Source organism: Streptomyces sp. NPDC050703 (assembly GCF_040654435.1).
Classification (GTDB): domain Bacteria; phylum Actinomycetota; class Actinomycetes; order Streptomycetales; family Streptomycetaceae; genus Streptomyces.
The window spans coordinates 113133-169300 of record NZ_JBFAHX010000009.1 but is presented as its reverse complement, the minus strand read 5'-3'; the positions used below and the strand labels follow the sequence as shown (position 1 = coordinate 169300).

Sequence of the window (56168 nt, the reverse complement as noted above, 5' to 3'; positions counted from 1 at the left end):
GGGCGAGACCCTCGTCCACACGGCGGACGACGGCGGTACCGGGTACCGGACCGGCGCCGCCGCCTACCTGCGTGCCCTGCGCGAACGCCACGTCAAGGTGGGTCTGATCACCAACGTGCCGTCCTCCTGGGGCACCACCGACGCCGAGCGTGCCGCCAGGCTGAGACAGGAGGTCGACGCCGCGTGGGAGGGATCCGCGCCCTTCGCGTGGAAGGACTTCGGCGACCGCGTGCTCACCCCGCGCACCGAGGCCGAGCGCAAACCGGCCCCCACCCTCTGGCAGCGGGCGAAGGCCGGCTCCGGCCACTGCCGGGTCGTCTACCAGGCGGAGACCGCCGAGGAGGTCAACGTGGCCGCCTCGCTCGGCTTCGTTCCGTACCGGATCGGCCGCCCGCACCGGCCGGCGTACCTCCCGGTGTGGTGGGTCGACCTTCTCGGCCGGTGACCTCGCGCCGCACCGCCCGGCCGCGCAGCAGCAGCTGGAAGACGGCGAGCAGGACCAGCGTCGCGAGCGCGCTGTGCCAGAGCAGGGCGTCCAGGCGCCCGGCCGAGAGGTAGGCGCCCACGGCGATCGCGGCCAGCGCGCACACCGCGCGGTCCACGATGCTCTCGACGGAGAGCAGCGTGGCGCGCGGGGCGTGCGCGGGCACCGCGTCGTTCACCAGCTTGCGCTGCACGGGGTACGCGAAGCCGGTCGCGGCGGCGAACAGGCAGAGCAGCGCGACGACGGCCCACGGTCCGCCGAACGTCATCGCCGCCAGGGTGCCCGCCAGCGCGAGGCTGAGCACGGAGACCCAGGCCACCGGCGACAGCCTGCGGCTCAGCCACTGGGGCCGGGCCGCCGCCACCGCCTCGGCCACCGTCATGGCCGCCATCACCCCGCCGTGCGAGGCCTCGGCGATGCCGTGGTCGAGCAGGATCGGCTGGAAGAGGTTGACCTGGCAGATCCGGGAGAGCGTGAAGACGGCCACGCCCTGCACCATCACCAGGGCCAGCCACCGCGAGGAGACGACGCAGCGCAGCGCGGTGCCCGCGTCCCGCAGGAACGCGCCGCGCCCGCCGTCCGCCCGCCGCCCGCCGCTGTCCGCCCCCGCGAGGCGGGGCAACGCCACGACGCAGGCGAGGGAGCCCGCCGCGCCGGCCGCGCTGAGCACGTATGGGGCCGCGTGGGCCACGGACATCAACGGCCCGACCAGCGGCCAGCACACGACCTTCGCCGCGAGGCCGAGCGCGCGGGCGGTGCCCTCGGCCCTCAGGTAGTGCTCGTCGCACTTCTCGGCCCGCAGGCCGTCGTACAGGTAGGCGCTCGCCGCTCCCGAGGTGAGCGACCGGCCCGCCGCGATGGCCAGGAAGTGGACGAGGAACCCGGTGTACGAGGCGCTGACCACCGGAGCCAGGTTCGCCGCCGTCATGACCACCGCTCCGGCCCGCAGGCAGTTGCGGGTGCCGATGCGGTCGGCGATCAGCCCGGTCGGGATCTCGAACAGGCAGAAGGCGACGTAGTAGATGCTCTGGATGCCGAAGATCTCCCCGTCCGAGAGCCCGGCGGCCTTCTGGTAGGCGTAGAACACCGGCATCCACCACAGCAGGTTGAACAGCAGCTGGAAGCCGTAGTTGAGCCGGATGATCCGGCGGGCGGTGTCGGTCGGCGCCGTCCTCGCGCCCGGGCTGCCGGCGCGCGCCGCCCTCACAGCGCGTACGGGCGGATCTGGACCAGCCGGAAGTCACCCCGGTCGGTCATCAGCCACTCGATGTCCAGCGGCCTGTCCACGTCGTCCGCGCTGAAGTGGGACTGCAGCAGCCGCCCCGTCAGGGACAGGTCGGCGAGCCGGGCGCGGACGGCGGCCGAGAGCCCGTCGCCCCAGGAGCCGAGCGCGACGGTGCGTCCGCCGCCCTCCACCGTGTTGTACAGGTACTGCTGCGGCAGGACCGAGCCGTCGACGACCTGCTCCGGGGAGCCGGGCGAGCAGTTGAGGTAGACGTTGCGGAAGTCCTCGCGGCGGGTCGGGTCGCACGTCACCAGGACACCGCCGAGGGTGGCGGGCACGTACTCCTGGACGATGACGCCCATGTAGGTGTCGTCCAGGGAGATGCCGACCTGGTGGCGCAGGCGCACACTGCGGGGTGAGAGCAGGGAGGCCCACACCTGGCGCACGGCGTCCAGGAGTTCGCCGGTGCCGTGCACGGTGGTGACGGAGTCGTAGACGCCCGCCGCCGAGAATCCGGGCAGGTCCTCGGCGTTGGACGAGGAGCGCACCACCAGACGCCCGCGCGAGTCCGACGACGCGGGGAAGGCCTGGCTGATCTGCCCGATGACCGGCTCCGGCACGGGCGTGTGCCGGATCAGGTGCTGCAGTTGCAGGCAGAGCGAGTCGAGGACGTCCGTCGCGTCGAGTTCGAGTGCCATCTTGAGCTTGCCGATGCCCTGCTGGAGGGCGGGGGAGGAGGCGAGGAAGCGCTGCTGGAGCGCGAAGGGCAGGGCGACGCCCTCGGGGGCGCCGACCGCGCCGGCCACGAACTCGGCCGCGCGGGCGCGGAGTTCGGACTCGGTCGGATCACTCAGGCCGAGGCGGGCGGCGAGGTGTCCGTAGAGGTCGTCGCGCGGCGGCCGTGGCCGTCCGTAGAAGGCGGTGAGGTCGGCCGTGCGGCTGTCCAGCACGTGGTGCAGCTCGCCGAGGTTGGCCGCCTTGGTGCCGTAGCGGTCGCGGTCGGCGGCGCGCAGCCGGTGCAGGGCAAGGACCGGCACGTCTTCGAGCAAGGGGGGTTCGAGGCGTATGCGCTGCTGGTGCCAGGCCGGGGCGCGCAGGTCGGGCTCGTGGTCGAGGCGTTCGAGGGATATCTCCTCGTCGGTGACCCGGTAGCGCACCCACGCGCCGTCGAGGCCGTCCCGCTCGACGAGCTGTTCCAGGTCGCGCACGATGGCGTTGGGTATGCCCCAGCCGGAGGCGAGGACGTTGGTGTGGGAGAGCGGGGTGATCGGCGCGGTGTTGAGGAACCCGGCCACGCGCGGCACGTCGTCCGGCAGGCACGGCATCGCCACGATGTCGGCCCAGCCGAGCCCGGCCTCCGCCGCCGCGTACTCCTCCTGGGTACGGAAGAACCGCAGCCGCCCCGTGGCCTCGCCCGGGTTGAGCGGTGTCCTGGCCCTGGTGCCGAAGAGCTCGTGGCTCAGGACGCGGGGCACGAGGAGTTCGCTGATCGCCGCGAGTGCCTCCTCCTGCCCGTGGTTGGCGGGCTTGAGCAGCAGCGGCAGCCGGCCGTCGACACGAGCGCGCACGAACGCGTAGAAGGACTGGAGCAGTTCCCCGTGCATCGTGTCGGCCTCGGTCGTCTCCAGGACGAGGAAGGTGCGCTCGCGGCCGTCCGTGTCCTCGTCGGTGTGCAGGGAGAGCACACCGAGCAGGAAGCGGCGTCCGGGGTCCATGTAGACGGAGGCGTTGAACGCGTCGAGCTCCGCGTCGAGCGCGGCGAGGTCCATGCCGAGGACACGGGTGGCGATGTAGTCGACGTGGAAGGGGTGCGCCGCGGTGTCGAGCAGGTGCCAGGTGTCCTCGGCACGGTCGACGACGACCTTCAGGTAGGGGTGGCCCGCCAGGACGCCGGAGAGGGTGCGGAAGAGCGGCAGGGAGAGGTTCTCGCCGATGACCGTGCGGTCCGTGGCCGGTCCCGCGGCGCCGGTGAGCAGGGGGGCGGTCATGCGGGCACCTCCTCGCGCCGGGCGCTGGGCAGCACCCGGGGGATGGCGTCGACCAGGGTCTCGAAGTCGCGGAGCACCGTCCGGGCGTCGGCGGCGGAGAGCAGGCACAGGGCCGCCATGGTGTTGGCGCCCGCGGCGGGGTCGTAGACCGGGACCACCTGGCCGTCGGCGAGTGAACTCTCCGCGACGACCGAAAGGGCACTGCCCCGGCTGAGCGGGACGTCCGCCGAGACGGTGGGGAAGTCCCACACCTTGCGCTCCGGCCAGGCCCCGCCGTCGCCGTCGACCGCGAGGACGACGAGGGAGCCCGCCGCGCCGCGCGCCTGGGCGGGGGCGAGGGCCCGTTCGGGCCACTCGACCGGGCGGCCGAGCAGATGGTCGACGAGCATGCCGACCAGGTCGAGCCCGAACACCTCCTCGATCTGCGGCACGGTCATCGCGCCGCCGAACCGCGCTGCCGTCTCGATCAGCCACATCCGGCCGTCCGCGCCGAGCTTGATCTCGGTGTGGGTGCCGCAGTCACGCAGGCCGAGGGCGTCGACGGCGCGCCGGGCCAGGTCCACGATCCGGTCCTGGGCGTCCTGGGCCAGCAGGGCGGGAGTGATGCCCGCGCGCTCGGTGAACGGCTCGACCGTCGGCATCCGGCCGCTCAGGCACACCGGGTGGAAGGTGCCGCCGGCCACGACGCCCTCGACGCTGACGTAGTCGCCCCAGCCGGGCTCGTCGAACCAGTCCGACGCGGTACCGGTCACGATCCGCTCGACCACGAAGTCCGCGTCGGCCTCGGCCACATGCAGTTCCGCGTAGCCCAACTGGGCCGATTCGGCCATCACGTCACGGGAGCGGGCCCAGGCGGCGGACGCCTCGTGCGGGGAGCGGATGATCTGGTGCGCCGTGGAGCCCGCGCTCCAGGCCGCCTTGAGGAGCAGCGGTCCCGGGAGATCGCGGGCCGCCGCGCGCAGGTCCGCCTCCGTGGCGACGGGGCGGAACTCGGGCTGGGGCAGCCCGTGCCGCTGCCAGGTGCGCCGCATCAGCCGCTTGTCGCGGGCGAGCGCGGCGGCGCCGCCCGCGCCCGCGAGGCCGAGGGCTTCGCACGCCTCGGCGACGGCGACGACCGCGTACTCGGAGAACGTGAGCACCGCGTCCGCGCCGACGGCCCCGGCCCGCGACACGATCAAGGACACCAGGTCGGAGCGGTGCGCGCCGTCAGGCATGACGACCGAGGCGCACAGTCTCCCGGCGGAGTCCGCCACGGCGGGAGGAAGAGCGCTGAGGGCCAGCAGGTGCACTTCCGCCCGCGCGGCGGTCCTGGACAGGACGTGACCGAGCGGCGGACCACCCTTGGCATGCACTAACAGCACCTTGCTCACTGAACTTCGTCTCCATTCGTCCGGTTGCCACGGATCGCCGTATGCGTGAGTGGGGGCGTGGGGGTCCGGGGGATGCCCCGGCCCACGTGGCGGGGCGTGTTCACCCGCTCACTCAAGGGGAACAGGTGGCAGGTGCCCGTGAGGCCGCCGAGACCGTGCGCGACTCAGGCATTTGCCTGAGAGCCCGGGCCGTGACCCCCGGCGCTTCGGCCGAGAGGCGGGATCGCGTGGGCGACAGGGCCGGACATCCGACGCAAGGTGACTGACTGTCAGTCAGTCATATACGGACGGAGACCGCTGTGGACGATTCCAGGCTCAAGGCACTGCTCGCACACCTTCCCGTGTTCTGGTCGGACGTGGACGGCACGGGTCGGATGGCGGAGCGGGGAGGCGAGTGCCGCACCTTCGACGCGGGCCGGCCCCGCCACGAGGGCCGCGCCACCGGCCGTACGCACGGCCCCGCGGCGGAGACGCACGCCCCCGCCGCGCCCCCGCGCGGCTACGCCGCCTTCGTCGATCTCGTGGACCTCGCGCCGGCCGCCGCCTTCATACGGGACAGCGACGGCCGCTACCTGTGGGCCAACCACGCCTACGCGCACCTCTACGGCACCGTGCCGGACGAGGTGGTGGGCAAGTACATCGAGGACTTCGACGCACCGGCCGACGCCGACCAGTTCCGCACCCTCGACCAGGAGATACTCGACCGCGGTACGCCCGTACGCCACACCATCGGCTACCGGCGCCCCGACGGCAGCGCGGGCCGGGCCGTGGGCCACCGCTTCCCCGTACGGGAGGACGCGCGGACCTGCGTCGCCGGAATCTACGTGGACGTCACCGACCACCTGCGCGCCACGGTCCAGTGGCAGGAGGCCGAGGAGAACCTGCAGGCGCTGCGCGACCACAGCGGCCTGCCCTGCGCACTGCTCTCGGCCAACGGCCGTGTGGTCGAGGCGAGCGCGGCGGCCGCCGAACTGCTCCGGATCAGCCCCCACGACCTGGTCGGCCGCCGGGCGCACACCTTGCTTGCCCCGGAGCCGGGACTCGACCGGCTGCACCACCGGTGGAACAACCTCATAGCGCGCCGCACCAGACGAGTGGAGGTCCCTGCGGTACTCGTGGACGCCCACGGCCTGCACCGGCGCGCACAGCTCCACCTGACGACGATCGGCCACACGACGGCACGGGCCCGGCACGTCTGGGCCGTCGTCACCCACCAGGGCCTCGCCCACGAGGCGCATCCCTCGCTCACCGCCGCGCAGATCCGCATCCTCTCCCTCCTGGCGGAGGGCAGCAGCAACAGCGACATAGCCACCTCGCTGCACCTGTCCCGCCAGACGGTCGACTACCACCTCAGCCGCCTGCGCCACCTCCTGGGCGCGGCGACCCGCCCGGCCCTGGTGGCCCGCGCCTACGTCCTCGGCATCCTGGCCCCCCGCGCGTGGCCGCCGCGCTCGGCCACGGCCGCGCACCCGCTCAGCACGGTCTGAGGAACCGGACGGGGCACTCAGACGCGGTCCAGGACCACCACCGGGATCGACCGCTCGGTCTTGGTCTGGTACTCCTCGTACGCCGGCCATGTGGCGACCATCGTCCGCCACATGTCCGGTTTCTCGTCCGGGATCGCGGTGCGGGCCCGGGCGGTGTAGCGGTCGCCCTTGACCTGCACCTGGACCTCCGGGTTCGCCTCCAGGTTGCGGTACCACAGGGGCGGCGCGTCGGCGCCCCCGTTGGAGGCCACCACCAGGACCGCGTCACCGTAGGGCCGGTAGATCAGGGGGGTGCTGCGGGGCTCACCGCTCTTGCGGCCGATGGTGGTGAGGATCAGCACCGTGGTGCCCTGCCAGTCGTGGCCCTCCGCGCCGTCGGTCTCCTGGTAGCGCTTGACATGCTCTTTGCCGAACAGCATCTGGCGTCTCCTCTGCGTCCTCACGCGGTCGTGCGGCTCCGTGGAGCTGTGCACCACCCAGTCTCACGGTCGGCGAGGTGGTTTTCCACGCGGGCGCGGTTCGCTCGGCGCGCCCGGACCAATGCGCGGGGACGGCGGAGGGGTCAGTGGGCCGACGGCGTTCTCAGCGGATGTTGACGTCGATGCACGCGTAGAAGGCGTTGGCCGTGTCGCCGATGTTCCACACCGCGAGGACCTTGTGCCTGCCGGTGAAGTTGCCGAGGTTGACCTGGTGGGAGACGGTCGCCGGCGGCTGCTGGTTGCGGCCGTCGATGGTGGCGACCTTCGTGCCGTCGACGAAGTACTCGTAGTTCGCGGTGCGGTGCCGGGCGGTGAACGTCCAGGTGAAGGTCTGCGTCCTGCTGACGTCGCTGACCTTCCAGCCCTTGCTGTCGTTGTCCAGATCGGCGAACCGGGCGTTGCCGCCGCTGCAACTGCGCAGGCCCTTGGGGCCCTCGACGCTCTGCGGCTCGTACTTGATGTCGCCGCAGGCCACCGTGCGCGCGGCGCACTGCGCCTGGCGGCTCGCGGGGCCGTTGACGTATCCGTGCGCGTTGGCCGAACCCGTCGGCAGCGTCAGGGCGAGGACGGGTGCCATGCCGGCACCGATCACCGCGGCCAGCTTCCGCTTCTTGTCCATGCGTACTCCTTCACGGGGCGTGCTTCATGGGGGTGTGCGGCGTGAAGTGCTCGTGGGGCGGTGGAGCGGTACGGGGGCCGAGCAGTGGGGCCGGATGTGCCCGGCTGCCGATTAGTCCAGACCATAGACTTCGGCTGGGCACCGTCAAGATTGGATTCCGGCCAAGCGCGGTGAGCCGCACCCGGCTCCCGGCGGCGTCGGCGGTGCTCGTACGCGAGTCGATGGTCACGGCGGCGAGGCTGTCCGGCCGCCCCGGAGGGCGGCGACCGCGTCACCCGTACAGCCCGGCGGAGTCGTGCTGCCGCGCCGACCGGCGGAGTGTTGCGGAGGGACTCCGGCAGCGCGAGGGACGGATCGAGATCATGACGGCAAGGTCGGTCGACGCGGGCCGCGAGAAGATGGTCACCGTCGTCGAGGTGGCGCTGGTGGACGGCGCCTGGCAGTACCGGGACCTCAACTTCGCCTGGGAGCCCTCCGGGGGCGGGGAGGAGGCGGAGGGGCCCTCGGCCCACTCCGCGGGCGCGACGGGATCTCCCGGCCCGCCCAAGAAGATCGCCCCGTTCGCCTCCCCGCGCAACGGCCTCGCCTCGGTCCGGCTGGGCAAGGACTCCTACCGCGTCTACTACGTGGACACCTACGGCGGCATCATCGAGCTGGCGCTCGACGGCGGGCACGTGCGCAGCCGCAACCTCACGACCGAGCTGGGCGCGCCCGTGGCGGGCGCCATCAGTCCGCTGGCCGTCACGGAACCGGGAAACCTCGCGGTCCACTACTTCGACACGGACAACCGCCCGGTCCGCCTGAACCACACGGGCGGATGGCACTGGCACCGCTACGGCGAAGCGCCCGCGGCGTCGGCTGCCAGCCCTCTGGCGGCGATGGTCACCGCCGACGTCCAGCGGGTGCTCGTCTACTACCTGGACACCCGCAACCACCTCGTCGAAGTCATCTGGCACCGCGACAAGAACGTCCTCGTGACCGATCTCAGCTCGCTCATCAGCAGACTGCCCGCGGTGTCACCGGTCAGCTCGCTCGCCGCCGTCGGGTTCACCGCGGACTCCCGGCGGATCTTCTACCTGGACGTCGGCAACAACCCCGTGGAGGTGGCGCACACCCCCGGGCGCACCGGCCAGATCTGGTGGTCCCACAAGAACCTGACGCTCGCCTCGGGTGCTCCGGTCGCCCGCGAGGGCAGTGCGATCGCCGTCGCGCTCACCAGGACCTCGGAGTCCCGGCTGTACTACCAGAACGTCACCGGCGACATCGCCGAGGTGGAGAACTACCACCCCACCACCCCCGGCCGGCTCGCCGACGGCGGGGACGGCGCCCCGACCGCCACGGACACCAGCGCGCTGGCGGCCGTCATCACCGCCGACGACGTCAGGAACTACGTGTTCTACGCGCACGGCGGCGGCCGGCTCATCAACCTCGAATGGACCGGCGGCGGTTGGCGGTCCCGCGATCTGAGCACGGAGCTGCGCCTCCCCGCGGTCGCGCACGCGGGACCGATGACGGCCCTCTTCGACCTCGGTCCGCGCGCCTACTACCTGAGCTCCGAGTAGGGGACACGCCATGGAACTGAACGACACCTACCAGAAGGCCCTCGACGGCACCCTGCGCTCGGTCGCCAGGGGCGACGAGGGCACGCTGGTCATCACCAACGACACCCCGGTCCGTCTCGACATCTTCTGGATCGACGACCTGGGGGACCACGCGGGCTACAACGCGCGCACCAAGCTGTGGGAGGCGGGCTACCCCGGCACCGGCCTGGACCCCGGGGGCGGGCAGATGATGGTCACCACCTGGCCCGGCCAGTACTGGCTCGCCCGGGTCTCCCTGTCCGGCGCCTTCGTCGCCGTCGTCGAGATGACCGACCGCGCGCGGCAGCTCACCACCCTCTCCGGCGCCCACCTCCTCGACCCCAACGACATCGGTGACGTGCCGATGCCCGGCGGGGCGGTGGTCATCCCGCCGGACGGGCCGAGGGTCCTGGTCGGCGCGGGCAGGCTCCCCAACCTCAACACGGTGACGCGGGAGCAGTTCTGGCAGCGCCAGCCGGAGTCCTACAGCCTCGCGCCCGGGCAGACGAAGACGGTCAACTACACGGCGTCGTCCGGTATGCAGGACAGCTCATCGACCTCCGACACCGTGGCCAAGTCCGTCGGCGCGAGCCTGAGCGCGGGATGGGGCCCGGTCAGCGCCTCCGTGTCCGCGTCGCTGAGCACCACGTCGACCACGAGTCAGCAGGTCACCACGACGACGCAGACCACTTCGTTCGTGTCGAACGAGTACAAGAACCTCACCGACGACCCGGAGATGATGCTCTTCTGGCAACTGGTGGACGTCGTGACCGTCTTCGACCCCAAGGGCACCTCGCTGTCCTCCATCGTGTCCGGCACCCAGCCCGTGGTGGTCTCCGGCCCGTGGAACATCGACGATTTCCTCAGCACGCCCAAGCGGCCCAAGGAGCGGAAGGCGCCGAAGGGGGCCGCCGGCGGGGAGACGTGGCCGCGTCCGACGCTTGAGTCGATCGAACCGGCTCCCGACGACACGTCGGCCGAACCGGCACCCGGCGACTCGTCCGCGTGAGCGGTCGAGCCCGAGCACCAGGGAGCCCAGGAGATTCAGCATGCCACTCGACCGGTCCCTCAAGCCGACCCCGGGCGGATATCAGATCCAGGCCCTCGGCCGCCTCTACGCCGGAACGCTGGGAGCCACGATCCTCTGGCGCCCGGACGGACAGCAACAGCTCAGGGTGGGTGTGTCGAACGCGCACGTCCTTCCCGACAAAGGAGCGGCGGTCGTCCAGCCGCATCAGGGCAAGCCCGGCAGCCGCGTCATCGGCAGCGTCGACGCGGTCTGCCCGGGAAAGCCGTACGAGAGCGAACAGGCGTACTTCGCGGACAAGGAGCGCCGGGAGGACGCCAGGTTCGACTTCGCGTACTTCCGTGCCACCGAGGCGGAGACGTCGACGCGCATCGAGTGCCTCTACCCCGGCCCCCCGGGCACGGGCGTCGGCGACCCCGACCCCCCGGCACTGGCGTACCGGGCTCCCCGGCAGGGCGAACGGGTGCGGTGGATCGGGCAGAAGACGGGCGAGGTCAAGACGGGGGAGATCGTGGCCACCGACTTCTGGGCGTTCATGTCCCACAACCGCGAGAAGGGCCACTTCGTCGGCATCGACGAGCTGATCAAGATCAAGCCCCTCGAAGCCCTCTCGGACTACGGGGACTCGGGCGCGGCGCTCGTCGCCGACGACATGCATGTCGTCGGCCTGTACTGCGGCTCCACCGAGGACCTGGCATACGAGGTCGGCTCCCGCATCCCGGAGGACGCGCTCGACCTCGGGACGACCGTCCTGGTGGCCGAGAAGGTGGCCAGGGAGAGGTATGAGCTGTACAAGCGGAAACCGAAGACGTGCGTGGTGCAGTGACGCCGCGGCCTGGAGGGACACCCGCCTGTCACCCTGTACGCCCGCCCGCCCACACCGCCGGGGTCCGGCCCGCCCACGGACTCGCCTGTTCGAGCTGGCCGGCCAGCCGGAAGAGGCGGCCTTCCCTCCCGTGACCGGCGGCGAACTGCATGCCGACCGGGAGCCCGGTCCCGGGGTCGGCCGCCACGGGTACGGACATGGCCGGAGTACCCGCCACGTTGAACGCCAGGGTGAACGGCGAGCGGTCGTTGAGCCGGGCGATCCAGTCGAAGCCGTCCAGTGCCTCCGCACCCTCCGCATAGGCCCCCAGGGCCATGGGCAGCTCCGGCAGGGTCGGCGTGAGCAGCACGTCGTAGGCGTCGAAGGTCCGGGCCAGGCTTCGGCCCACCCGGTTCCGTATCCCGAGCGCGGCGACGAGCTGGGGGCCGGTGACCCGCTGCCCGTAGTGGTAGCCGGCAAGGGTCTCCGCCTCCAGGGTCGTGGCGTCGACGGGCCGGCCGAGGGCGGCGGCGAGACCGTCGACCGACGCCGCGAGGTTCGCCGTCATCAGCCGGGCGGTGGCCAGGACGAACTCCTCCCAGTCGGCCCCGAGACCGACCCGCGCCTCCGTCACCCGGTGACCGAGGGACTCCAGCAGGACCACGGTGCGGGAGAGGGCGTCGGCCACCGGCCCGGCGGTACGGCGCCCGCCCCACGCCCGGGGGAGGACACCGACCCGCAGCACCCCCGGATCGCGGGTGACCTCCTCCGCGTAGGAGCGGCACGGCTGTGCGGCGTAGTACGGATCGCCCGGCTCGGGCCCGCGGATCTGGTCGAGCAGGACCGCACTGTCGCGCACGGTGCGGCTGACACCGCCCTGCACGGCCAAGCCGCTGAACACCTCGTCGGCGCCGGGCCCCATGGAGACCCGGCCGCGGGTCGGCTTGAGGCCGAACAGGCCGTTGCAAGCCGCGGGGACGCGGAGTGAGCCCGCCGCGTCCGTGGCGTGCGCGACCGGGACCACTCCGGCGGCGACGGCCGCGCCCGCGCCCCCGCTGGAACCGCCCGCGCTCCGGCCGGGGTCCCAGGGGTTGCGCGTCGGCCCGTACAGCACGGGTTCCGTCGTGATGCTGTAGGCCAGCTCCGGCGTCGCGGTACGCCCGAACGTCACGAGCCCGGCGCGGCGGAAGCGCCGCATCAGCGCGGAGTCCGCGTGCGCGACGTTGCCCGCCGCGAGACGGCTGCCCAGCTCCATCCGCCTGCCGGCCATGGAGACGCCGATGTCCTTGATGAGGAACGGCACGCCGGCCAGGGGCGCGCGGGCGGGGGCCGGCCCGTCGTCGCAGGCCCACGTCTCGACGACGGCGTTGATCCGCGGGCCGACCGCCCGCGCGGCCTCCCGTGCGGCCGCTTCCACTTCGGCGGGGGTCACCTCGCCCCTGGCCACCAGTTCCGCGAGGCCGACCGCGTCCTGACCCACGTACTCGCTGACTCTCACTGCCGCTCCCCGCACTCTCGGCCCGAAGGTGGATACCGTTCAGTCCCGAGTGATACCGCTCGGTATCACGCAGGACGGATTGGTACCGTAGCAGGCATCACTCGGAACCAGTGACTCGCGGAGCGGTGATGACATCCACGGCAAGAAGGCCGGGCAGAGTGGCCAAACTGCCGCCGCGCGAGCGCATCCTCGACGCGGCGGAGGAGCTGTTCCAGAGCCAGGGGATCGCGCGGGTCGGCGTCCAGGCAATCGCCGAGCGGGCCGAGACCACCAAGATGGCGATCTACCGCCACTTCGAGACCAAGGACGCGCTGGTGGCGGAGTGGCTGCGCATCCTCGCCGCCGACTACCAGGCGGCCTTCGACCGGGTCGAGGCCGAACACCCCGGCCGGCCGAGGGAGCAGATCCTGGGCCTGGCGCGCTTCATCGCCGAGGGGCTGCCGACGCTCTCGTACCGGGGCTGCCCGTTCGTCAACTCCCTCGCGGAGCTGCCCGACCGCTCCCACCCCGCCCGGCAGGTGATCGAGGAGCACAAGGCCCGCCAGACCCGCAGGCTGGTCGGCATGTGCGCCGGGGCCGGTTTCCCCGACCCCGAGCAGGCCGCTGCCGAGATCACTTTCGTGCTCGAAGGGGCGCAGGTCAGCACGCAGAACGGAAGCATCGACCGGGCGGGGGAGCGGCTGCTGCGGATCGTCGAGGGGATCGTGGACCGCGCGCGGGACTCCGCGCCGTCAGCGTGTCCGGCGTCTCGGACGGGGTGACACAGGCTCTCACACCCCCGCGTCGGGGTGGGCGGCGCTGAGGCTGTGCACGGCGGTCCGGTCGGCGTGCGGGGCGAGCAGGTCCCGCAGCTCCTCCGCGGCGGCTTCGAGGAGACGGCCGTCGCGGGTGGCGTGCAGGGTCTCCAGTACGAACGCGACGCGGACGGAGTCCTCGGTGACCCGGGTGCGGTGGGCGTCGCGGTGGTTCCAGTGCCGGGTCAGGACACCGGTGGCGTCGGTGTAGACGATCTCGCCGGCCCTGGGGTTCTCGACGGTGTCCGGCTCGCCGAGCGGGGTGAACTCCTCGGTGCCGTCGGCGTACCGGATGTCGATGTCGCCCGCGACCTTGTCGAGGTCGAAGGCGCCGGCGGGCAGGGCGTGGCGGACGGAGACGGTGTTGTACGAGTCGACGGCCGGATTGATGCGGGGGAGGGTGCCCTTCTTGGCCATGCGGCGGCCGAGCGCGTCGACGCTGGGCCGGATGCGGCGCGGGTTGGTGCCGAAGGAGCGGTAGGCGGTGTGCCATGCCTCGATGCGCGGATCGTTCTCGTCGGCCGGCTGCCAGGTGCCGTCGGCGAGCTGCCGCTCCAGGTCCGCGACGGCGGCAGCGGTGGCGGGCCACGGCTCGTGGCCGCGCAGCCCCGTGGCGGTGACCACGGCGATACGGGTGTCGGGGAAGGCGTCGGTGACGGCGGGGCCGATGCGCAGGATCATGGGAGAAGGCTCTGTTCCTGGAGGTTGTGGGCGGGGTGGAGCTGGACCGGGGGCGGGGTGTGTGACGGGCGGTGGCGTGTGCGGCGCCGTGGCGCCGGATCACGCCTCCCAGGGGCCCATGCGGTCCAGGCGGCGGCGCTGCTGCCGCGCGGTGGTCTCGTCGAGTCCCCGGGCGCGTTCGGCGAGGCGGTCGGCGATGCCGGCGCGCTGCGTGACCGGCTTGTGGTCGTCGTACTTGAACTTGGCCCGTACGTCGGTGACGTCGAGGCGCAGGCCCCGGATGCCCGGCAGCATGCGGCCGTACGGGGCCTGGCCGACGGCCACGGGTGCGTGGTCGCCGTCGGGCTGGAAGTGGGCGAGCTGGCGGCGCAGCAGTTCGGCCTTGGCTTCCGGGTCGTCGACTATGTGGGCGCGGCAGGTGAACTGGACGGCCGCGTAGTAGCTGGTGGGGACGCCTTCGACGGGTGGGGTGCCGGGTCCGGCGCGCCAGGGGCCGGGGATGAAGGCGTAGTCGCCGATGACGGTGAACGTGACGTGCGGGTCGTGCTCGATCGCCTTCCAGACCGGGTTCGGCCGGGCGAGGTGGATGAGCAGGTGGCCCGCGTCGCCGCCGGTGAAGTGGGTGGGGACGGTGACGGGCGGCCGGCCGGGCGGGCCGTTGACGCTCAGGAGGCCGAAGTCGTGGCCTTCGGCGATCCAGGTCTGCCACTCGGCGTCGTCCAGGCTGGTGTCCCAGGGCTGGATGAACATGGAGGTCTCCTAGCGGGGGGGCGACGTCAGGGGTGGGGCGGAACGCCCGGGCCGCCGACACACTCCCCGGCTTTCACAGTGGAACGACCCGACCGTACAATGAACCGACCGCCTCCTGTCAACCAAACGACCGGGCGGTACATTCCATCGCTCAGCGGCTCGCGCGTCCCCGCGCCCCCCACTCGTAGGACGGTGATCAGGTGCCCGAGGCAGAGGCAGCCCTGCGCACACTCGCGCACAACGTGAGAGCCGCCCGTACGCGCGCGGGTCTCTCCCTCGACGAGCTGGGCCGGCGGGCCAGGGTCAGCAAGGGCGCCCTGGTCGGCCTGGAGAAGGCGCAGGGCAACCCGAACTTCGCCACGCTCGTCCGGCTCGCCGACACTCTCGGCGTCTCGGTGTCCGCCCTGATGGAGGGGCCCGCGGAGGGACGCGTCCGGGTGGTGTCCGCCGACGAGGTCGTGCCCCTGTGGTCCGGTGGGAGCGGTGGCGAGGCCCGCCTCATGCTGACCACCTCGGGACCGGCTCCGGTCGAGGTCTGGCGCTGGAGCCTGGAACCGGGGGAGGAGTACCCCAGCCATCCGCACCAGGCCGGCGTCGTGGAGACGGTCAGCGTCACGCACGGCCGGATGACGCTCGTCGTCGACGGCGGGGAGCATGCCGTCGAGGCCGGCCAGACGGCCGCGTTCGACGGCGACACCGCGCACACCTATCGCGGCGCGGGCACCGAAACCTGCCACCTGATCATGACGGTCCACATCCCACCGGGCCCCGGCCCGGCGGCTGCCGCCTTGTCCGCCTCCCGGGGCGCGGCGTACGGTTCCGCTGGTGGAGACGGAACATAGACCCGCCGCAAGGGTTCTCTGCCTGGACGCCGCCGACCGGGTGCTTCTCCTGCGGTGGCGGGACCCGGTCGCGGGCACCTACGTGTGGGAGTCGCCCGGCGGCGGCATCGAGCCCGGTGAGACGCCCCTCGCGGCGGCGCGGCGCGAGCTCGCCGAGGAGACCGGCCTTGACCCGGCGTCAGTACTCGACCGGTCGGTGCCCGTCGACCGTGACGTCCGCTGGGCGGGGAAGCGGTACGTCGGGACGGAACTGTTTTTCCTCGCCCGCCACCCCGTCGAACGACCGCCACTGCTGCGCACCGGGCTGCTCCCCGAGGAACGGACCAGCCTGCACTCCCACGCCTGGTTCGCATGGCCGGAGCCCCGGTCCCTGCCGGACCCGGTCGAGCCGCCACAACTGCTCGCGGTGCTCAACGCGCTGGCGCCCGAGGGTCCTTGGCGCATAGCTGCCCACTGAGGCGTGATCAGTCGGCGTCCGGGGTCCGGAAACCGCGGAAGGTCACCTTCTGGTGGTACGCGAAGCCGAGTCGTTCGTAGAGAGCGATGGCGCCGGTATTCGCCTCGGCCACGTGCAGGAAGGGGCGTTCGCCCCGGGCCAGGATGCGGTCGGCCAGCGCGCGCACCAGGCGGGCCGCGTGGCCCCGGCCGCGCGCCTCGGGGGCCGTGCACACGGCACTGATCTCGGTGTGGCCCGGGGGCCGCAGCCGCTCGCCCGCCATCGCCACCAGGCGTCCGTGTTCGCGGATGCCGAGGTAGGTGCCGAGTTCGCGGGTACGGGGCCCGAACGGCCCCGGCTGGGCCCGCTCGACGAGGTCGAGCATCTCGGGCACGTCGTCCGGGCCGAGCTCGGCCACCGCCGACTCGGTCGTCGCAGGCTCGGTCACCGTCGGCTCGGTCGTCGCGGTACCGCCGCCCGGGCGCGGGGCGTCGAGTGGGCCGCTGTCGGGCCAGAGCATCTGGCGGCCCTCCAGTACGAAGACCGGCTCCCAGTCCGCCGGCGGAAGCGCGGGGCTGCTGAACATGTCGGCGAAACCGCCGGGCCCGAGCAGCTTCGCCAGATCCGCCCAGTCCTGGGCGCCGGGCTCGGCCGGCAGTGCGCAGAACGTCGAGACTCCCGGCAGGTAGGTGGCCGCCTGTCCGAGCCGTCGGCCCAGATGCGCGTGTGCGCCGAGCAACGACTCGGTCACGGGGTTGGCGAGGGCTGCGGTATCACTGTTCATCCCGCCGATCCTTCCATCCCGGTCCGCTCCGGTGGCACCGGGGAGGCCTCCGGCCACGACCGGCCCCCGCCGAAACGGCGCGAGGGGCGTGGCCGAGCCACGCCCCTCACCCTCACACCGCTCGTCGAGCAGGAGAACCAAGGCTCAGCGCCGGCCCTTGAGCCGCTCCACACCGGCGACACCCACGGCGGCGAGGCCGATCTGGATGGCGAGTTCGATCCAGTCGATGCCCTTGGTGTCGGCGACGTCCAAAGCTCCGGCGATGGCCGTGCCGATGAGGGCGGCGATAACACCGACCAGGATGGTCCACAGGACGCCGATGCGCTGCCGGCCCGGCAGGACGAGACGCCCCAGGATCCCGATGACGACACCGATCACGACCGCGGTGATGATCCCTGAGATCTCCATTGCTGGCTGCCTCTCTCTATAAGCCATCTACATAGGTGTAGATCTACGGGTGCCCCGTCCTCGCCGAGGCAGTCCCCCACGTTTCACCCCGAGGCGGGAGAGGGGCGGAGAGGGTCACCCAGGGGTCGTGCGGACGCCGTGGAGGAGAGGTCAGTTGCTGTGCATGCTCTGTGCCATGCGCACCAGCTCGTCGGTCTCCGCTGCGTCGATCTCGACGTCGAGGACGGTGCAGACGCGGCCGAGCAGGTAGTAGAAGCCCGCGAGGACCAGGGTCTCGACGAGCTGCTCCTCGGTGTAGTGCGCCGCCACCGCCGCGAAGCGGTCCTCGTCCACCAGGGGTGAGGCGGCCGCGGCCGCGGCGAAGCCGAGGAGCGACCGCTGGGCAGGGGTGAAGACATCGGCGTCGTACCGCTTGCCGCGCACGGCGGCGCGCTGGGCGTCCGTGACCCCCACGGCCCGGGAGATCGGGACGTGCTGCTCCCACTCGTACTCGGCCTCGAAGACGGTGCCGTAGGTGAGGATCAGCAGTTCGCGGTCGATCGCGCTGAGGCTGCCCTCGGCGAAGAGCGCGGCGCCGAGGCGGGCGATCTGGGTCACCGACCGGGGCGCGTGACCGAGTATCCGGTAGACGTTGATGATGCGTCCCTGGCTGAGGGAGCGCAGGGACTCGGGCATCGACGCGTCGTCGAGGCAGGGGATGCGGGACATGGCGTCTCTCTCTTCGGTGGGGTGACGGGCTCTTCGGTGGGGTGACGGGGCTCTTCGGTACGGTGACGGGCTCTTCGGTGGGTGGTGGTGAGGACGTGGTGCGGGGCGCGGTGGGGGTGCGCGGCGCGCTGCGTCAGGACGCCACGTCGTCGTACCAGCGCGGCTGCGACGAGCCGCGGGGGACGAGGAGCGGGCCGCGCCAGGCGGCCGGGGTCTCGCTCAGGGTGACCGGCGGGGCCACCAGGGAGAGGTCGCCGAGCGGGGTGGGCCGGGTGAGGCGCCGGGGCGGCGGCAGCGTGGCGGCGGGAAGGAGCCGCTCGGACTGCTCGTGCGTGAAGGTGCCCAGCTGGTAGGCCCAGTTGGAGACACCGGCCAGGGAGACGCGCACCTGGTAGCTGCCGCCCTCGCGGGCGCGGCGCAGGACCGCGCTCATGACGCCGGCGGCGGCGAGATAGGCGGCGAGGTAGTCGTTGAGCATGCGGCCGGGCGGCAGCTGGGGGCGGCCGTCCTGCCCCTCGCTCCAGTTGACGCCGGTCAGGGCCTGGGCGTGCTGGTCGAAGCCGCCGCGTTCCTGCCAGGGGCCGCTGTGGCCGTAACAGCGCACGGAGACGTGGATGACGCCGGGGTTGATCTCGGCGACCTCCTCGGGGGTGAGACCGAGCCTGGCCATCTTGGCGGGCCGGTGGTTGTGCACGAACACGTCCGAGGAGCGCAGCAGTTCGCGGAAGGTGCGGCGGCCCTCGCCGTCGCTGTCGGCTTCGGGCTTCAGGGCGAGCCGGGCCGAGCGCAGGCCGACGCCCGTCTCGTTCCAGCACAGGTCGTGGTCGAAGGCGTTCGGCTCGCACACGTGCAGGACGTCGGCGCCCTGTTCGGCGAGGACCCGGCCGGCCGCCGTACCCGCGAAGACGTGGGTGAACTGCAGCGAGCGCAGACCGGACAGCGGCTGGGCGCCCGCCGGCAGCGGACGCGGCGGGGCGTCGCCCACCCGCTCCACGGAGACCAGGGGTTCGGCCAGCACGGCCTCGCCCTGCGGGTGGGCCAGGAACTCCTCCCTGCTGCGGACGATCGCCAGGGGGACGCCCCGGGCGGCCGCCTCCTCCTCCAGATCCCAGGAGACGCGGTCCGCGATGGCCGCGGCGATGTGCTCGCGGGTGTGCGCGGTGCCGAGCAGGTCGAGGAAGGTGTCACGGGTGTTCGGATAGCAGGCGATTGGGATGGCCCAGCGGTCGTCGGCCGTGCGGTACAGGTCCCACAGGGCGGGGGCGAGGGCGCCGTCGAGCCCGAGGACGCTGCCCATGTTGGAGCCGTAGCCGTTCAGGGTGTTGCCGCCGCCGAGGTAGGGCGTGAGCTGGTGCAGCGCCTGGCCCAGGTCGAGGCCGAGACGCTGGGGGCGGCCCGTCGACTCCTGCCAGATCTGTGCCGCGCCCACGGCGGCGGACAGCAGGGCTATGCCCATGGCCGAGCCCAGCCGGATCGTCGACGGCACCAGCGGGTCCTGTCCCCGCACGACGAGTTCGCTGACGGCTCCGTCGCGGGAGAGCCCGAGCGTCTTGAGTGTCCTGTCTAATTCATCGACCACGTCGAATTCGTTTGCCTTCATGTCAGGAAACATAACACCGATCGGGCGGCGGTAAACCGGTCCGCGAATATTTCCATGGCGCTTGCAGGAATGTGATCGAACCCGTGGGGGAGCGCCATCAGGCCGCTATCAGTTCACTATCAGGTGGTGCTGTTTCGATTGCGGAGCAGCAGTCGATTCGCAGAGAGGTGGTGGCGTGGTGTCGCAAGATTTTCTCGCCGTGGAACAGTGGGAGCTCCTGCCCGAGCACGAGCGTCGGGAGCTCGTCGAGGACCTGGTGGTGGGCGAGTTCAGAAGCGCCCTTTTCATGACCGACGACGAGGAGTTCCCGCTGGACGTGGGCTTCCTCGACCTGGGGCTCACGTCCCTGCGGCTGAGCGAGGTGAAGCTCTCCCTGGAGCGGAGGATGGGGCGCGAGATTTCCACGGCCGCTCTTTTCGGTCACCCCACCGCCGGTCAGTTGATAGACCATCTCTGTGCGTGATCTGTTGTCTGACCGGAGGGCATAAATGTCGGAGCAAGCCAGTCCGACGGCGGCCGAACTTGCCGCCGTGATCGCCGATCTACGACGCAAGGAGGAAGCGCTCGCCGCCCTTGAACGCGAGAAATACGAACCCATAGCAATTGTGGGCATGGGCCTTCGTATTCCGGGCGGCAACAATGACGCGGACACGTTTGCGGAATTCCTGCGCGAGGGACGTTCCGGCATCGGGCCGCTGCCGGCCGGCGAGCGCCGCCAGATGGCGCCCGACGCGGTTTCCCCCGGACCCGGGGCGGCGGCCGAAGGCGCCTCCCCGGCCGGGGAGGAGGGCGAGGGCTGGCCGCGCGGTGGCTTCGTCCCCGACGTCGACCGCTTCGACGCCGCCTTCTTCTCCATCTCGCCCAAAGAGGCGCCCTACATCGACCCCCAGCAGCGGCTCGCCCTCCACACGGCATGGGAGGCGCTGGAACACGCGGGCATCGACCCCGCCTCCCTGCGCCACGGCGACACCGGCGTGTTCATGGGCGTCACCACACTCGACTACATCTTCGAGTCCACCGACCTCGCCCCCGCCGACCTCGACGGCTACCTCGCGCCCGGCCTGACCCACAGCGCGGTCTCCGGCCGCCTGTCGTTCTTCCTCGGGCTGCGCGGCCCGTGCATGACCGTCGACACCACCTGCTCCTCGTCGCTGACGGCCACCCACCTCGCCGTGCAGGCCCTGCGCGGCGGCGAGTGCGGGGTCGCGCTGAGCGGCGGCGTCAACGTCATCCACAACGCGCAGAACCACGCCATCCTGGGCCTGGGCGGAGTGCTCGCCCCCGACGCCCAGTGCAAGACCTTCGACGAGAGCGCCAACGGCTACGCCCGCGCCGAGGGCTGCGGCGTGCTCGTCCTGAAGCGGCTCTCCGACGCGCGGCGCGACGGCGACACCGTCCACGCCGTGATCCGGGGCTCCGCGGTCGGCCAGGACGGCGAGAGCGCGGGCCTGGTGGCCCCCAACGGCGCCGCCCAGGAGCAGGTCATGCGCTCCGCCCTGGCCCGGTGCCGCCTGGAGCCCGGCGACATCCAGTACGTCGAGGCGCACGGCACGGGCACCGCGCTCGGCGACCCCACCGAGATGGACGCCATCAGCGATGTGTTCGCCACGTCGCACACCAAGGAGCGGCCCGTCGTGGTGGGGTCGCTCAAGACGAACATCGGGCACATGGAGGGCGCCGCCGGTGCCGGTTCCCTCATCAAGGCGGTGCTCCAACTGCGGGAGAGGACCGTCTTCCCGCACCTGAACCTCGTCACCCCCTCCCGCCGCATCGCCTGGGACGACGCCCCCGTCACCGTCCCGACCGAGGTCCGCCCCTGGCCCACCGCGGACACCGCCCGCGCCATGGTCAACGGCTTCGGTGTGACCGGCACGATCGCCTCCGTCGTCCTGGAGGAGGCCCCGGCCGATGCTCCGGCCCAGGAGGAGGCGGAGGACGCGCGCCCCAGCGCCGTACTCACCCTGTCGGCCAAGAGCCGCACCTCCCTGCGGCGCCTCGCCGAGCGCTACCTCGACCATCTCGACCGGCACCCCGAGACCTCGCTCGCCGACCTGTGCCGCACCTCCAACACCGGCCGCGCCCACTTCCGCTACCGCATCGCCGAAGCGGTCGGCGACCGCGAAGGCGCCGTACGGGCGCTGGGCAGGCGCGTCACGGCCCTGGCCGAGGGCGCCGCCCGCGGCGGCTCGGCGGGCGCCCCCAAGGTGGCGTTCCTCTTCTCCGGTACAGGCACGCAGTACCCCGGCATGGGCGCCGCGCTCCACCGGCAGTACCCCGTGTTCCGCGCCGCCATCGACGAGTGCGACCGCATCCTCACCCCGCTGCTCGGCGTGGACCTGGGCGCGCTGATCCGCGGCGAGTGCGAGGCGCCCGAGCGCATCCACGAACCCCGGTACCTCCAGCCCGCGCTGTTCAGCCTCGAATACGCGATGGCCAGGCTGTGGCTGTCCTGGGGGGTACGCCCCTCCGTCCTGATGGGCCACAGCCTGGGCGAGTTCGCCGCCGCCGCGGTGGCCGGCCTCTTCTCGCCGGAGGACGGGGCCCGCCTCGTGGCCGCCCGCGGGCGCCTGAGCGAGGCGGTGCGGGACAAGGGCGGCATGGCCGCCGTCGGCGCGCCGGCCGCCGAGGTCGCCCCGCTCGTCGAGGGCTACCCCGACCTGAGCATCGGTGCCGTCAACGGCCCGGGGCAGTGCCTGCTCACCGGCGGCGAGGCGTCGCTGGCCGACGCGGGCCGCCGCCTCGCCGAGCGCGGCGTGAAGGTCACCCCGCTGCGGGGCGCGGTCCCGTACCACTCGCCGCTGATGGCCGAGATCGTCGACGAGTTCCGCCAGGTGCTCGGCACGGTCGACTTCCGCACGCCCACCATGGCCCTGGTCTCCAACGTGACCGGACGCGTGGCACGCGGCCGGCAGATGGCCGACCCCGACTACTGGGTCAGGCACCTCCTTGAGCCGGTGCAGTTCGAGGCCGGTGTGCGGGCGGTGGACAAGCGCGGACGGCACGTCTTCGTCGAGCTGGGCCCCTCGGCCGCGCTCACCGCGCTGGCCAGGGCATCGGCCGGTGAGGCCGACCACGTCTGGCTGTCCAGCACCTTCCGCGACGACCACGACGGCGACATGATCCGCCGCTCCCTGGCCAAGGCCTACGAGGCGGGCGTCCCCGTCTCCTGGGCCGGCTACCACGAGGGCGCGCCGCGGCACCGGATCACGCTGCCCCCGTACCCCTTCGACGGCAAGCGGTACTGGCTGCCCACCAAGCAGCGCCGCGCCGCCGACGCGGCCCGGCAGGCGGAGCGCGACCCCGAGGGCGGGCGGCACGCGAACGGCCTCTACTACGAGCAGCACTGGGTCGCCAAGGCCCTGCCGGACACCCGGCGCGAGCAGCGCCGCGTCCTGGTGGCGGGCGACACCGCCCGGCTGCCGCACGCGCTCCTGGAGCGGGCCGCCGCCGAGGGCGTCACCCTCACCGTGGCCGCCGACCCCGCGGCCCTCGCCGACGCGCTGGTCGGCGAACGCCCCACCGACGTGTGCTGGCTGTGGCACACCCCTCGCGCCGACGCCGGCGCACCGGACGACACCACCGCACCGGGCGACGGCGACGCCGCGGCCCGGCTGCGCGCCGAGTGCGAGGCCAACTACCGCGACCTGCTCGCCGTACTGGACGCCCTGGCCCGGGGCGGCTTCGGCCGCGGTCAGCGGCTCTGGCTGGTCGGCGAGGGCGCACAGCACCTGCCCGGCGACAAGGGCACCGATCCGGCGGCCGCCGCCACCCTCTGGGGCTTCGGGCGTGCCCTCGGCATGGAGTTCCCCGGCTACCGGGTGACCCTGGTCGACCTCCAGCCCGGCACCGACGGCGCCACCGGCCTGGTCGGCGAGTGGCTGGCGGCGGAGGAGAACGAACTGGAGATCGCCCACCGCGACGGCGGACGCTGGGTGCGCAGGCTGCGCACGGCGGAACCCGTGCCCACCCCCTCGGCACCCGTCACGATCCGCCCCGACCGCACCTACGTGGTCGCCGGCGCCACCGGCATGGTCGGCAGGGCCGTCGCGCACCGCCTCGTCGCCCTGGGCGCCCGCCACTTGGCACTCCTGAACCGTACCGGCGGCCCCGCGCCCGACCTGGGCGAAGGCGTCACGGCCCGCGTCCACGCCTGCGACATCGGCTCCGCGGACGACGTCACCCGCGTCCTGGCCGAACTCGCGGCGACGGCACCGCCCGTCGGCGGCGTCGTCCACGCCGCCCAGGAGACCGCGCGGGACCTGCCGCTCGCCCAGCAGACCTGGGAGAGCCTGGACGCTGGCTTCCGTACGAAGGTCTACGGCGCCTGGCTGCTGCACGAGGCCACCGCGGGCCTGCCCGAGCTCGACTTCTTCCTCGGCTGCTCCACGGCGGGGGCCCTGCTCGGCGCCGCCACCCAGACCGGGGCGGGGGCGGGCAACGCCTTCCTCGACCACCTCATGGCGCAGCGCGCGGTCGCGGGCCTGCCCGCCACCGCCGTCAACTGGGGGCCCTGGGCGTCCAAGGACCCGGGCAGGCGGCTCAGCGCCTCCCTGGTGCGCAGCTGGGAGGGCCAGGGCATCACCCTCCTGGAAGAGGACGAGGCCACCGAGGCGCTGCCCGCACTGCTCGACGCCGGGCGCGGCCAGGTCCTCATGGGCCACTGCGACTGGAACCGCTTCGTGGCCCGCAGGGCGCCCAGCGCGCTCTTCGCGGACCTGGTCTCCGGCACCGCGGCGGACGCGGGCCGCAGCGACGTCGGCGCACTGGCCGACACCCCCGGAGCCGCACGCTCGGCCGCGGTCAACGCGATCGTACGGGCCCGCCTCGCCGACGTCCTGCGCTTCGAGTCGGCCGACGACGTGGAACCCGACGCCGAACTGGCCGACCTCGGCATGGACTCGCTCAACGCGGTCGAGATCCGCAACACGCTCGAAGCCGCCTTCCGGGTCACGCTGCCCGCCTCCGTCACCTTCGACCGGCCCAGCGTCGACCTGCTCAGCACCTACATCGAAGAACTGCTGTCCGGTGCCGACGCACCGGCACACCAGGCAGAGACGGGAGCACACCGATGACCACGTCCGTACGTACGCGGACCCTGCGGGAAGTGATCGACCGGCAGGCCGCGCTCCGGCCCGACCAGCCGGCCGTCATCTGCTCGGGCCGGACGCTCACCTACCGGGAGCTGGACCGGGAGAGCGGGCGCACGGCCCAGGTGCTGCGCGAGGCCGGCGTCGTGCCGGGCTCCCGCGTCGGCTACCTCGGCAAGGAAGCCGTCGAGTACTGGGAGCTGGCCTTCGCCTGCGCCAGGACGGGCGCGGTCCTCGTCCCCGTCAACTGGCGGCTCACCGCGCAGGAGGTGGACCACATCCTGCGCGACTCCACCACCGAGGTCCTCCTGGTGGACGCGGAACACCTGCCGGTGGCCGCCGAGGTGCGCGAGGGCCTGCCCACGCTGCGGACCCTGCTGTGCCTGGACGCCGACGCCACCGGGGCCGACTCGCTGGCCGCCCGCAAGCGCGCGGTCGCCGCCGGCACGGGCCCGCGGGTGTTCGTGGACGAGGAGGCGGACGGCGAGAACAGCCCCGTCGTGCAGATCTACACCAGTGGCACCAGCGGCCTGCCCAAGGGCGTCGTGCTTCCGCACCGCAGCTTCTTCAACGTCGCCGAGGCGATGGACAGCCACGGCCTGGACTGGCTGGACTGGAAGGACGGCGACCGCAGCCTGATCGGCCTGCCCGGCTTCCACATCGGCGGCCTCTCCTACGGCATGCAGGCGTTCAACGCCGGTGCCACGGTGGTCTCCCTGCCCGCCTTCATCAGCTCCGACGCGGTCCGCGTGATCGAGGAGGAGAAGGTCACCACCGCGATCGTGGCCCCCGCCATGCTGGAGCTGATGCTCGCCGAACCCGCGGCGGGCAGAGGAGCGCTCGGCACCCTGCGCAAGGTGGTCTACGGCGGCTCCCCGATCGGCGAGGAACTGCTCAGCCGGGCCATCGACGTACTGGACTGCGACTTCCTCCAGATCTACGGCAGCAGTGAGACCGGCAACTTCGCCGTCTGCCTGCCGCCCGCCGACCACGTGCCCGGCAGCCCGCTGCTGCGCGCGGCGGGCCGCCCCTACCCCGGCATCGAGGTGCGCATCGAGGGCCCCGACGGCAAGGAGCTGCCCACCGGGGAGGTCGGCGAGATCTGTGTGCGCACCCCCGCCCGGATGCTCGGCTACTGGCGGCTTCCCGAGGCCACGGAGCGCACCGTGGTCGACGGCTGGGTGCACATGGGCGACGCCGGCTTCCTGGACGCGGACGGCTACGTCCACGTCCGCGACCGCGTCAACGACATGATCATCGTGGCCGGGGAGAACGTCTACCCCGCCGAGATCGAGGACGCCCTCGCCCGGCACCCCGCCGTCGCGGGCGCGGCCGTGGTGGGCCTGCCGCACGAGCGGTGGGGCGAGTCGGTGCACGCCCGCGTGGTCCTGGAGCCCGGACAGCGGGCCGGGGCCAGGGACCTGCTGCTGTTCCTGCGCGGCCGCCTCGCGGACTTCAAGATGCCCACCTCGTATGACTTCGCCGACGCGCTGCCCCGCAACCCCAGCGGCAAGGTCCTGCGCCGGGCGGTGCGCGACGAACTCGCCGCCGCGCGGGGCTGACGGCCGCACGGCACACGGCGGTGGCCCGCCCCCTCACCGAGGGGGGCGGGCCACCGCCGTGTGCGGACCGGGATACGAGGACTCACTCCACGTAGTCCCGCGGCGCGAAGACCGCGGTGCGCTCCCGGTAGGCCTCGATGCTGGAGGACCAGTTGTTGACCACGCGGCCCTCACCCGTGGTGTACCAGCTCCCGCAGCCGGCGGCGAAGGCCGTGCCCGCGAGGTCGCGCCGCAGCTCTTCGTTGTAGCGCCGCTGCACGTCGGGGGCGACGTCCAGTGTGCGGTCCCGGTCGGCGTCGAGGGTGCCGAGCGCCTGGAGCACGTAGTCGATCTGGCTCTCCACCATGAACAGGATCGAGTGGTGGCCCAGGTTGGTGTTGGGCCCGTACAGCATGAACATGTTGGGGAAGCCGCTGACGGAGACGCCGAGGTAGGCCTCGGGCCCCTCCTTCCACGCCTCGCGCAGCGTCAGCAGGTCGCGGCCGACGATCTCCACCCCGCCGGTGCGGTCCAGCGACTCGAAGCCGGTCGCGTGCACGAGCACGTCGACCTCGTGCAGGCGCCCGTCGGCGGTGCGGACGCCCTCCGGCTCGATCCTGACGATGGACTCCGTCACCAGCTCGACGTTGTCGCGGGACAGCGCGGGGTAGTAGTCGTCGCTGATCAGCACCCGCTTGCAGCCGAACGCGTAGTCGGGCGTGAGCCGGTCGCGCAGCTCGCCGTCGGAGACCTGCGCGCCCAGATGCTCCCCCGCCACCTGCTGGAACTGCTCCCGCACCGGATTGCCGTCGTCGCGCAGGCCGACGGCCCAGCCGTCGCGCTCGCGGTACAACTCCTCGCGCAGGGTGGCGTAGCGTTCCGGCTCGGCGAGCAGCGCGGCGCGCTCGTCGTCCGCGAGGGCCCGGTCCTGCCGCGGGAGCAGGTAGTTGGGCGAGCGCTGGAACACCGTGAGGCGTTCGGTGGCGTCCGCGATGGCGGGCACCAGTTGCACGGCGCTTGCCGCGCTGCCGATGCAGGCGACCCGCTTGCCCGTCACGTCGAGGTCCTCGGGCCAGCGCGCGGTGTGCACCTGGGTTCCCGCGAAGCCGTCGACGCCCTCGACACGGGCCCACGCCGGGCGGTTGAGCTGCCCCCACGCCGTGATCAGGACGCGGGCCCGCAGCCGTTCGCCGGTCGAGGTGCTCAGCAGCCAGCGGCCCTCGTCGTCGGACCAGGTGGCCCGGGTGACCTCCACGCCGAGGCGGATGTGCTCCGCGAGGTCGTGGTGCGCGGCGAACCGTTCGAGGTTGTGCAGGATCTCCGGCTGCCCGGCATAGGTGCGGCTCCAGTCGGGCTGTTCGCCGAAGGAGTACCAGTACAGGTGGGACTGCACGTCGCAGGCGGCGCCCGGGTAGGTGTTGTCGCGCCACGTCCCGCCGATCGAACCGGCCTTCTCCAGAACCGTGAACCCGCGCCGTCCTGCCTCCTTGAGGCGGGCGGCCATGCCGAGGCCCGACATGCCGGCGCCGATGATGACGACCTCGAAGTCCTCGTCCATATCATCCCCTTCGTAGTGCCTCTTCCTGCGACCACCCTGGCCAGCGGTCCTGATCGGCGGCTGAGAGGCCGCTGATGGGGCCTCCGCCCGCGCCCGCGCGGCCCCGTGGGCGCGTCCGCAGGGCCCGCAGACCGGCGGAGGTGGCGGTGTCGGCGGGCAGCAGCGTCGCGACCGCAAGCTCGGAGACGGCGACGTCGGCGAAGGCGTTGAAGGTCGTGACCGTGGAGATGAAGGACAGCGTCCGGCCGCCGCGCACCAGGCGCAGCGGCAGCGCGTAGGGGAAGTCGAACACGCCGTCCGCCGTGTCGGAGCGGTGGTCGCCGTGCCGCTCGGCGGGCGGCACGGGGTAGCCGCTGACCTCCTCGTACAGTGCCTTCAGCGGCGTGGACCCCGTCCTGGTCACATGCCGGCGCAGCCGGCCGATGAGGTGTTCGCGCCATGCTCGCTGGTCGGGCATGAGGGGCGCGAGGCCCCGCGGGTGCAGGAGCAGGCGCAGGAAGTTGACCGGTGGGCGCAGCAGTTCGGGGGAGACGTCACCCACCAGGACGCCGAACGTGCGGTTCGCCTCCACGATGCGGTACCGGGCGTCGAAGACCAGGACCGGGTGGGGTTCGTGGGCGGCGACCAGGCGGCGTAATCGTCCCCGGACGACGCCGGGGGCGGGGCCTTCCATGCTCGACTCCTGGAAGTACGGGGCGAACCCGGCGGCGACCAGCAGGACGTTGCGGTCCCGCAGCGGCAGGTCGAGGTCGGCGGCGAAGCGGAGCAGGACGTCCATGCTGGGGCGGGCCCGGCCGGTCTCGACGAAGCTGAGGTGCCGGGCGGAGCAGCCGGCGCGCGAGGCCAGCTCCAACTGGCTGACACCGCGCCGCTTGCGCCATTCCCGCAGCAGCGATCCGACGCTCGGACTCTCTCGGTGCATGAGCTGTGAGGTCATACACCGAGTGTTCGTCCTCGAACAAATAACCGCAATAACGCCTTCCTTTCCTGTGGAGGTGCCATGTAATTGCTACAGGAAAGGGCACGGCGAACGCAGAGAATCGGCGCGGAGAAAAGGGCGACTGCCGGGAGCGAATTCCCATGCGCCGTCCCCGTTCTCCTTGCCGAAGCCCGAAGCGGAGTCTGCTCACGGAATACTCTGCCGGAGTGCGCTGACGCGCGGCTGACGCCCGGACCCCGGGCGAACGAGAAGGCTGCGGCGGTACGCCCCCGGGGGGTTCGGGCGTACTGCCGCAGCCTCCTCACGGAGTGGCTCCCTCGCCGCCTACGCGGGCACGGCCGCGTCCAGCGAGGGGGCCTGGTTGAGGATCTCGCGCAGCCGCTCCCGCAGCTTCAGCGACGGCTCCACGCCCAGCTCGCTCGCCAGCCTGCGCCGCGTGCTGTCGTACGTCTCCATCGCCTCGGCCTGCCGCCCCGTCCGGTACAGGGCCAGCATCAGCATCTCGGTCAGCCGCTCCCGCCAGGGGTGCATGGTGCGCATGCGCTTCAGCTCGCTGATGCTGTGCACCGGGTCCATCAGCTGCATCTCCAGCCAGAGCCTGTCCTCGATCGCGCACAGCTGCTCCTCCTCCAGGGCCAGCGCCACGCTCTGCGCCATCGGCCCCTGGACGACGTCCTGGAAGGGCTCGCCACGCCAGAGCGCCAGCGCCTCGCCGAGCAGCCGGTGCGCCTCGGCGGGGTTCTCCCGCGTGCAGGCACGGGCCTGGCCGGTCAGCCGGCGGAAGGCCGCCGCGTCGGTGCGCGCGCCCCCGAGTTCGAGGACGTACCCCGAGGAGCGGGTGAGCAGCTCGGGCGCGGCGCCGTCCGGGCCCGCCGTCTGCTGCAGGGTCCTGCGCAGCCGGTAGACGTGGGCCTGGAGCGAGTTCTCGAAGGTGGGCGGCGGGTTCTCCCCCCACAGCTCGGTGTACAGCTGCTCGGCGGAGAGCTGTCTGCCGGGGCTGACGAGCAGCGCCGCCAGCAGGGTGCGCTGCCGGTTGCCGCTGACGCCGTGGGTACGGCCGTCCGCACGGACCTCCAGGGGCCCCAGGAAGGCGAAGACCTGACCGGTCCCGTGAGTGTCCTCCGCCTGGGGCGAGGAAGGCAGTGGTGCGCCGGAATTACGGCCCGCGGCATCGAACTGGGAATGAGCCATCACTTTTCTCCTCCTGTCGTGGACGATTCATTTAATTGACCCCGTCCGCCGCCGTGGCCGCAAGTGCCGAATAGATGAAGTCGTCGCTTCCTCGCCAGTGTGAGTTCCTGGAAGCAAAGCTGATTTCACGCGGTTGATGTCGGGATGGACAGGGGCATGTCGGACACCTATTGCGCGTTTTGCATCGTTGTACGCGAGTCAACGGCCCCCAGGCATGGCTTGTTCGGACGCGGCGGCCACCCCGAGTCAATTACGTGCCAGGTAATGGCCGGGCCCCACCGCACGATCAGGCATCTGTCAGGCACGGGTGCTTGGGTCGCAGAAACCGCCGACCACGACGATCCGAGAGAGAGGTGTGCGATGGGGGCTGCCCGTCAGCCACTGCGTGTGGGAGTCCTGCTGCCGACAAGGGAGCAGGCCATCCTCGGCGAGTACAGCGTCTCCCCGCTGCTGGACTTCGCACGACGGGCCGAGGAACTCGGCTTCGACTCGCTGTGGACGGGCGACTCGCTCACCGCACGGCCCCGCCTCGACCCCCTGGTGGTGCTGTCCGCCGTGGGCGCGGTGACCCACCGGGCGCACCTGGGCACCGCGACCCTGACACCCGCCCTCCGGCACCCGCTCGTGGCCGCCAACATGGCCAGCAGCCTGGACCACGTCAGCTCCGGCCGGCTCGTCCTCGGCGTGGGCTCGGGGTTCCCCTCACCGGAGACCACCGAGGAACTGGCCGCCGTCGGCGCCGGACTGACCGAGCGGGCCGACCGGCTCGACGAGATCACCGCGCTGTGGCGGACCGCATGGTGCAGCACGCGGCCCGGCGCGCCGAACCGCTTCGCCGGCAAGCACTGGCGCGCGGAGGGCCTCGACCGGCTCATCTGCCCCGCGGCACCCGACGGACCACCGCTCTGGCTCGTCGCCGACGACACCGCCCGCGTACTCGAACGGGCGGCCTGCCGCTACGACGGCTGGCTGCCCTTCCTCGCCTCGGCGGACGCCTACGCCCGCGCGCGGGCACGCCTGGAACACCTCTGCCGGCGCGCGGGCCGCCGGGCCGACGCGGTGGTCCCCGCCCTGTACCTGACGGTCACGGTCGGCCGCGACGAACAGCGGGCCAGGGTCGAACTCGACGACTACCTGGAGCACTGCTACGGCCGCACCCTGGAGCAGATGTCGGCCGTCCAGGCCTACGCCTGGGGCCCCAGCGAGCGCTGCGCCCAGCGCCTCGCCGACTACGTGCGGGCCGGTGCCCGCCACATCGTGCTCCGCATCGGATCGCTGCGACCGGAGACACACCTGCGGGAGATCGCGGACGTCCTCATGTCCAAGGCCCGCCAGACGGATCAGGAGAGCACATGACGACCACAGGAAGCACCCGAAGGGCCCGTTGGTTCACCACGTCCGGAGCCGACCCGAACGCCGGCCACCAGGTGTTCCTGTTCCCGCACGCGGGCGGCACGGCCCCGGCCTACCAGGCCTGGGGCGCCACGCTGCCCTCCACCATGGAGGTGCGCACCCTGCAACTGCCCGGCCGGCAGGAGCGCTTCGACGAGAAGCCCTTCACCGAAGTGGAACCGCTGCTCGACGCACTCCAGGAGGCGTTCGAGGCCGAACTGGACGGCCGGCCCTACGTCCTGTTCGGCCACAGCTTCGGCGGCATGCTCGCCTACCGGCTGGCCGTGGCCGCCGCGTGGCACGGCCTGCCCGCGCCCGCGCTCCTGGCCGTCTCCTCCTGGGCGCCGGGCCTCGGCTGGGCCGCCGAACTGGCCCAGGTCGCCACCATGTCGGACGACCAGCTCCTCGCCCGCGTCGCCGAACTCGGGCTGCTCACCGACGGTACGGCGCTCGACCCCGCCACGCTGGCCTCGATCATGCCCGCGATCCGCGCCGACTTCCTGGCCGCGGGCAGCCTCCACGAGGACGGCGAACCCGCACCCTGCCCGGTCGCGGCCTACGGCGGCACGAGCGACCCGATCGTCCCGCCCGACGCCCTGTCCGTCTGGGCGGAGCACACCACGGACTTCCTCGGCACGACCGAGTTCAGCGCCGGCCACTTCCACCTCTTCGACCACGCGGCGGCGGTCCAGCACAGCCTGGAACGCCACGTGCGCAAGCTGGGGGCGCGGGTGTGAGGCCGGACGTGTGCGGGCGGGTGCGGGCGGGCGGCGGTTACGCCCGGCCCTCGCCGTAGAAGCGTACGTAGTCGACCGTCATCTCGGCGGGCGACGGGGTGGAGGCGTCGGGAGGGCCCGGCCAGTCGCCTCCGACCGCGACGTTGAGCAGCAGATGCATGTCCTGCTCGAAGACCCAGTCGCGCTTCGCGGGCAGCTTCGACGGGGTCAGGGTGAAGTACGGTTCCCCGTCGACGGACCAGGTGATGCGGTGCGGCTGCTTGTCGACTGCGTAGGTGTGGAAGGTGCGTGACGCGTCGGCGGGAAGGGTGGTGGAGTCACCGATCCCCTTCTCGTTGTAGTAGGTCGGCCCGTGCGCGGTGCCGTACACCGTCCGCGGTTCACCGCCGACCACCTCGCAGATGTCGATCTCACCCTGCCCCGGCCACTCGACGCCGTTGTCACCCAGCATCCAGATCGCCGGCAGCAGCCCCGTGCCGGTGGGCAGCTTCGCCCGGACCTCCACGCGGCCGCGTGAGAGCGCGACCTTTCCCTCCGTCGTCAGGCGGGCCGAGGTCCAGGGGCAGTGCTTCTGCGTGTGGCACGGAAGGTCCGCCCCGGCGGGGGCCGGCCGCGCCGAGATCACGAGGTGCCCCGAACCGTCGAGCGCGGAGTTGGCCGCGTCGTCCGTGTAGTACTGGAGCTCGTCGTTGCCCCACCCCTCGGCGTCCTTGTTGCCGGTCTCCGTGTTCCAGGACTCCTCCGAGGGGCGGGTCGCCGCGGCCCCGGTGAACTCGGCCCGCCAGAACGGCTTCTCCTCGGCCGAGGGGGCGCCCCCGCCGCCCCCGCCGCCTCCGTCGTCCCCCGGCGCGGTGCCGCAGCCGCACAGCAGACCGCCGAGCGCGAGCAGGAGGGCCAGCCGGGTACGTCGGTGCATCGCGCTGCTCCTGAAGGTTCATGCGTAGGACACGAACCTTACAAAACGCCAGGTGACGGGGGAGCGGCGGGACTCGCTGCACCGCACCCCGCCCCCCAGCTTGCTCGGCTCAGGTGAGTGCCGCGGCCACCAGTGCGGCGGCCCTGGCGACCAGGGGGTTGTCCGTCGGGCCCTGCGGGTCGAGCTTCGTCGACAGGATCGACAGCACCAGCGGGGAGCGGCCGGGCGGCTGGACGGCGCCCACGTCGTTGGCGACGCCGTACTGTGCGCCGCCGCCCGTCTTGTCCGCCAGAATCCAGTCGGCGGGCAGCCCCTTGCGGAAGCGCTCGGTGTTGGTGGTGTTCGCCACCAGCCAGTCCCACAGCCGCTCCCGGTCCCACGGCGTGAGCGCCCGGCCCAGGAGGAGACGCCCGTACGTCATGCCGATCGCCCGGGGGCTCGTGGTGTCCTCGACCCGCCAGGGCTCGGCGGTGTTCAGCTGCGGCTCCCACCGGTCGAGGCGCGTGGTGTCGTCCCCGAGGCTGCGGCAGAACCGGGTGATGGCGGTGGGGCCGCCCAGCTCGCGCAGCAGCAGGTTCGCGGCACCGTTGTCGCTCTCGCTGACGGCCGCGGCGCACAGCTCGGCGCCGGTCAGACCGTTGGCGATGTTCTCGGGCTTCCCGGTCACGGGCCGGTACCCCGCGGCCTCGACGTACTCCGCCGTGTAGCGGAAGCGCCGGCCGAGGAACTCGCCGTGCCGGTCCAGGTCCCGCAGGACGGCCGCCGCGGCGAGGCCCTTGAACACCGAGCACATCGGGAAGCGCTCACCGGCGCGGTAGGACACCGTCGCACCCGAAGCGGGGTCGAGGGCGAATACACCGAGACGGGCGGCGTACTCCTCCTCCAGCGCCCGCAGTTGTGAGGTGAGCGTCCTGCCGCGCGGGGCGGCGTACGCCTTGGTCTGCACGGCGGGCACCAGGGTGGCCAGGGCCGTACCGGCGCCGAGGGCCAGTAGCTTGCGGCGCGAGGGCAGGGCTTCGGTGGCGGTGGTGAGACGCACGGTCGTCCTCTTTCGCTGGTGGTGTCGGTGTCACGGACGCGCTGCTCCGCAGCGCGCGGGCGCCGTCGACGGGCGGCCCGGCAGCGCGTCGCGCGGCAGTCACAGTGAAGGCCGCGGCCGACTGCCATGTCGAATACACTCTCGCCGACCGAACGATTCGATATCCGTATCCACGCACGTCAGGGAAGCTCCGTGCTCACCGAACGCCATCTGGAAATCTTCGTCGCGCTGGCGGACGAGGAACACTTCGGCGCCGCCGCGCAGCGCGTGGGCATCACCCAGCCGCCCCTGTCGCAGGGACTGCGCCGACTCGAAGCACTGCTGGGAGTCCGCCTCTTCGAACGCAGCCGCGGTGTCAGTCTCACCGACGAGGGCGCGCTGCTGCTGCCACACGCCCGTCGGGCCCTCGCCGCCCTCACGGAGATGAAGGAGGCCGGCGCGCGGGAGCGGGCCGAAGGACGCAGGCTCCGCCTCGGCCTCGCGCCGGAGGTGCCGGCGCGGGTCGCCGCCGCCGTGGCCGCCGCACCGGGCCGCGCGGGGGAACGCACCAGGCTCGCCGTGTCGACGGCCCCGACCGCCACGCTGCTCTCCGAGACCGCGGCGGGCCGGCTCGACCTCGCCGTGATCCGGCACCCCGCGGTCCTGCCGGGACTCGCCTCGGGCGGGGTGGTGCTCCTGCCGACCTGGCGCCTGAGCCCGGCCCGTACGGAGGCCGCGGCGGCCGGGGGCGGCAGGCGGCTGCCCGTCGCGGTCCGGCCCCGCGAGGAGGCCCCGGCGGCGTACGACCTGTTCGTCGACACCCTCGCCAGCCGCGGACGCCGGGTGGAGACGGTCGTGGTCCCCGACGAACGCGCCGGGCTCGCCCTGGTGGCGGCGGGTCAGGCCGTCCTCGTGACGGCGGACGCCGGGCTCTCGGCCGAGGGCGTCGAGCGCGCCCCGGCCACCGACCCGCCACTGCCGCTGCGCCTACGGGTGGTGTGGGACGCCCGCCGCCCCGACTCCGGGACGACGGCGCTGACCGCGCGCCTCCTGGTGGACGCCCTGGCCGGCCAGGCGGCACGGTGAGCGCGGCGCGGCGGGAGAGCGACGTCCAGCGGGCCATCCGCGGCATGTTCGCCGACGCCGGAGTGCGCGGCTGGCTCCACGTGGCGGAGCTGCACCGGCCGGAGGCCCGCGTCACGGTGGACCCCGACGAACCGGTGCCGGTCGGCTCGGTCTACAAGGTGCCGCTGATGGCCGCCTTCTGCCGGCTCGCGGACGCCGGCGCACTGGACCCCCGGCAGCCGGTCACCCTCGGCCCCGACGAGCGGATGCCCGGCGTGACCGGCATCTCGATCCTGCGGGACCCGGTCACCGTCTCCCTGCGCGACCTGGTCGTCCTCATGATGAGCGTCTCCGACAACACGTCGGCGGACGCGGTGCTGCGCCACGTGGGCCCCGCGGCGGTCGAGGAGCTGTGCGAAGACCTCGGCCTGCCGGACACCCACATCCTCGGCGGCGCGGCCACGACGTTCGAGCGGATGGTCGCGGAGACCGGCGCGGAGTCGCTCAGCGCCGCGATGGAACGCCTCGCCGACAACGACACCACGGTGCCCGCCGTGGTCTACAACCCCCTGTCCAAGGCGTCGTCGACGCCCTCCGACATGGCCCGGCTGCTGCGGGCCATCTGGACCGACGGCGCGGCCTCCGCCGAGAGCTGCGCCTTCATGCGCCGGACGATGGGGCAGCAGGCATGGTCGCATCGGCTCGCCTCCGGGTTCCCTTACGACGACGTGACCGTCTCGGGCAAGACCGGGACCTTCGGCACGATGCGCCACGAGGCGGGCGTGGTGGAACTGCCCGACGGCGGCGTCTACACCGCCGTGGTCTTCACCCAGGCGGCCCGCGCGGACAACAAGCTCCCGCGCGCCGACGCCGTGATCGGCACGGCGGCCCGCGCCGCGGTGGAGGAGCTGCGGGGCAACGAGGGCACATGAGGCGCCCGATCCGGGGCAGAGAGCAGGACACCGGATGAGGCGGCGGCTTCCCAGGGTATATGTCGGGCATGACGCAACCTGTGGACGCCGACGAACTGTTGATCCGCATCCGTGGGGCCCGGGACTGGGTGGAGAGCGAGACGGACCGGCTCTTCGCCCACTCGGAAGCCCTTCAGGGCGACGGCAAGGAGACCGAGGCCTGGAACGCGAGCATCGAAGCGCGCGCGTTCCAGTCGATCCGCATCGTGCTCGACGAGATCCTGCGGCCGGGGACGCACTCCCGGGCGCACTAGGGACGCACCGGCGCCGAAGGCACGCGCGTACGGCGTCACTCACACGCGCTCGTCCCGGCCGGTACCGGAGGTGTCGTATCGGAGGTGCGGCGCGGTGAAGGCGAGGAGGAGTGCGGCCGTCCGGGCCGGTTCCTCCAGGATGGGCGTGTGCCCGGCCCCGGCGAGCATCCGGATCTCGGCGTCCGGCACGGCGCCGTAGTCCGCCGCCGACGAGGGGCGCCACCTGCCGTCCCGGTCGCCGAAGATGACCTGCACCGGCTTGCCGAGGACCTTCAGCCGGTCCGGCACCGCGCGCTCGCTCAGGTAGGCCGTGGACGCCCGCATCGCCGCGGCGATCGCAGGGAAGGACATCCGGCGCAACTCGTCGATGAGCACCTGGGGGATCTCGAAGCCGGCACGGAAGCCCGAACTCGCGAACCCGCGGAGCGCTTCGTCGCCCGGTGGCCACCGCGTGGGGTCGATGGCGCTCTGCTCCGCCGGCGCGATGAAGGCGTCCATGCCGGGTCCGGTGTTGATGAGCACGAGCGCGCGGACGAGGTCGGGGCGGTGCTCGGCGAGTGCGGTGGCGGCATAGCCGCCGCTGGAGTGACCGACGAGCACGGCGTGCCGGACGTCGAGCCGGTCCAGTGCGGTGGCGAGTCTGCGGCCCAGGACGGGGAGCGAGTAGTCGCCGTCGGAGGGTTCGGCAGAACGGCCGTGCCCCGGGATGTCGACCCGTATCACGCGGTGGGACGTCAGCAGCGGAACCAGCGCGTCCCATGACCGGCTCGTCGCGGCGGACCCGTGGATGAGCAGGAGCGCGGGCGCCTCGGCAGGGCCGTCCTGGCGTACGTAGAGGTCGCCGTGGTCCAGGGGGAGAAGCGTCTCGCCGGTGACGGGGAGCGGTGCCTCGGTGGAGCCGGCGTCGCCGTGCGGGTGACCGTCGGAAGTCGGAGAAGTCATGACCCCATTGTCGCCCTCGGTGCGCGGCGACGGCTTGGACGCATGTTCCTCTGCCCGGCCCGGCTGACACGGTTGCTGCCCCCTGTCCCTCGGCATGCCGTCGGCATCCCGCTCCGGGGCAGGCCGGCCCCACCAGTGGTGGCGGCTGCCTGGCCTCAGAGCATGATGAGCAGACGCGTCTTCGGCTTCAGCTTCCTGTTCACCGAACGGCTCTGCACGTAGACCTCCAGCTCGGGGTTGTTGCCCGCCTTCACCGATACGGTGCCCTGGATGCCCGTGCCGAACAGGAGGCTGCGGGCCGCGTCACCCGTGTAGGCGCGGTCGGTGTCCTTCTCGACCACGATGACTTCCTTGTTCGGCTGGACCTGCGCCCTGGCGCCCAACTGGTAGTAGCAGGACCCGCGTTCATACGTCACGCCCGGGTGGGAGTCGACGAAGGGGCGGATCTCCATCTCCTTGTCGACCTTCAGCAGCCGGTACTTGTCGGCCGGGATCGGTTCGAGGCTGGCCCGCACCTCGTCCACCGATATGTCCTGGCCCACCGCGAACAGGTTCTTCGTGCCGCGCACTCCCTGCTCCCGGCCCCGCAGGAAGCTGGTGGCGGCGGCCCGCACGGTGCCGATCGCCTCTTCCACGCCCTGGTGGGAATCGGCGTCCCAGATGGCGATGTTCCCCGCCGGGAAGCCGTAGTTCTGCGCGGTGCGCTTGGCCAGGGAGTTCGGCACGAGGATCGCGGAGGTCCAGTGGCCGGGGAGCCCGCCCATCTTGGCCGTGATCTTGTCGAGCCAGGGGCCGAGGATGGTCATGTCACCGTCGTGGCGCCTGTCGCCGCCCGAGGCGTTCTCCTCGCCGTCGGTCACCACGATCTGGAGGAAGCTGTGCTCGCCGTACTCCTCCCAGATGTGGCCGAGGTCGTCCAGGGACTTCAGGGAGGCCTCGATGAGGGCGGTGGCGCCGTTGTTGACGCGGTAGAGGCCCCGCATGGACGGCAGGTGCTTCACGTCCATGTCCCAGACCAGGTTCTCCACCCTGTGGTCGAAGGAGTAGAGGCTGATCCGGGTCTCGTGGCCGAGGCTGTCCGACTCGGCCTTGAGGCCGGCCACGAACTCGTCCACCACGCGCACGAGTTGGTTCTCGTGCGGACGCATGGAACCCGAGCAGTCGACTACCAGCGCGACGTGGTTGACCTTGTGCTGAATCCTGTTTCCGGACACGTCTGTGCTCCCCCTTCGGTACCGCCGAGTGATGTCTTCACTCTATGGGGAGGCACTGACAACGCGGCTCGACGCTCAGCCGTAGAGCGACCGGGCTCCCGGGCTCCCGCCCTCGAAGCGCAGGCCCGCGGCGATCTCCTCGCCGATCACCGACCAGACGGTCTCGTCGTCCTGGAACGGGAGCGGGTCGACGCCGCTCGTCTCCCGGCGAACACGCTCGACCTCGCCGCCCAGGCGCTCGAAGCCGGCTTCCTCGTCGCCGCTGTCGCCACTGAAGGTGAACTCCTCCAGCAGGCGCTGGAACCGGACGGTGACGTGGATGAGGGAGGAGACGTCCCCGTGCAGTTCCCGCACTGTTGCCTCGTCGGCGTCGAAGGCGTGCACCTTGCCGGAGCGGGGATCGAGAGCGAGGTGGGCGTTGAGCAGCCACCCGATGACGGGCCACTCACCCACGCCCTCGGAGGCGTCGTCGCAGGCACCGTCGAAGTCCTCGATGTGGACGACGTCCCGGACGCGGGGCAGTCGGCCGGAGTCCTCGTCGGGCTCACGCACCCAGAGCGTTCCGGTGGGTACGCCGACGGTCCGCAGGAGGCGGGCGCCCTCGGTGTCCGCGGCGGAGGGCGGGAAGGCGGTGGCGGGAAGGGTCGCGAACCGGGCCTCGCCGAAGAGGCCGGCGAGTTCGCCGCGGTCGATGTCGAAAAGCACTGCCGGAACTCCGAACTCAGAACTCAGAACGCGGCCGGCGCACCGGCCACCGGCGGGTCGGCCACCGTGGGGGTCCTCGAAAGGCAACCGCCGCACTGGTCACGAGGTGATGGGCGGCCAGTGCGGCGACTCATGCTCACGCCAGGGCGGGCGCTGCTCAGACGTAGACGACGCAGACGTTGGGGACGTAGCCCACGGTGCCCCTGTAGTTGATCTTGCGCCAGCCGTTGTACTTGTCGATCCCGCACACGTTCTTGTACGTGCCGCCGAGCTTGCCCGAGATGTCACAGCCCTTGGCGCCCTTGGGCCAGGTGCCGAGGATGGTGGACGAGGTGGTGGCCGACTTGCGGATGTTGAGCGTGCTGAGCGACTTCAGGCTCTTGCACGCGGCGGCGGTGGCCACCTTGCCGCTCCGCGGGGTGGACGCGGCGGAGGCCGCCGGTACGGAACCGGCCAGCGACAGGGCCGCGACGACCGCGGGAACGATGAGACGCTTCTTCAAGGTTGCTCCTTGCTCCACTTCGGATGCACGTGTGCTCGCGCCCGGAGGCGCGACATGATCTTACGTGTACCTGCCACTCGCGCCGCACGGCCAACAGGGGCACCCGTCTGCCCTGTTGGCCGTCGCGAGGCGCCGCCGACCGGTCACACCAGCGCCGGCCGCGGTTCCGCCGGACCGGTCGGTGCGGCCTTCGGCCCCCACAGCCTGGTGGTGCGGACGTAGCAGTGGATGACGGAGGCCGTCGCCAGGAGGATCAGCGGGCCGAACGCCCACGGGTGACCGGCCATCTCCATCGGCAGGTAGCGGTACGACAGCAGGAGCGCAGCGAAGACCGTCGAGCCGTAGGCGACCAGCACGGTCGCCGAGCGGTCCCAGCCGCGGTCGAGCGCGCGCAGACCCGCCTCGATGGTGAGGGCGAAGACCACGCCGGCGAGGAGGTCCACGCCGTAGTGGTAGCCGAAGCCGAGCGTCGCGGCGAGCGTGGCGGTCAGCCAGAACGTCCCCGCGTACCGGAAGAGCCGCGGCCCCTTGCGCGAGTGGATGAAGATCACGGTGGCCCATGCCGTGTGGAGGCTGGGCATGCAGTTGCGCGGGGTGATCCCGTCGTACGGCACCGGGTGCGGCACGGTGACCGGCGGCAGCGTGTGCGGCCACAGATCGGCCACCGCCCACTCCACGCCGCCCGTCCCGGAGGTGCCGGGGCCGTAGGCGAAGACCGGCCCGACCACGGGGAAGATCATGTAGAACGCGGGGCCGAGCAGGCCGACGACCAGGAAGGTGCGCACCAGGTGGTGGCTCGGGAAGCGGCGTTCGGCGGCCACGCCGCGCAGTTGGTAGAGCGCGACGACGATCGCGGCCACCGCGAGTTGTGCGTAGACCAGGTCGAGGACGGTGCTGACCGGGCCGCTCGCCTCCAGTAGGCGGCCCGCCCACCACGACGGGTTGCCGAGCGCGTGGTCGGCCATGGCCACGTAGGGGTCGAGCACGGTCGGGCGGGTCTTCGCCGTGATGAGCAGCCAGACGTCACCCGTCTTGCGGCCCGCCACGAGGAGCAGGCCGAGGCCGACGCCCTTCAGGAGCAGGACGCGTTCCGCGCCGGTGCGGCGCGTGACCGCGATGACCGCGACGCCCAGCATCACCCACAGGGCGCCGTTGCCGAAGAACTGGTCCTCGGGTGTCTCGACGTCGAGCGCCCACCGCGCCAGTACGAAGACGACGTCGATGCCGATCGCGGCACCGGCCGCGATGAACCGCTGCCGCCAGGTGAGCACCACCATCATCAGCGCCATGCCGCCGTACAGCGGGCCCGGCTTGGGAGGGAAGATCACCTCCCGCGCCTGGAGGGTGATCGGTCCCGGCTGGCCGGTGCAACGCCGCGAGACGATCTCCAGCGCGACGAGGAACCCGAGGCCCACGACACTCGCCGTCGTCCAGAGGACCACCCGCGGCCGGCGCCACTCTACGGACGTGATCCTGCGGCTTATTCGGGAAAGCGCCCGCGATTCTGTGGATATCAATGGTTTGACCGATTTGTTGGTTGTTGTTTCCGCAAAGGCTAGCCGTTGTGTCGGGTGGGTCGGCTTTCGGGTCGAGAAAGGGCGACGAGGGTGCTCGCCGCCAGCCCGATCATGCCATCGGGGCCGTGCCCGGCGGCCCCCGGGACCGCCGGGCACGCGCCACGGGGCGTCACGGCCGGTAGGGCGGCGCGGCCCCCCAGTTCCAGCGGGGCACCGGCTGGTCGCCGGGCCGGGCCGCGTCGGGGCCCGAGAAGTGGACCGCGAGCCGGGAGCCCCACTCGACGTAGGCGAGGAACCCGGACCGGAACTCGGCGTCCGTCGGCAACCCCGCGTCGTCCGCCGCGTCCTGCACCAGGTTGACCCAGCGGCGCCGCTGCGGCTCGGTGATGCCCTTGCCGAGATGCCTGCCCACCATGTGGGCATGGCCGCCCTGCTCCTGCGAGTAGACCGCGGGGCCGCCGAAGACCTCACCGAGCCACTGGGCGACGTGCCGGGCGTGCTCGGCGGGCAGGTCCGCGAAGAGCGGGGCGAGGAGATCGTCCGCGAGGACCTTCTCGTAGAAGGCCTCCGTCAGGCGCTCGAAGTTCTCCGCGCCGCCCGCCCACGCGTACAGACTGGGGGCCGAGGCGCCCGTGCCGCGCACCGCGGTCGGCGTGTAGTGGCGCATCTCCTCGATGTTCCCGACGTAGGGGCGGATCTCCGCGAAGAAGTCGCGGAAGTGCTCCGACGTGCGGAACCCTTCCAGGTGCTCCTTCGTCGACGTCCAGGTGACGCGCAGGACGAAGTGCTCGAAGTCCTCCTCGCAGCGCGTGAGTTCATAGTCGACGCACTGCGGTGCCGCGGCCAGGGGCACGGCGGCCCGGGTGTACGCGGAGAGGAACTCCGCCGAGCGCTCGGACGGTATGCGGTAACGGATGTACTCGACGGAGTGAGCTGTCATGTGACATCGGCTTCCTCTGTGACGGATGGTGCCGGCACGCGTGCTCCCGCTCCCGCAGCACCTGCCGGACCGGGCCGAGCTTTCTCCTACTTTGTCGGACCCGGCCGGCGGTGTGGAGCCGGTTCGCCCTGCGCGTAGGGGCCCCGGTCCATATTCGTCGCCGCCGAAGTGATCACGTCCGCGAGCCGTGGGTACAAGGTCTGCGGGTACGAGATCTGCGCAGACGAGAACCGCGAGTGCACAAGGCTGGTGGGAAGGGAAGGCCCCGCATGAGAATCACCTCCAGGCCGTCCGGTCTCCTGGAGCGCGGGGCCTTCGGCCCCGCCGGCAAGCGCGACGGCGGGGTCGCCGTCCTCAGTTCCATACGGGCCGCGGACGCCGCCCATGACGCGGCGCACGCGATGCACGCCCGGTTCCGGCACGGCGTCTACTCCGTGGCCTGCACGACGTGCCACGCTCCCGCCGGATCGCTGTGCTTCGCCCGGCGCACGGTGCACACCGCGCGCAGGGAGCTGTACCGGCAGGGCCGGCGCGCCACCGGCCCGGCCCCCGCGCTCACCGCCTGAACCCCACCCCCACCTCCACCTTCACCTCTCCCCGCGGATCAGAGGCCTGTGTTGCCGACGATGCCCGTCGCATAACCTGGCGGCACAGAGGGAGATCCCGACGGAGGAGGGCCATGGTGCTCGGCAGGGGCACGCGGTTGTTCGCGGTCGTCATGACCGCGGTCTGCGCCATGCTCGTCGGCCCCAGCGCGCCGAGCGGTTCCCTCTTCATCAGGACGCTGCCGGTCGACGCCGCCGACGCCGTCGTACCGAACCGGGTCATGACGTGGAACATCTGCAACCCCTGCGACGACAGCAACGCGGACAGGGCGGCGGAGATCGCCACGTACGCGCCGCAGGTCATCGGCCTCCAGGAGGCATGCGTACGCGACGTGGAGCGGATTCGTGACTACCTGGAAGGCTTCTACGGACTGGTCTACCACGTCGAGTACGGGACGGTCCTGCGGAACTGGGGCCGCTGCGGGGGAGCCCCGTGGAGCCCCGGAGCCTTCGGCCAGGCGATCCTCTCCGCGGCCCCGATGACGGACCGCGTCGCCGTGGAGTACCCCGACGGCGGCTCCGAGGACCGTGGCTACCTGGCGGTCACCACGGAGGTCGGCGGCAAGCAGGTCCGGGTCTTCAACACGCACCTGGCCCAGCGGGCCCAGGAAGCGGTCCGGGCGGCCCAGACCGGCGTACTCGCCGCGCAGGTCGAGCGGCACAGCCGCGCGGTGGTTCTCGGCGACTTCAACGCCGTGCCGGACGCGCCCGAACTCGCCCCGATGTGGAAGCTCGCCACGGACACGGACCCCGAGTGCCGTCCGCCCGCCGCCACCTGCGAGCCGACCACCGACTGGCAGAGCAAGTTCGACTACGTCTTCCTGCGGGGCATCACCCCGCTCGAACACCGCGTGCGGCCCTCCTCGTACTCGGACCACCACATGGTCCACACCGACCTCGACGTGACCTGACGGCTGACCGGACGTGACCGCCCGTCCGCCGGTGAGGGGACCGCGTGGGAACTGATTCCCACGGACCTGTCACATCGTTCCGCCGGGCTCCGTCATCGCAGTGACAGTAACGCTGAAGCGATGAGGAGTTGTTGAGCATGAGCACGCGTACGATCACGGCAGAGGTCCCGATGGTTCCGCGGATGACGGAGGACCCGGCGCGGCTCGTGCCGGAACTGGCGGACGTGTCGGCGGCGTTGTTCAAGGTGGTGGGCAACGGTTCGGTGCCGCGGCCCACGATCAGCCTGGTGCAGCTTCGCGCGGGGCAGATCGTCGGCAGCACGTACCTGACCGTTCTGCACACCGGATTCCTGCGCAAGGCCGGGCAGTCGGAGGAGCGGATCACCTCGGTGGCTTCCTGGCAGACCTCGCCCTACTTCACCGGTGCGGAGCGCGCCGCGCTGGCCCTGGTGGAGGCGGTGCTGCAGGCGCCTTCGCACGGTGAGCGGGTGTCCGACGAGCTGTACGCCCAGGCGGCCGAGCACTACGACGCCAAGGCGCTCACCACGTTGATGTTCGCGATCGGCCAGGTCAACTTCTTCATCGCCGTCGCCCTCATCGCCAAGCCCGTACCGGGCCGTTCGTTCACCGACCCCTGGAACTAGGATCTGTCGCAGGCCCTGCGGCCAGTCGGCCACGCCGTAGCCGGTGACGGACAGGAACGCGGCATGGGGCGCCCCGTGGAAGCCCAGACTCTCCGCGCCGTAGGCCGCGCGAGCCGGGTGGTCGCCGGGGAGAACGCGCTGCCCACCGCGGTCTGACCGGCCCTACCGGGTTGCGCGGCAGGCCCTGGCCGCCGTCGGGGCAGGGGCGCCGTCACCGACGGCGCCCCCGTCACGCGGTGACCGACGCGATGAACGCGGAGAGGTTCGCCACGGTCCGCTCGTTCTGCTCCTCCAAGGTGAGCGACTCGTGGAACCGCCCGCCTATCCCCGCGTCCTTCTTGCCCCGCACGTACAGGGAGCAGGCGAGGTCGCTGCACATGTAGGCGCCCACGGAGTTGCCCTGCTGCCCGGCCTTGCCCGCTTTCGGGGCGACCATCAGCGACACGCCGCCCGTGTGACTGGTCATGCACAGAGTGCACATGCTGCGCCGCGTGTGGGACACCCCCGAGCCGGGGCAGCGCATCGCCAGGGCTACGGGGCGGCCCTCCAGCTCTGTGGCGAGGTAGGCCCGGCCGGGGGACTGGGGGTCCCGCCAGCCCAGGAAGTCCAGGTCGTCCCAGGGCCGCTCGGCCAGGTCGCGGGGGACGGACAGGCGCTTCGCCTCGCCCTTGGTGCAGTTCACGAACGCGGTACGGATCTCTTGCTCGGTCAACGGTCTCATGAGCGGTAGGCTAAGTTTCCTAAAACCGTTAGGCAAACGATTAAAGCTTGTCGTGGGATGGGGCGAAGGTTATGGCTAGAGCAGGGCTGACTCCGGAGCGCCTGACCCGGGCGGGGGCGGAACTGGCCGACGAGGTCGGTTTCGACCAGGTCACCGTCTCGGCGCTCGCCCGGCGGTTCGACGTCAAGGTCGCGAGCCTGTACTCGCACCTGAGGAACTCCCAGGACCTCAGGACGAGGATCGCCCTGTTCGCGCTGGAGGAGCTGGCGGACCGGGTCGCCGAGGCCGTGGCCGGGCGCGCAGGGAAGGACGCGCTGACCGCCTTCGCCGACGCCTACCGCGACTACGCGCGGGAGCACCCCGGCCGCTATGACGCGGCCCGCCTCAGGCTCGACCCCGAGACGGCCGCCGCCGGCGCCGGGGTGCGGCACTCCCAGATGACGCGGGCGATCCTGCGCGGCTACGACCTGACGGAGCCGGACCAGACACACGCGGTCCGGATGCTGGGCGCCATGTTCCACGGCTACGTCAGCCTGGAGATGGCCGGGAGCTTCAGCCACACCGCCGTCGACTCGCAGGAGTCGTGGATGTGGGTCCTCGACTCCCTCGACGCTCTGCTGCACAACCCCCGCCGGGTCACGCCGTGAGGAGCGGGCCACCAGGGCCTCCGGCCGACGGCCCGCCCGCCCCCCCCCGGCCGACGAGCTGACACAGGGCATGACCAGGCAAGCAAGGCAGGACCAGGCCGGCAAGGCAGGACCAGGCCGGCAGGGCAGGGCAAGACATGACCGGGCAAGCAAGGCAAGGCGCTACCAGGCAGGACAAGGCAAGGCGAGGCACTGAGCGATGAGCACTGATCACGGCTGGGGCACCACCCCTGTCACCACCCCCGTCACCCCCGACCTCCTGCGAGGCTTCCTAGATCTGGAACCGACCGCGCACGGCCTGCTCCCGCACCGCCTTCCCGCCCGGGCCCGGCGCCAGATCCCCGACGACCAGCTCGCCGTGGCCGAGGCGCAGCCCTCCGGCGTACGCCTGGCATTCCGCACCCGCGCCACGACCGTCGAGCTGGACACCCTGCCCACCAAGCGGACCTACCGCGGCTTCCCGCCCCCGGCGGACGGCGTCTACGACCTGCTGGTCGACGGCCGCCTCACCGCGCAGGCCACGGTGACCGGCGGCAATCTCCGTACGGTCACCGACATGGTCACCCAGTCCGCCGAGCTGAGGGAGGGGCCTCCCGGCACCGCCCGGTTCGCCGGTCTGCCCGCGGGTGACAAGGACATCGAGATCTGGCTCCCGCACACGGAGATCACCGAGCTGATCACCCTGCGCACCGATGCGCCGATCGAGCCGGCGCCGGACAGGGGGCGCAGGGTGTGGCTGCACCACGGCAGCTCCATCAGCCATGGTTCGAACGCCGCCCACCCCACCGCCGTCTGGCCCGCCCTGGCGGCGGCCCGGGGCGACGTGGAGCTGGTCAACCTCGGGTTCGGCGGCAGCGCGCTGCTCGACCCGTTCACCGCCCGTGCCATGCGGGACACCCCGGCGGACCTGATCAGCGTCAAGATCGGCATCAATGTCGTGAACGCCGACGTCATGCGGTTGCGCGCCTTCGGCCCCGCCGTCCACGGCTTCCTCGACACCATCCGCGAAGGCCACCCGACGGCACCCCTGCTGGTCGTGTCCCCCGTCCTGTGCCCGGTCCAGGAGGACACCCCCGGCCCCCTCATGCCCGACTTCGACGGCGGGACCCTGCGGTTCAAGGCCACGGGTGACCCGGCCGAACGGGCCGCCGGGCGTCTGACCCTGAACGTCATCCGCGACGAACTCGCCCGGATCGTCGGACAGCGGTCGGCCGACGACCCCCACCTGCACTACCTCGACGGCCGGGAACTCTACGGCGAGAGCGACTACGCCGAGTTCCCGCTGCCGGACGCGATCCACCCCGACCCCGCGGGGCACCGCCGTATCGGGGAGAACTTCGCACGGCTCGCGTTCGGCGAGGGCGGCCCCTTCGCCACCGCGTCACCCGGGCGGGCTGACGCGTAAGCAACACCGCCCGCACTCGCTCCGGTTACGGGCTGAGCCCCGGACGCATGGCGTGCCGGGGCTCAGAGGGCATGCGGCGGGGGGTGGGGTACGGGGATCAGTACGGGCCGTTCACGTTGTCGATGGAGCCGTACCGGTCGGCCGCGTAGTTGCAGGCGGCGGTGATGTTGGCGACCGGGTCGTAGCTGTCCAGCGAGGTGCCGGGCACGTGGTAGGCGGCGAAGGTGGGCGCGATGACCTGCAGCAGACCCTTGGAGGGGGTGCCGGCGACGGCGTTGGAGTCCCAGTTGTTAATGGCCATCGGGTTGCCGGAGGACTCACGCATCACGTTGCGGTGGATGCCCTCGTAGGTGCCGGGGATGCCGTGCTGGGCCATGATGTCGAGCGACTCCTTGATCCAGCCGTCGAGATCGTTGGTGTAGGTCTTCTCCGCCGGGGCGGCGGCGGGCTCGGCGGCCGCGCTGTCGCGCTCGGAACGGTCCGCCCGCTCGGCGGCCGGCCTGGGTTCGGCCGCGTCCTTCTCGCCGAGGGTGAGCTTCAGGCCGGGGTGGATGAGGCCCGGGTCGCCACCGAGGACGTCGCGGTTGTTCTCGTACAGGCTCTCCCAGCCGCCGCTCACGGAGTGCTCCTGAGCGATCGTGGCGAGCGAGTCACCCGCGGCGACGACATAGGTCGCCGGGGCCGCGGCGGGCTCGGTGACCGCACCGGCCGGCGCCGCGTTGGCGGCGGTCGCACCGAGCACGGGGAGTACGAGAACGGCCCCGCCCGTCCCCGCGAGGGCGATGCCCCGGTGGAGCGCGCTGAACTTGGGGCGGCGGTGCTTTCCCTTTGCGGGCATGACGAAATTCCTCTCCGTCGCCTGCGAGGTGAGCTGTCGGGTTCGGACGGGAGATGTCCGGCCGCACTGTGCGCGCGACTTCACCCCGAGCCGTTCCGTAATCCGGACCGGCGGCTTACCTGGGTCCCCCGCTCCTGCCATGCGTAAGTGAGTGAGTGGGTGGGAGGGTTTCCGGACAGCGGCAGGATTCGGCGTTCCATCCGGATTGACGGTGACGTTAGGCGAGAAAGGCCCGAAGGAACAAGTCCCGAATTCACCCGGAGAAAGCGCGGGATCGGTTTCTGATGATCAGAAAGCGGGCCCTTCCTTGATCGATAGACCCAACTTTCTTTGCCTGGAACGGGAAATCCGCTCGGGCGTTTTGAGCCGCACGATGGGCGGCGTGACTCATTTCACTCAGGAGTACGCGGCGGGGTGGGGGCTATCTGCATAAATTGGTCATACCGGGCGGATCGGGGGCGTGCGTTCGCCCGGGAGTGCCTTCTGTGAGTGGCTGACCAGTCGGGCCGACGGCGCGGTTCGGCCGCTGGCGGCCGGCTTCGGACTTCCGGCTTCCGGCTTCCGGCTTCTGGCGTTCGTGGGACGAGCCATGGGTTTCCGGGCTCGAAATGCTCGGCGCCCGGGGCGAGTTGAGGACGTCGCGCGTCACCACGCCGAATTGCTGTCGAATTCCGACAGGATGTCAGCCGGGTTCTGTTGACTGCCTAATGCGGTGAGTAAAAGGTGGAAAGCGGATTACCCGTGGCGCCGAACTGCCGGCTCCAGCCGCACCTACTGCCCCCGCTGTCCCGCTTTCCACCGCTCCCCGGTGATCTCGTACCGCACGCCTCCGAACTCGGAACCCTCGACCGCCTCCATGTCAGGAGGAGTGGGGATGGCGGCAGCGAACTCCATGTCCAGCTTCTCCATGACGTTGCGCGAGCCGTGGTTCACGGACATCGTCGCGGCCCGGACCACGCGCACGCCGAGTCGCGTGAACGCCTTGTCCAGCAAGGCCCGCGAGCCCTCGGTGGCGTAGCCCCTGCCCCACGCCGCCTGCCGCAGCCGGTAGCCCAGTTCGACCTCGTCGAGCGGGCCGTCCGGCTCGGGACGCAGATGGAACCAGCCGATGAAAGCGCCGCCGTCCCTCTCGTGCGCGGCGAAGAGCCCGAGGTCGCCGTCCCACTTCTCGTAGCCGGCCAGGATGTTCGGCAGATGGCGCTCGCGGACGGTCTCCGGCGCGGTCGGTTCGCCGCCGCTCAGGTAGCGCATCACCGCCGGGTCACTGTCCAGTTCGATCAGCAGCTCCGCGTCATCGACGGTGAAGTGCCGCAGGGCCAAGCGCTCGGTCGTCAGATAGGTGTCCACGAGTCGATCTTGCACGCAGTGGAGCGGGCGGCCCAACGGTTTTTCCCGCGCCTCCGCCCGAACCGCCTCCGCCCGAACCGGCTCCGCCCGAACCGGCTCCGCCCGAACCGGCTCCGCCCGAACCGCCTCCGCCCGAACTGTCTCCGCCCGAACTGCCTTTGTCCGCGCCGCGTTCGCCCGACCGCGAACTGCTCGGAACTCGGCGCGCATCCGGCACGACTACTGCAGTGCCAGGCACTCACGCAGAACCACCACCAGTCCGCGCCCACCCGCTCCACCGCTTTCATCGCCCTCATCGCCCCGAAAGGTACGTGAAACAACGGTGCGTCCAAGACCCACTGCTGCCGTGCTCGCCGCAGCCCTCACCTTCCTCGTCGGCGGCCTGTCCGGTTGTGCCTCCCCGTCGTCGACGTCCTCCGCGTCCGCCTCCGACCGGCCGGGCAAGGCAGGCGACGACTCCACGGGAGACGGGACCTCGGCGGCCTGCCCCGCCACGGCCGATGTCGCCGAAGTCCCGAAGCGGGTGGTCACCCTGGACGCGGGAGCCGCCGCGTTCCTGATCGCGCTCGGCCTCGGGGACCGGATCGTCGGGACGGCGGGGCCCGAGTTCAAGGACGACTTCTCCGGCGCGATGCGGAAGGAACTCGACGCCCTGCCCGTGCTGAGCGGCAAGGTGGCCAACAAGGAGTCGGTGATCGCGGCGAAGCCCGATCTGGTGACCGGCATCTCCCGGTACGAGCTCGGCTCCTTCGACGGAACCCCCACCCAGAAGCAGCTCAAGGAGAACGGCATCGCGGCGATGGTCGCCTGTGACACGGCCAAGGGCCGGTCCACGAACATCGACGCCACCTACCGCTACATCACCCACCTCGCCGAGGTCTTCCACGTACAGGACAAGGGCAAGGCACTCATCGCCGACATGAAGCGCGAGGTCGCGGACCTGACGGCGTCCGCGGGGAAGAGGGCGGACGCGGTCCCGGTACTGAGTCTGTCGGCGGCGCCGGCCGGTGGTGCGGGCATCAACACCAGCGGAGGGTCGAGTCACGCGAACGGCGTGATCACGCTGGCCGGGGGACGGAACGTCGCAGCCTCCACCCCCGGTGACTTCGCCACGCTGTCGGCCGAGGAGGCGAGCCGGAGCAACCCGAAGGTCATCCTGGCCGTGACCGGGTTCTCCCGGCAGTCCGGCCGTCGACTCGTCGACGCGATCAAAGCCAGCCCGCTGCTCGCGGACACGGACGCGGTCAAGAACGACCGCGTGGTCGCCATCCCGCAGAGCATCCTCCTGTCGCCCAGCGTGCTCGGCGCCCGAGCGGTGCGCACCGTGGCCGAAGCCGTGGAGGACGCCTCATGACCAGGCAGTCGCGAGAAGTGGGCGTACGAGGATCGGGTGTACGCGGACCGGGCGTACACGGACCGGACGTACGCAAGTCAGGCGTGCCCGGAGCAGGGGTATGCGCGTCCGACGCGCCGCCGCTTCCGCCGGAACACCACGCCGCGGCCCCCGCCGACATCCCCGCCGAACTCCCCGGCGGAACCCCTCGCGCACTCCCCGGCGCCGACCCGCTCCCACCACCCCCCGTCCGGCCGGAGAACCGGCGCCGTGCCTCGGGGCTGCTCGGGAACGTGCCCACCGCCGTGGTGGTCGCCGCGCTGCTGGCGGTCATCGCGGTGGCCGCGGTGCTCGCGGTCGGCGTCGGCGCCGTCGTCATCCCACCGGGCCAGGTCCTCTCGGCGGTCGGACGAGGGATCGACGGTGCCGCCACCACCGGGGACGACTTCATCATCTGGCGGCTGCGCGTGCCGCGGGTCCTCGAAGCCCTGCTGGTGGGCGCGGGGCTCGCGGTGGCGGGCGTGCTCGTACAAGTACTGGTGGGCAATCCGATCGCGGACCCGTTCACCCTGGGGCTGTCCTCGGGAGCGTCGCTCGGCGCCGTCACCGTCATCACCACGCTCGGCATCGGTACCGCCGCGGGGCTGACGCTGCCCCTCGGTGCCTTCACCGGCGCCGCCGCGGCCGGCGCGGTGGTGTTCCTGTGCGCGACCTCCCTGGCGGGTCTCTCCGCCTCCCGGCTGGTGATGGTGGGCATCGCGGTCGGTCACCTGCTCTCCGGCGTCACGTCCTTCCTCATCCTGCGCACCGGCGACGCCGAGGCCACCCAGCAGGTCATGTACTGGCTGCTCGGCAGCCTGTCCGGTGCGAACTGGGAACTCCTGCGCATCGCCACCGTGCCCGTCGCCGCCACGCTCGCGATGCTGCCGTTCCTCGTACGCCGCCTCGACCTGCTCGCGCTCGGCGACACCACGGCGGCGGCGCTCGGCATCCACCCCGGCCGCACCCGCATCGGGATCTTCGTGGTGGCCGCCGTGCTCACGGGCACCGTGGTCGCGATCTCCGGCACCATCGGCTTCGTCGGGCTAGTCGTCCCCAACTTCGCCCGGATGCTGGTGGGCGGGCTGCACAGCAGAATCCTGCCCGTCGCGCTGCTCCTGGGCGCGCTGTTGATGCTGCTCGCCGACACCGGGGCCCGCATGCTGCTCGCTCCCACCGAGCTTCCGGTGGGCATCCTGACGGCCGCGATCGGCGTACCGGCGTTCGTCCTCGTCGTACGCCGTGCGGGGAGGACCCGATGACCGGCACCAGCGCCGTGACCGCCTTGACCGTCCGCGGACTCACCGCCCAGCTGGGCCGGACCCCCGTGCTGCACGGGATCGACGCCGACATCCCCGCCGGCGGGCTCACCGCGCTCGTGGGTCCCAACGGCAGCGGGAAGTCCACTCTGCTCGGCTCCCTCACCGGCGCCGCCGCCCGGCGCACCGGCCAGGTGCTCATCGGGGACGACGACGTCCTGCGCATGCGGCCGCGCGAGCGCGCACGCCGTATCGGCGTGCTCCCCCAGGAGGCGGGCATCGCGCCGGAACTCACCGCCGCCGAACTGGTGGAACTGGGCCTCACCGCGACCAGGCGGCGACGGTGGGCACAGGACGCCGGCCAGGAGACCCGGGGCACCGTCGACCGCGCGCTGCACCGTGCCGGGGCCCTGCCGCTCGCCGAACGCATGGTGCACACCCTGTCGGGCGGTGAACGCCAACGGGTGCTGCTGGCCCGCGCGTTGGTCGCCGACCCCGAGATCCTCGTACTCGACGAGCCGACGAACCACCTGGACCTCGCCCACCAGTTCGACGTCCTCGACCTCGCGGTCAGCGGCGACCACACCGTCATCGCCGCCCTGCACTCCCTTGACCTCGCCTTGCAGTACGCCCGGCACGTCATCGTGCTGCGCGACGGCAGGGTGGCCGCCGAGGGGCGGCCGGACCTGGTGCTTTCCGAACAGTTGGTGAGGGAGGTGTTCCGGGTCGACGGACGGGTCGTGGCGGGTCGGCCCGACGCCCGCGACCATTTCCTCGTCTCACCACTGCTTCCTCGTCGCACCACTGCGCTGCCGGTCCCACCACCCCGCTGACGGTGACGGTGCCACCACCGCGCCGACGGTGACGGTGCCACCACCGCGCGGACGGAGATCCGACCCGTTACGGCGTCGGCTCGGCGTCGTTGCTCCGGATGACATGAACAGCGCACTTCTCGTGATGGACGTCCAGCGTGCCATCGTGGACATCGCCGATGACGGCTCCGGATACCTGCCGCGCCTGCGCAGGGCGATCGACGGGGCCAGGACGGCCGGCATCCCCGTGATCTACGTGGTCATCGCGCTGCGGCCGGGCTTCCCCGAAGTCGGCACGCGCAACAAGCCGCTCGCCGCGATCGCACGGGCCGGTCTCTACGTCGAGGGCGCCCCCGGCACCGACATCCACCCCGAGGTCGCGCCCCTGCCGGGCGAGGTGGTGGTCACCAAGCGGCGGGCGAGCGCGTTCTCCGGCAGCGATCTCGACGTGGTGCTGCGGGCCCGCGGTGTCGAAAGCCTCGTACTCACCGGGATCGCCACCAGCGCCGTGGTGCTCTCCACCCTGTGCGGGGCGAACGACCTGGACTTCGGGCTGACCGTCCTCTCCGACGCCTGCCTCGACCCCGATCCGGAGGTGCACCGGGTCCTCGTCCAGCGGCTGTTCCCGCAGTGGGCGGACGTCGTCACCGTGGACGACTGGGTGACGGCCCTGACGAACGCCCGGCAGCACCGGCCGGCCACCGCGACACGAGCGACGAGCTGACCGGACGGACGGCGGAAACGACAAAGGCAAGGAGATCGCCCGCTCTCCTTGCCGTACTCAACTTATAGCGCACAGGGGGGCTTGCGGCAAGGCCCCCGTGGTGGCGCAGAATCCTCCGCCGAGGCCGCAACCTGCGGAGATGAGGGCACGATGGAGCACGGACGCGTCGGGAGCGTGGCAGTGAGCGAGCAGTACGTGGTGGGTCTGCGGGAGACCGACGACACGCAGGTGGCGGTGGTCGGCGGCAAGGGCGCGCACCTGGGTGAGCTGTCGCGCGTCGAGGGCGTCCGGGTGCCGGACGGCTTCTGTGTGACCACGGAGGCGTTCCGGCGGGTCATGGCGGACGCGCCGTCCGTCGACGAGCGCCTGGAGCGGTTGTCGCGGCTGCACCCGGACGACCGGGAGGCGATCCGCGCCGTCAGCGAGGACATCCGCCGGATCATCGAGGAGACCGCGGTCCCGGACGACATCGCGGCGGCGATCGCGGGTGCGCTCGCGCGGGCCGGTGAGGAGGGCGCCTACGCCGTCCGGTCCAGCGCGACGGCGGAGGACCTGCCGACGGCCTCCTTCGCGGGCCAGCAGGACACGTATCTGAACGTCATCGGACAGGCGGCGGTCCTGCGGCACGTCAGCCGGTGCTGGGCGTCCCTCTTCACCGAGCGGGCGGTGACCTACCGGCGGCGCAACGGCATCGACCACCGCACCGTCAGCATGGCCGTGGTCGTGCAGCGGATGGTCGTCCCGCACGCCGCGGGCATCCTGTTCACGGCCGACCCCGTTACGGGCGACCGGAGGACCGCCACCGTCGACGCCGGGTTCGGCCTCGGCGAGGCCCTGGTCTCCGGCCTGGTGAACCCGGACGTCTTCACGGTGCGGGACGGCGACATCGTCTCCAGGAAGATCGCCGCCAAACAGCGTGCCCTGTACGCCCTGCCCGCGGGCGGTACACGGGAGGTGGCCGTCGACGCGGGGCGGCAGGAGCAGCCGGCGCTGACGGACGCTCAGGTCGTGGAGCTGGTGCGGCTGGGGCGCGGGATCGAGGCGCACTTCGGCGCCCCGCAGGACATCGAATGGTGCCTGGCCGAGGACGGCACCGGATTCCGGATCGTGCAGAGCCGGCCGATCACGACGCTGTTCCCCGTCCCCGAGGCGGACGACGACGAGAACCACGTCTACGTCTCCGTCGGCCACCAGCAGATGATGACCGACCCCATGAAGCCCCTGGGGCTCTCCATGTGGCAGCTGACGGCGATGGTGCCGATGCACGCGGCGGGCGGCAGGCTGTTCGTCGACATCACCCCGCGCCTGGCCGTGCCCGCGAACCGCGCGGGCCTCCTGGACGTCATGGAGAAGGGTGATCCGCTGATCAGGGACGCCCTGGAGGCCGTCCTCGACCGCGGCGACTTCGTCCCGACGCTCCCGGAGCCGGACCCGGGCCCCGGCGAGGAACCGGCCGCCGACGCACCCGCGGCCACCGCGCCCGCCGGCGCCCCGCCCGCCCCGATCGCGAACGACCCCGCCATCGTCACCGGACTCGTCGAGCGCAGCCGGGCGTCGCTCGCCGCCCTGCGGCGCGACATCGCCACGAAGACCGGACCCGCGCTGTTCGACTACCTCATCGAGGCCTTCGACGAGCACAAGCGAGTCCTCCGCGATCCGCTGAACATGCAGGCGATCATGGCGGGGATGGAGGCCACGTGGTGGCTCAACGACAACCTCCACCAGTGGCTGGGGGAGAAGAACGCGGCCGACACGCTCACCCTCTCCGCCCCCGGCAACATCACCTCGGAGATGGGCCTCGCGCTGCTCGACGTCGCCGACGCGATCCGCCCGCACCCGGAGGTGGTCGCCTTCCTGCAGAACGTCCGGGACGAGGACTACCTGGACGAACTGGCGAAGCTCCCGGGCGGCGCCGAGGCGCGTGACGCCATCGAGTCCTACCTCGACCAGTACGGCATGCGCTGCGTCGGCGAGATCGACATCACCAGGCCGCGCTGGAGCGAACGCCCCGCCGCGCTCGTGCCCGTGATCCTCGACAACATCAGGAACTTCGGTCCCGGCGCCGCGGCACGCCGCTTCGAGGAGGGGCGGCAGCGGGCCCGCGAGAAGGAGCAGGAGGTCCTGGCGCGCCTGCGGGACCTGCCGGACGGCGAGCGCAAGGCCGCGGAGACCCAGTGGATGATCGAGCGGGTCCGCACCTTCATCGGATACCGGGAGTACCCGAAGTACAACATCGTCTGCCGCACCTTCGTCTACAAGCAGGCGCTGCTGGCCGAGGCCGAACGCCTCGTACGGGCCGGTGTGCTCGCCGAGAAGGAGGACATCTACTACCTCACCTTCCCCGAACTCCACGAGACCGTACGCTCGCAGCGGGTGGACCGGCGGCTCGTCCGGGAACGCGAGGAAGCCTTCCGCTCGTACGGGGCGCTGACCCCGCCCCGGGTGCTCACCTCCGACGGAGAGGCCCTCACGGGGTCGTACCGGCGCGAGGGCGTGCCGGACGGTGCCCTGGTCGGACTCGCCGTCTCCGCCGGGACGGTCGAGGGGCGGGCCCGCGTCATCCACGACATGGCGGAGGCCGATCTGGAGGCGGGCGACATCCTCGTCACGGCCTTCACCGACCCCAGCTGGTCACCCCTGTTCGTGGCGGTCAAGGGACTGGTGACGGAGGTGGGCGGCCTGATGACCCACGGCGCGGTGATCGCCAGGGAGTACGGTCTGCCCGCCGTGGTGGGCGTGGACCGGGCCACCCGCCGCATCCGGGACGGACAGCGCATCCGGGTGCACGGATCGGACGGGTACGTCGAGATCCTGTCGTGACGCGGGTC

52 protein-coding genes and 1 riboswitch (1 of these 53 only partly in view) are annotated in these 56168 nt (G+C 72.0%); of the genes, 26 read left to right on the top strand and 26 right to left on the bottom strand.

Annotated elements, in window-relative coordinates; all coding sequences use genetic code 11:
- Positions 1 to 445, top strand: the 3' portion of a protein-coding gene (locus AB0I16_RS11930) for a hypothetical protein (RefSeq protein WP_363249189.1). The gene continues 188 nt to the left of window position 1, outside the view; 445 of the gene's 633 nt are visible here — the last part of the coding sequence; the start codon falls outside the window, past its left edge; its stop codon occupies positions 443 to 445.
- Here AB0I16_RS11930 and AB0I16_RS11925 read toward each other — a convergent pair.
- The 3 genes from AB0I16_RS11925 to AB0I16_RS11915 are packed head-to-tail and all read right to left on the bottom strand — an operon-like array spanning position 345 to position 5067.
- Positions 345 to 1691, bottom strand: coding sequence for an MFS transporter (locus tag AB0I16_RS11925; RefSeq protein WP_363249188.1), 1347 nt, complete (start codon positions 1689 to 1691; stop codon positions 345 to 347). The genes AB0I16_RS11930 and AB0I16_RS11925 overlap by 101 nt on opposite strands.
- The gene (locus AB0I16_RS11920; protein ID WP_363249187.1) at positions 1688 to 3697 is read right to left on the bottom strand and encodes a PEP/pyruvate-binding domain-containing protein; all 2010 of its coding nucleotides are present in this window, start codon (positions 3695 to 3697) and stop codon (positions 1688 to 1690) included. Before AB0I16_RS11920 ends, AB0I16_RS11925 begins: the two co-directional genes overlap by 4 nt.
- Complete coding sequence (locus AB0I16_RS11915) at positions 3694 to 5067, bottom strand: ATP-grasp domain-containing protein (protein ID WP_363249186.1); 1374 nt, start codon at positions 5065 to 5067, stop codon at positions 3694 to 3696. Before AB0I16_RS11915 ends, AB0I16_RS11920 begins: the two co-directional genes overlap by 4 nt.
- A gap of 299 nt (positions 5068 to 5366) precedes the next feature.
- Between AB0I16_RS11915 and AB0I16_RS11910 the strand changes: the two genes are divergently transcribed.
- The gene (locus tag AB0I16_RS11910; protein WP_363249185.1) at positions 5367 to 6554 is read left to right on the top strand and encodes a PAS domain-containing protein; all 1188 of its coding nucleotides are present in this window, start codon (positions 5367 to 5369) and stop codon (positions 6552 to 6554) included.
- A 17-nt stretch (positions 6555 to 6571) separates the two neighbouring features.
- Here AB0I16_RS11910 and AB0I16_RS11905 read toward each other — a convergent pair whose 3' ends face one another.
- Both AB0I16_RS11905 and AB0I16_RS11900 read right to left on the bottom strand, forming a co-directional pair.
- Complete coding sequence (locus AB0I16_RS11905; protein WP_363249183.1) at positions 6572 to 6973, bottom strand: nitroreductase family deazaflavin-dependent oxidoreductase; 402 nt, start codon at positions 6971 to 6973, stop codon at positions 6572 to 6574.
- 163 nt (positions 6974 to 7136) lie between these two features.
- The gene (locus AB0I16_RS11900) at positions 7137 to 7652 is read right to left on the bottom strand and encodes a lytic polysaccharide monooxygenase auxiliary activity family 9 protein (protein ID WP_363249182.1); all 516 of its coding nucleotides are present in this window, start codon (positions 7650 to 7652) and stop codon (positions 7137 to 7139) included.
- A gap of 362 nt (positions 7653 to 8014) precedes the next feature.
- On the opposite strand from AB0I16_RS11900, the gene AB0I16_RS11895 reads away from it, so the two are divergent.
- The 3 genes from AB0I16_RS11895 to AB0I16_RS11885 are packed head-to-tail and all read left to right on the top strand — an operon-like array spanning position 8015 to position 11085.
- Entirely contained in the window at positions 8015 to 9214 is a 1200-nt protein-coding gene (locus tag AB0I16_RS11895) for a hypothetical protein (RefSeq protein WP_363249181.1), read from the top strand.
- Between the two features lie 10 nt (positions 9215 to 9224).
- Positions 9225 to 10241, top strand: coding sequence for a hypothetical protein (locus AB0I16_RS11890; protein ID WP_363249180.1), 1017 nt, complete (start codon positions 9225 to 9227; stop codon positions 10239 to 10241).
- A gap of 40 nt (positions 10242 to 10281) precedes the next feature.
- On the top strand, positions 10282 to 11085 hold the full coding sequence (locus tag AB0I16_RS11885) for a hypothetical protein (RefSeq protein WP_363249179.1): 804 nt from the start codon (positions 10282 to 10284) through the stop codon (positions 11083 to 11085).
- Between the two features lie 28 nt (positions 11086 to 11113).
- Here AB0I16_RS11885 and AB0I16_RS11880 read toward each other — a convergent pair whose 3' ends face one another.
- Positions 11114 to 12562: an amidase gene (locus AB0I16_RS11880; RefSeq protein ID WP_363249178.1), complete on the bottom strand. Its 1449-nt coding sequence runs from the start codon at positions 12560 to 12562 to the stop codon at positions 11114 to 11116.
- A gap of 128 nt (positions 12563 to 12690) precedes the next feature.
- Between AB0I16_RS11880 and AB0I16_RS11875 the strand changes: the two genes are divergently transcribed.
- On the top strand, positions 12691 to 13323 hold the full coding sequence (locus AB0I16_RS11875) for a helix-turn-helix domain-containing protein (RefSeq protein ID WP_363249177.1): 633 nt from the start codon (positions 12691 to 12693) through the stop codon (positions 13321 to 13323).
- 9 nt (positions 13324 to 13332) lie between these two features.
- Here AB0I16_RS11875 and AB0I16_RS11870 read toward each other — a convergent pair whose 3' ends face one another.
- On the bottom strand, positions 13333 to 14037 hold the full coding sequence (locus tag AB0I16_RS11870) for a phenylalanine--tRNA ligase beta subunit-related protein (RefSeq protein WP_363249176.1): 705 nt from the start codon (positions 14035 to 14037) through the stop codon (positions 13333 to 13335).
- A 99-nt stretch (positions 14038 to 14136) separates the two neighbouring features.
- Complete coding sequence (locus tag AB0I16_RS11865) at positions 14137 to 14787, bottom strand: FMN-binding negative transcriptional regulator (protein WP_363249175.1); 651 nt, start codon at positions 14785 to 14787, stop codon at positions 14137 to 14139.
- A gap of 200 nt (positions 14788 to 14987) precedes the next feature.
- Between AB0I16_RS11865 and AB0I16_RS11860 the strand changes: the two genes are divergently transcribed.
- The gene (locus AB0I16_RS11860; RefSeq protein ID WP_363249174.1) at positions 14988 to 15629 is read left to right on the top strand and encodes an XRE family transcriptional regulator; all 642 of its coding nucleotides are present in this window, start codon (positions 14988 to 14990) and stop codon (positions 15627 to 15629) included.
- Complete coding sequence (locus AB0I16_RS11855) at positions 15613 to 16086, top strand: NUDIX domain-containing protein (RefSeq protein ID WP_363249173.1); 474 nt, start codon at positions 15613 to 15615, stop codon at positions 16084 to 16086. The genes AB0I16_RS11860 and AB0I16_RS11855 overlap by 17 nt, the downstream gene beginning before the upstream one ends.
- A gap of 7 nt (positions 16087 to 16093) precedes the next feature.
- Here AB0I16_RS11855 and AB0I16_RS11850 read toward each other — a convergent pair whose 3' ends face one another.
- The 4 genes from AB0I16_RS11850 to AB0I16_RS11835 all read right to left on the bottom strand — a co-directional run bounded on the left by AB0I16_RS11850 (position 16094) and on the right by AB0I16_RS11835 (position 19565).
- Positions 16094 to 16849 (bottom strand): GNAT family N-acetyltransferase, encoded by a 756-nt coding sequence (locus AB0I16_RS11850; RefSeq protein WP_363249172.1) that lies wholly within the window; start codon positions 16847 to 16849, stop codon positions 16094 to 16096.
- Between the two features lie 144 nt (positions 16850 to 16993).
- On the bottom strand, positions 16994 to 17257 hold the full coding sequence (locus AB0I16_RS11845) for a GlsB/YeaQ/YmgE family stress response membrane protein (RefSeq protein ID WP_363249171.1): 264 nt from the start codon (positions 17255 to 17257) through the stop codon (positions 16994 to 16996).
- A gap of 150 nt (positions 17258 to 17407) precedes the next feature.
- The gene (locus AB0I16_RS11840) at positions 17408 to 17965 is read right to left on the bottom strand and encodes a carboxymuconolactone decarboxylase family protein (RefSeq protein WP_363249170.1); all 558 of its coding nucleotides are present in this window, start codon (positions 17963 to 17965) and stop codon (positions 17408 to 17410) included.
- Positions 17966 to 18098: 133 nt separating this feature from the next.
- On the bottom strand, positions 18099 to 19565 hold the full coding sequence (locus AB0I16_RS11835) for a CoA transferase (protein WP_363249169.1): 1467 nt from the start codon (positions 19563 to 19565) through the stop codon (positions 18099 to 18101).
- A 178-nt stretch (positions 19566 to 19743) separates the two neighbouring features.
- On the opposite strand from AB0I16_RS11835, the gene AB0I16_RS11830 reads away from it, so the two are divergent.
- From AB0I16_RS11830 to AB0I16_RS11820, 3 genes are read left to right on the top strand one after another with little or no spacing between them, the layout of a single operon-like run.
- A complete protein-coding gene (locus AB0I16_RS11830; RefSeq protein ID WP_363249168.1) occupies positions 19744 to 20028 on the top strand; it encodes an acyl carrier protein in 285 nt (94 codons plus the stop codon).
- A 25-nt stretch (positions 20029 to 20053) separates the two neighbouring features.
- Entirely contained in the window at positions 20054 to 24637 is a 4584-nt protein-coding gene (locus AB0I16_RS11825) for a beta-ketoacyl synthase N-terminal-like domain-containing protein (RefSeq protein WP_363249166.1), read from the top strand.
- Positions 24634 to 26214 carry a long-chain-fatty-acid--CoA ligase gene (locus AB0I16_RS11820; protein ID WP_363249165.1) on the top strand — a complete coding sequence of 527 codons (1581 nt, stop codon included), beginning with the start codon at positions 24634 to 24636 and terminating at the stop codon, positions 26212 to 26214. The genes AB0I16_RS11825 and AB0I16_RS11820 overlap by 4 nt, the downstream gene beginning before the upstream one ends.
- A gap of 82 nt (positions 26215 to 26296) precedes the next feature.
- Here AB0I16_RS11820 and AB0I16_RS11815 read toward each other — a convergent pair whose 3' ends face one another.
- The 3 genes from AB0I16_RS11815 to AB0I16_RS11805 all read right to left on the bottom strand — a co-directional run bounded on the left by AB0I16_RS11815 (position 26297) and on the right by AB0I16_RS11805 (position 29882).
- A complete protein-coding gene (locus AB0I16_RS11815) occupies positions 26297 to 27751 on the bottom strand; it encodes an NAD(P)/FAD-dependent oxidoreductase (protein WP_363249164.1) in 1455 nt (484 codons plus the stop codon).
- A 1-nt stretch (position 27752) separates the two neighbouring features.
- Positions 27753 to 28688, bottom strand: a complete 936-nt coding sequence (locus AB0I16_RS11810; RefSeq protein WP_363249163.1) for a helix-turn-helix transcriptional regulator — start codon at positions 28686 to 28688, stop codon at positions 27753 to 27755.
- Positions 28689 to 29015: 327 nt separating this feature from the next.
- Positions 29016 to 29882, bottom strand: coding sequence for an AfsR/SARP family transcriptional regulator (locus tag AB0I16_RS11805; RefSeq protein WP_363249162.1), 867 nt, complete (start codon positions 29880 to 29882; stop codon positions 29016 to 29018).
- 387 nt (positions 29883 to 30269) lie between these two features.
- Between AB0I16_RS11805 and AB0I16_RS11800 the strand changes: the two genes are divergently transcribed.
- Both AB0I16_RS11800 and AB0I16_RS11795 read left to right on the top strand, forming a co-directional pair.
- On the top strand, positions 30270 to 31238 hold the full coding sequence (locus AB0I16_RS11800) for an LLM class flavin-dependent oxidoreductase (RefSeq protein ID WP_363249161.1): 969 nt from the start codon (positions 30270 to 30272) through the stop codon (positions 31236 to 31238).
- Positions 31235 to 32011 (top strand): alpha/beta fold hydrolase, encoded by a 777-nt coding sequence (locus AB0I16_RS11795; RefSeq protein WP_363249160.1) that lies wholly within the window; start codon positions 31235 to 31237, stop codon positions 32009 to 32011. The genes AB0I16_RS11800 and AB0I16_RS11795 overlap by 4 nt, the downstream gene beginning before the upstream one ends.
- A gap of 37 nt (positions 32012 to 32048) precedes the next feature.
- On the opposite strand, the gene AB0I16_RS11790 is transcribed toward AB0I16_RS11795, so the two are convergent.
- Positions 32049 to 32927, bottom strand: a complete 879-nt coding sequence (locus AB0I16_RS11790; protein WP_363249159.1) for a glycoside hydrolase family 16 protein — start codon at positions 32925 to 32927, stop codon at positions 32049 to 32051.
- Between the two features lie 109 nt (positions 32928 to 33036).
- Positions 33037 to 33966 (bottom strand): class A beta-lactamase, encoded by a 930-nt coding sequence (gene bla, locus AB0I16_RS11785; protein WP_363249158.1) that lies wholly within the window; start codon positions 33964 to 33966, stop codon positions 33037 to 33039.
- Positions 33967 to 34158: 192 nt separating this feature from the next.
- Here bla and AB0I16_RS11780 point away from each other — a divergent pair, with 192 nt between their 5' ends.
- The 3 genes from AB0I16_RS11780 to AB0I16_RS11770 all read left to right on the top strand — a co-directional run bounded on the left by AB0I16_RS11780 (position 34159) and on the right by AB0I16_RS11770 (position 36235).
- Positions 34159 to 35031 carry a LysR family transcriptional regulator gene (locus tag AB0I16_RS11780; RefSeq protein ID WP_363249156.1) on the top strand — a complete coding sequence of 291 codons (873 nt, stop codon included), beginning with the start codon at positions 34159 to 34161 and terminating at the stop codon, positions 35029 to 35031.
- Entirely contained in the window at positions 35028 to 35942 is a 915-nt protein-coding gene (locus AB0I16_RS11775; RefSeq protein WP_363249155.1) for a serine hydrolase, read from the top strand. Before AB0I16_RS11780 ends, AB0I16_RS11775 begins: the two co-directional genes overlap by 4 nt.
- 68 nt (positions 35943 to 36010) lie before the next feature.
- Entirely contained in the window at positions 36011 to 36235 is a 225-nt protein-coding gene (locus AB0I16_RS11770) for a hypothetical protein (protein ID WP_363249154.1), read from the top strand.
- A gap of 39 nt (positions 36236 to 36274) precedes the next feature.
- On the opposite strand, the gene AB0I16_RS11765 is transcribed toward AB0I16_RS11770, so the two are convergent.
- The 6 genes from AB0I16_RS11765 to AB0I16_RS11740 form a co-directional block, all read right to left on the bottom strand.
- Positions 36275 to 37177 carry an alpha/beta fold hydrolase gene (locus AB0I16_RS11765; protein WP_363249153.1) on the bottom strand — a complete coding sequence of 301 codons (903 nt, stop codon included), beginning with the start codon at positions 37175 to 37177 and terminating at the stop codon, positions 36275 to 36277.
- Positions 37178 to 37332: 155 nt separating this feature from the next.
- The gene (locus AB0I16_RS11760; protein WP_363249152.1) at positions 37333 to 38391 is read right to left on the bottom strand and encodes a vWA domain-containing protein; all 1059 of its coding nucleotides are present in this window, start codon (positions 38389 to 38391) and stop codon (positions 37333 to 37335) included.
- A gap of 75 nt (positions 38392 to 38466) precedes the next feature.
- On the bottom strand, positions 38467 to 39096 hold the full coding sequence (locus tag AB0I16_RS11755; RefSeq protein WP_363249151.1) for an SUKH-4 family immunity protein: 630 nt from the start codon (positions 39094 to 39096) through the stop codon (positions 38467 to 38469).
- A 157-nt stretch (positions 39097 to 39253) separates the two neighbouring features.
- Positions 39254 to 39598 carry a hypothetical protein gene (locus tag AB0I16_RS11750; protein WP_363249150.1) on the bottom strand — a complete coding sequence of 115 codons (345 nt, stop codon included), beginning with the start codon at positions 39596 to 39598 and terminating at the stop codon, positions 39254 to 39256.
- Between the two features lie 143 nt (positions 39599 to 39741).
- Positions 39742 to 41040, bottom strand: a complete 1299-nt coding sequence (locus AB0I16_RS11745) for a phosphatase PAP2 family protein (RefSeq protein WP_363249149.1) — start codon at positions 41038 to 41040, stop codon at positions 39742 to 39744.
- Between the two features lie 244 nt (positions 41041 to 41284).
- A complete protein-coding gene (locus tag AB0I16_RS11740) occupies positions 41285 to 42055 on the bottom strand; it encodes an antibiotic biosynthesis monooxygenase (RefSeq protein WP_363249147.1) in 771 nt (256 codons plus the stop codon).
- Between the two features lie 269 nt (positions 42056 to 42324).
- Between AB0I16_RS11740 and AB0I16_RS11735 the strand changes: the two genes are divergently transcribed.
- The 3 genes from AB0I16_RS11735 (at position 42325) to AB0I16_RS11725 (ending at position 44215) form a co-directional block, all read left to right on the top strand.
- Positions 42325 to 42621 (top strand): hypothetical protein, encoded by a 297-nt coding sequence (locus AB0I16_RS11735; RefSeq protein ID WP_363249146.1) that lies wholly within the window; start codon positions 42325 to 42327, stop codon positions 42619 to 42621.
- A gap of 113 nt (positions 42622 to 42734) precedes the next feature.
- Positions 42735 to 43571, top strand: a complete 837-nt coding sequence (locus AB0I16_RS11730) for an endonuclease/exonuclease/phosphatase family protein (RefSeq protein WP_363249145.1) — start codon at positions 42735 to 42737, stop codon at positions 43569 to 43571.
- 137 nt (positions 43572 to 43708) lie between these two features.
- Positions 43709 to 44215: a carboxymuconolactone decarboxylase family protein gene (locus tag AB0I16_RS11725; protein ID WP_363249144.1), complete on the top strand. Its 507-nt coding sequence runs from the start codon at positions 43709 to 43711 to the stop codon at positions 44213 to 44215.
- Between the two features lie 229 nt (positions 44216 to 44444).
- Here AB0I16_RS11725 and AB0I16_RS11720 read toward each other — a convergent pair whose 3' ends face one another.
- A complete protein-coding gene (locus tag AB0I16_RS11720; protein ID WP_363249143.1) occupies positions 44445 to 44936 on the bottom strand; it encodes an FBP domain-containing protein in 492 nt (163 codons plus the stop codon).
- 71 nt (positions 44937 to 45007) lie between these two features.
- Here AB0I16_RS11720 and AB0I16_RS11715 point away from each other — a divergent pair, with 71 nt between their 5' ends.
- On the top strand, positions 45008 to 45583 hold the full coding sequence (locus tag AB0I16_RS11715) for a TetR/AcrR family transcriptional regulator (protein ID WP_363249142.1): 576 nt from the start codon (positions 45008 to 45010) through the stop codon (positions 45581 to 45583).
- Between the two features lie 199 nt (positions 45584 to 45782).
- Positions 45783 to 46988: a GDSL-type esterase/lipase family protein gene (locus AB0I16_RS11710; RefSeq protein ID WP_363249141.1), complete on the top strand. Its 1206-nt coding sequence runs from the start codon at positions 45783 to 45785 to the stop codon at positions 46986 to 46988.
- Positions 46989 to 47085: 97 nt separating this feature from the next.
- Here the strand turns inward: AB0I16_RS11710 and AB0I16_RS11705 are convergent, their stop codons facing one another.
- Both AB0I16_RS11705 and AB0I16_RS11700 read right to left on the bottom strand, forming a co-directional pair.
- Entirely contained in the window at positions 47086 to 47826 is a 741-nt protein-coding gene (locus tag AB0I16_RS11705; RefSeq protein ID WP_363249139.1) for a LysM peptidoglycan-binding domain-containing protein, read from the bottom strand.
- Positions 47827 to 47831: 5 nt separating this feature from the next.
- Positions 47832 to 47986: riboswitch (cyclic di-AMP (ydaO/yuaA leader) on the bottom strand.
- A 611-nt stretch (positions 47987 to 48597) separates the two neighbouring features.
- The gene (locus AB0I16_RS11700; protein ID WP_363249138.1) at positions 48598 to 49173 is read right to left on the bottom strand and encodes a GNAT family N-acetyltransferase; all 576 of its coding nucleotides are present in this window, start codon (positions 49171 to 49173) and stop codon (positions 48598 to 48600) included.
- Between the two features lie 346 nt (positions 49174 to 49519).
- Between AB0I16_RS11700 and AB0I16_RS11695 the strand changes: the two genes are divergently transcribed.
- The 5 genes from AB0I16_RS11695 to rph all read left to right on the top strand — a co-directional run bounded on the left by AB0I16_RS11695 (position 49520) and on the right by rph (position 56160).
- On the top strand, positions 49520 to 50527 hold the full coding sequence (locus tag AB0I16_RS11695) for an ABC transporter substrate-binding protein (protein WP_363249137.1): 1008 nt from the start codon (positions 49520 to 49522) through the stop codon (positions 50525 to 50527).
- Between the two features lie 83 nt (positions 50528 to 50610).
- On the top strand, positions 50611 to 51807 hold the full coding sequence (locus AB0I16_RS11690; RefSeq protein ID WP_363249136.1) for an iron ABC transporter permease: 1197 nt from the start codon (positions 50611 to 50613) through the stop codon (positions 51805 to 51807).
- Positions 51804 to 52637 (top strand): ABC transporter ATP-binding protein, encoded by an 834-nt coding sequence (locus AB0I16_RS11685; protein WP_363249135.1) that lies wholly within the window; start codon positions 51804 to 51806, stop codon positions 52635 to 52637. Before AB0I16_RS11690 ends, AB0I16_RS11685 begins: the two co-directional genes overlap by 4 nt.
- 103 nt (positions 52638 to 52740) lie before the next feature.
- On the top strand, positions 52741 to 53340 hold the full coding sequence (locus AB0I16_RS11680; RefSeq protein WP_363249134.1) for an isochorismatase family cysteine hydrolase: 600 nt from the start codon (positions 52741 to 52743) through the stop codon (positions 53338 to 53340).
- 180 nt (positions 53341 to 53520) lie between these two features.
- Positions 53521 to 56160, top strand: a complete 2640-nt coding sequence (gene rph, locus AB0I16_RS11675; protein ID WP_363249133.1) for a rifamycin-inactivating phosphotransferase — start codon at positions 53521 to 53523, stop codon at positions 56158 to 56160.
- The last annotated feature ends 8 nt before the right edge of the window (positions 56161 to 56168 follow it).

What these genes read in the sequence shown, in the direction of transcription:
- AB0I16_RS11920 (WP_363249187.1), bottom strand. Translation starts at nt 3,697, where the DNA reads ATGACCGCCCCCCTGCTCACCGGCGCCGCGGGACCGGCCACGGACCGC.
- AB0I16_RS11905 (WP_363249183.1), bottom strand. Translation starts at nt 6,973, where the DNA reads ATGCTGTTCGGCAAAGAGCATGTCAAGCGCTACCAGGAGACCGACGGC.
- AB0I16_RS11900 (WP_363249182.1), bottom strand. Translation starts at nt 7,652, where the DNA reads ATGGACAAGAAGCGGAAGCTGGCCGCGGTGATCGGTGCCGGCATGGCA.
- AB0I16_RS11895 (WP_363249181.1), top strand. Translation starts at nt 8,015, where the DNA reads ATGACGGCAAGGTCGGTCGACGCGGGCCGCGAGAAGATGGTCACCGTC.
- AB0I16_RS11890 (WP_363249180.1), top strand. Translation starts at nt 9,225, where the DNA reads ATGGAACTGAACGACACCTACCAGAAGGCCCTCGACGGCACCCTGCGC.
- AB0I16_RS11885 (WP_363249179.1), top strand. Translation starts at nt 10,282, where the DNA reads ATGCCACTCGACCGGTCCCTCAAGCCGACCCCGGGCGGATATCAGATC.
- AB0I16_RS11875 (WP_363249177.1), top strand. Translation starts at nt 12,691, where the DNA reads ATGACATCCACGGCAAGAAGGCCGGGCAGAGTGGCCAAACTGCCGCCG.
- AB0I16_RS11870 (WP_363249176.1), bottom strand. Translation starts at nt 14,037, where the DNA reads ATGATCCTGCGCATCGGCCCCGCCGTCACCGACGCCTTCCCCGACACC.
- AB0I16_RS11865 (WP_363249175.1), bottom strand. Translation starts at nt 14,787, where the DNA reads ATGTTCATCCAGCCCTGGGACACCAGCCTGGACGACGCCGAGTGGCAG.
- AB0I16_RS11850 (WP_363249172.1), bottom strand. Translation starts at nt 16,849, where the DNA reads ATGAACAGTGATACCGCAGCCCTCGCCAACCCCGTGACCGAGTCGTTG.
- AB0I16_RS11845 (WP_363249171.1), bottom strand. Translation starts at nt 17,257, where the DNA reads ATGGAGATCTCAGGGATCATCACCGCGGTCGTGATCGGTGTCGTCATC.
- AB0I16_RS11840 (WP_363249170.1), bottom strand. Translation starts at nt 17,965, where the DNA reads ATGTCCCGCATCCCCTGCCTCGACGACGCGTCGATGCCCGAGTCCCTG.
- AB0I16_RS11835 (WP_363249169.1), bottom strand. Translation starts at nt 19,565, where the DNA reads ATGAAGGCAAACGAATTCGACGTGGTCGATGAATTAGACAGGACACTC.
- AB0I16_RS11825 (WP_363249166.1), top strand. Translation starts at nt 20,054, where the DNA reads ATGTCGGAGCAAGCCAGTCCGACGGCGGCCGAACTTGCCGCCGTGATC.
- AB0I16_RS11820 (WP_363249165.1), top strand. Translation starts at nt 24,634, where the DNA reads ATGACCACGTCCGTACGTACGCGGACCCTGCGGGAAGTGATCGACCGG.
- AB0I16_RS11815 (WP_363249164.1), bottom strand. Translation starts at nt 27,751, where the DNA reads ATGGACGAGGACTTCGAGGTCGTCATCATCGGCGCCGGCATGTCGGGC.
- AB0I16_RS11810 (WP_363249163.1), bottom strand. Translation starts at nt 28,688, where the DNA reads ATGACCTCACAGCTCATGCACCGAGAGAGTCCGAGCGTCGGATCGCTG.
- AB0I16_RS11805 (WP_363249162.1), bottom strand. Translation starts at nt 29,882, where the DNA reads ATGGCTCATTCCCAGTTCGATGCCGCGGGCCGTAATTCCGGCGCACCA.
- AB0I16_RS11795 (WP_363249160.1), top strand. Translation starts at nt 31,235, where the DNA reads ATGACGACCACAGGAAGCACCCGAAGGGCCCGTTGGTTCACCACGTCC.
- AB0I16_RS11790 (WP_363249159.1), bottom strand. Translation starts at nt 32,927, where the DNA reads ATGCACCGACGTACCCGGCTGGCCCTCCTGCTCGCGCTCGGCGGTCTG.
- AB0I16_RS11770 (WP_363249154.1), top strand. Translation starts at nt 36,011, where the DNA reads ATGACGCAACCTGTGGACGCCGACGAACTGTTGATCCGCATCCGTGGG.
- AB0I16_RS11765 (WP_363249153.1), bottom strand. Translation starts at nt 37,177, where the DNA reads ATGACTTCTCCGACTTCCGACGGTCACCCGCACGGCGACGCCGGCTCC.
- AB0I16_RS11740 (WP_363249147.1), bottom strand. Translation starts at nt 42,055, where the DNA reads ATGACAGCTCACTCCGTCGAGTACATCCGTTACCGCATACCGTCCGAG.
- AB0I16_RS11735 (WP_363249146.1), top strand. Translation starts at nt 42,325, where the DNA reads ATGAGAATCACCTCCAGGCCGTCCGGTCTCCTGGAGCGCGGGGCCTTC.
- AB0I16_RS11730 (WP_363249145.1), top strand. Translation starts at nt 42,735, where the DNA reads ATGGTGCTCGGCAGGGGCACGCGGTTGTTCGCGGTCGTCATGACCGCG.
- AB0I16_RS11725 (WP_363249144.1), top strand. Translation starts at nt 43,709, where the DNA reads ATGAGCACGCGTACGATCACGGCAGAGGTCCCGATGGTTCCGCGGATG.
- AB0I16_RS11720 (WP_363249143.1), bottom strand. Translation starts at nt 44,936, where the DNA reads ATGAGACCGTTGACCGAGCAAGAGATCCGTACCGCGTTCGTGAACTGC.
- AB0I16_RS11715 (WP_363249142.1), top strand. Translation starts at nt 45,008, where the DNA reads ATGGCTAGAGCAGGGCTGACTCCGGAGCGCCTGACCCGGGCGGGGGCG.
- AB0I16_RS11710 (WP_363249141.1), top strand. Translation starts at nt 45,783, where the DNA reads ATGAGCACTGATCACGGCTGGGGCACCACCCCTGTCACCACCCCCGTC.
- AB0I16_RS11705 (WP_363249139.1), bottom strand. Translation starts at nt 47,826, where the DNA reads ATGCCCGCAAAGGGAAAGCACCGCCGCCCCAAGTTCAGCGCGCTCCAC.
- AB0I16_RS11685 (WP_363249135.1), top strand. Translation starts at nt 51,804, where the DNA reads ATGACCGGCACCAGCGCCGTGACCGCCTTGACCGTCCGCGGACTCACC.
- AB0I16_RS11680 (WP_363249134.1), top strand. Translation starts at nt 52,741, where the DNA reads ATGAACAGCGCACTTCTCGTGATGGACGTCCAGCGTGCCATCGTGGAC.